A 52,694-nucleotide genomic window follows, 5' to 3' on the forward strand; every position below is an offset into this window, starting at 1 on the left:
GTGGCGCACACCGGCGCGCAGGCCGTGCTGGAAACGGAGCGGCTCCAACCGGACCTGGTGCTGCTGGACATCCACCTCCCGGACATCAATGGCCTGGACCTCATGCACCAATTGCGTGAGGTGGCCCCGGACCTGGACGTGCTGGTGATCAGTGCCGCGCGGGAGGTGGAGACCGTGCGCAAGGCTCTGCGCGGCGGGATTGTGCACTACCTCATCAAGCCCTTTTCCCAAGCAGATCTCCAGGAACGGCTGGAGCATTACCTGAACGCGTACCACGGCCTGGATGGCTCCAAGGTGGAAGCGGAGCAGTCCGACGTCAACAGGGTCTTCGGCCTCGGTGCCTCGGAGCGGAGCCTGCCCAAGGGGTGCAGCGTTGAGACGTTGGAGCGGGTTGAGGAGACGTTGAAGGCGGCGTCTGGAGACCTTTCGGCAGCCGAGGTGGCCGAGCAGCTGGGCACCTCGCGGGTCAGCGCACGGCGTTACCTGGAGTACCTCCACGATGCCGGCGCTTTGGACGTGAAGCTGAAGTACGGCGTCGGACGTCCCGAAAGGCGCTATGTGCTCAAAGGGCGGTGACTGCTGTTGTTCAGTTGCTTGCCTTGGCGATGCGGATCAATTCCGCGGCGCTGCCGTCGGGCCTGCGTTCGGGCAGCCAGACGGCCCGCAGGGAACGCGTGAGGTCCAGTCCTTGAACGGGGACGGCGACGAGTTGCCCGGTGGCGAGTTCGGCCGTGACGGCGAGCTCGCTCAGCACGGCCACGGCCGCGCCCTCGGCCGCTGCTGCTTTGACAGCCACGGTGCTGGCGAGCTCCAGGCGTGCCTCGGGCAACGGCGTCCCTGATCGTTCCAGGGCCCTGACCAAAGTGTCGCGGGTTCCCGACCCTACCTCCCGGAGCACCAGGTCGGCGGCGGTCAGTTCTTGGGGGTCCACCGGTGTACGCCTGCGCGCCCAGGGGTGGGTAGTCCCCACCACCACAACCAGCTCATCGCGGGCCACGGTGGTTGAAGCAACAGTGCGCGGCAGTGCGGGCGTTTCCACGAAGCCCAGGGGAACTTGCCCGGCGGCTACCTGTTCCAGGACCTCCCCGGAGTTGCCCACGGCCAGGCTGACGTGCAGGTCCGTGTGTGCCCTCCGGAAGCGTGCCAACCAGCGCGGAGCCAGGTACTCGGCAATGGTGAGGCTGGCCGCGACAGTAAGGTGGGCAGCCTGCTCTTCGGCCAGGGACCGTGCGCCCAGGATCATCCGGTCCATGGCCCCGAGTGCCTCGCGCGCCCAAGCCGTCACCACTTCGCCCTCGTTCGTGACCCGGGAACCCGCGGGGGTACGGATCACCAAGGTGAGCCCAAGTTGCCGTTCCAGCCGGGCCAAGGCGCGGCTGGCATTCGGTTGTGCCATGCCCACGCGGCGGGCCGCAGCGCCGAGCGAGCCAGTCTCGGCCACCAGGACGAGTATTTCCAGCGCGGTCAGATCCGGGCGGCTGCTCATGCTTGGAAGATATGCCTCGGGTTCAGCTCATGTCAATTAAGCATGGGTTCAGGCCGAAGTGAGGGCTATCGTGGGCTGCGGTTTCGGGGGATCGTGGAACCATGAGCACCATCAGGCCGCGTACGGCACCCGTTTCGGAGACGCCGAAGGCACACGCCGCGGCAGCTATCCGGGCTCTTGCTCCCGGACTTGCGGCCTGCGTTGTTGCCGTGGGCGTAGCCTTCGGACTCCATGCCCTGCTGCCGTCCCTGCCGGCCATGACCATCGCCGTGGTCCTGGGGATTGTGGCCGCCAATGTGCCCGGCGTTTCCGGCTGGGTAGAAGGCCCCTGGCGAGCGGGGCTGCGCTTCGCCGGCAAGCACTTGATGCGTGCGGGCATCGTCCTGCTGGGGCTGAAACTGAGCCTGGGAGATATCGCTTCGCTGGGTTGGCAGGCTTTTGGGCTCATCGTCGCCGTGGTGTTGCTCGCCTTTGCCGGAACTTATGGGCTGGGCAAGCTGTTCAAGCTCCCCGGCGACGCACCCCTGATGATTGCCACAGGCTTCTCCATTTGCGGCGCCTCGGCCATTGGGGCCATGGCCGCCGTCCGGGGAACCAAGCATGAGGACACCGTGTTGCCGGTTGCGCTCGTGACACTGTGCGGCACGTTGGCCATCGGCACGCTCCCACTGCTGATGCACCCACTGGGTTTGGACGCCGTGAGCTTCGGCCGTTGGGTGGGTGCATCGGTGCACGACGTGGGGCAGGTGGTGGCTGCGGCCCAGACCGCCGGTGCGGTTGCCTTGAGTGCTGCGGTGGTCATCAAGCTCACGCGGGTGGTTTTGCTGGCACCCATCGTCGCGACGGCTGGCGTGTGGGAGCGGCGCCGGCGGGTGCGGGGTGTCGTGGGCGCCCCGGGCAACCCGGGTAAGTTCCCGCCGATCGTGCCGCTCTTCGTGCTGGGTTTCCTGGCCATGATCGCCCTCCGCAGCCTTGGCTGGGCTTCGCCAGTGGTGCTGGATGTCGGGGGCCTGCTGCAGGAGATCGCACTCGGGGCCGCCCTCTTTGGGTTGGGCTCCGCGGTCCGGGTGCGGGAACTCCTGCACGCCGGACCACGGTCCCTGGTCATGGCCTTGTGCGCGTGGGCGTTGATCGCCGCCCTGGGCCTGGGCGCCGTGTGGTTGATGGCCTAGAAATTCACGTCCCTACCGTCTTCAGGTAGTTCCGGATGCCATCCACCACCAGCTGGTGGTCTTCATCGGAGGCCAGTCCGGACACAGTGATCGCGCCGATGACCCCGGCACCCTTTACCCGGATGGGGAAGGAGCCGCCAGCCAGGGTGTAGTCGTCGTGCGAAAGCCAACCCCCGCCGAGCGGGCTGTGGCCAGCGGCGGAAAACTGTTCGGACAAGAGCGCAGTGCTGTGCTCAAACCGCAGCACTGAGGCCGACTTCCGTCGGATCCATTCTTCCTGGTCGGACGTGGCTCCGGGCAGGACGCAGCGGAACAGCACGATATTGTGCCGGCGGATATCAATGGCCACACCGAAACCGGACGAGATGGCGTGGTTGGCGATGAGGGAGCCGAGCCGCCAGGCATCGTGGTGGTCGAAGCTTGCGAAGACCAGTTCCTCTTCCTGGGCCCGGAGTTCCGCGAGCCGGGGTGTTTCGCTCATGACTTGTCCGCCTCGTAGCTCAGCCCGATCTGCCGGCGGATCTCGTCCATCGCGGCCATGATCGCCACCGTTTCCGCGGGTGGGAGGATGGTGCCCGCCGTTTCCCCAGCGGCCACGAGCCGCTCCAGCTCGGCGGCCTGGTACTGCATGCCGCGGCTGGTCACGGGCTCATCGAAGCGCTCCACCACGGAGCCATCCACGGCATGGACCGTGAACGGTACCGGGTTGTACCAGGTGTGCTCGATGTCGATCCACCCCTCTGTCCCGATCACCATGGCGCGGTTGGCGCTCGCAGCGTCCAGTTCGCAATCCACCAAGGCCTGCGCACCGCCGTCGTAATCGAAGATCGCCGCGGTCTGGCGGTCGACGCCGGTGGCCGTCATCGATGCGCTCGCGGTGACACTCGACGGCGCCCCGAGGATGTCGATCGCGAAGGAGACCGGGTAGATGCCCAGGTCCAGCAGCGCGCCGCCGCCGAGCACGGGATCGTTGAGCCGGTGCGCGGGATCGGTGGGGAGGCTCTGGTTGTGGCTGGCCACCACCTTGCGGACCTCGCCGATGGTGCCGGCGGCGATGATCTCGCGGATCCGGATCATGTGGGGCAGGAACCGGGTCCACATGGCCTCGAGGGCTACCAATCCCTTGGACGCAGCCAGGTCGGTGATCTCGCGGGCCTCCCGGGCGTTCATGGTGAACGATTTCTCCACGAGGACATGCTTCCCGGCGTTCAACGCCAGCAGCGCGTTGGCGTGGTGCATGGGGTGCGGGGTGGCGATGTAGATGACGTCCACCTCGGGGTCCGCGGCGAGGTCCTCGTAGCTGCCGTGTGCGGTGGGAATGCCGTGCTGTTCGGCGAACGCCTTGGAGGAGTCCAGGGAGCGGGAGCCCACGGCCTGGACCGTGAAGCCGTTCCCGCGCAGGTCCGCGGTTTGCAGTCCGGCGATGAAGCCGGTGCCGAGGATGCCCCAACGGATGGTGCCGTCGGAAGTGCCATGGGGGTGGGTCACGTGCTTAGTCCTTTGGTGAGTCAGTGAGGGGGTACGCGACGAACGCAAACCGTGAAGAGTCCGGCGACCAGCTGTTGACGTTGAGCGTACCTTGGCCACCAAACAGCGGCCAGATGTGCAGCGGAGTGTGCCAGTCACCTGTTGAGACGAGCACGACGGCGACCGGCAAGTCCGCTGGGTGGCCTTCGGTTCCGCTGGGGAACCGGATGTAGCTGGCGTGCCGGGCATCGGGGGAAAGGTGCGGGAACCAGTCCACGGTGTCGGACTCGAGGAGCTGCTCGAACCCTGTCCCGTCCACGCGGATCCGGGCGAGCTGGGCATGGACTTTCGCCGTGCTGAAGGATTCGGTGTTGAGGTAAAGCCACTTTCTGTCCGGCGAGTATTCCGGGCCGTCGCAGTGGCTGTCTCCAACATCGACGCCGGCGGCAGCACCGCCGTCGGACTTTATGGTCATGAGGCGGCCCGGCTGCGTGAAGTCGCCATCCGCGATCCCCACGTACGCCAACTCCGCCCCGTCCGGGCTCACGCCGTGGAGGAAGTGCCAGGAGCCGTCGTCCCCGGTGATCCGGGTGGCGTGGCCGCCGGTGAGCGGTGCCCGGTAGATGTGGCCGTCGTTGGCGGAGAGGAAGATGTTCTTCCCGTCCGGATCCAGGACGTGATCGTTGTTCAGGTCCGGGATGCCGGTGAGGGGGATCTGGGTCAACTCCGGACTGGAAACGTCCAGCTTCCAGAGCTTCCCGTCGCCGTTGAGGATCAAGGACTGCCCGTCGAGGGTCCAGTTCGGGGCTTCGAGGAGGATGGTGTCGGTGCTGTAGAGGAGTTCGGCTTCGCCGGTGACCGAGGCGATCCAGACTTCGCTCCGCTGGCCGGGTTGGAGGGTGCGGTTCACAGCGCGACTTCCTGGTCGAGGTCTTTGATCCGGATGTTCCGCCAGCGGCATTGCGCGCCCTTGCCCCAGCGGGCTTCGCCGAACATGGAGTCGTTGTCGTGCACTTCCAGCGCGATGTGCCCGCGGTGCCCGAGTGTTTCGAGGACGTCCGCCGGGTTGTAGTTGGGCGAATCGAGGGTGGCCGTGTCCAGTTCGGCGATCTTCACACTGTTGACCCAGGTAGTGATGACGGGCAGGGCACCGACGCAGCGGATGCGCAGCTCGTTCCAGTCATCCCAGCGCCAGGCGTTGAGGAAATCTTCGACGTCGGCCGCGAACGCCAGGCGGGCACGCTTCTCTTCGGTGACGGGTTCCACCGACGTGGCCGGGTCATCGGCGATGAGGCCAGCGGGGCGGCCGTCCGCGTCGAGGGCGACGTCCACGGCGAACGGAACCGCCGAGAAACTTGCCAGCCCATTGCCGAAGAACCCGCCGATGCCGCCCGAAGGCCGGTGGTCCACCAACACCTGGAACCCTTCCCAGGAATCCGGGCGGCGGCGCAGCATCACCCCCGTATCCGCCGGCCAGTCCGGGCGCATCTCCAGCACCAGTTCGAAATCACCGAAGGCCTGCTCGCTGACGAGGTAGCCGCCGTAACCGCTGCCGGGGGAGTCCTGTTCGCCGATCAGCACGCCGTCCTCCACGAACCAGTGCGCGGGGTGCTTCTCCGGCTCTACCGGCGGGGTCAGGCCCAGGGCTTCGAAACGCTCCAGGAGGAGGGGCCCGCCGGGGTACTCCGTACCGTACACGCGAGGTACGGAGTACCAACCGGCCAAGGAGGAGCCGTCGAACAGCGGGACGAAACCGTCGCCGTCGTCGTTCTTTACCGTTTCCGCCACGCGCCTAGTCCTGGCTGAAGGCGGCGTCGAAGCTGGTTTGGGAGGCGGGGAAGTCGAATTTCTTCAGGGCGGCGAGGGCTTCGGGGGCGCCGTGGAGGCGGTCCATGCCGGCGTCTTCCCATTCGATGCTGATGGGGCCGTTGTAGCCGATCGCGGTGAGGGCGCGGAAGGAGGCTTCCCAGGGGACGTCGCCGCGGCCGGCGGAGACGAAGTCCCAGCCGCGGCGGGGGTCGCCCCAGGGCAGGTGGGAGCCGAGGACGGTGTTCCGGCCGGTTTGGCGGACCTTGGTGTCTTTGCAGTCCACGTGGTAGATCCGGTCTTTGAAGTCCCAGATGAAGGAGACGGGGTCGATGCCTTGCCACATCATGTGGGAGGGGTCCCAGTTCAGGCCGAACGCTTCGCGGTGGCCGATCGCCTCCAGGGTGCGGACGGTGGTCCAGTAGTCGTAGGCGATTTCGGAGGGGTGGACTTCGTGGGCGAAGCGGACACCGTTTTCGTCGAAGACGTCCAGGATGGGGTTCCAGCGGTCGGCGAAGTCCTGGTAGCCGGCGTCGATGACCTTCTCGGGGACGGGCGGGAACATGGCCACGTACTGCCAGATCGAGGAGCCGGTGAACCCGACCACGGTGTCCACGCCCAAGGCTTTGGCGAGGCGGGCGGTGTGTTTCATTTCTTCGGCGGCGCGCTGGCGGACGCCTTCGGGGTTCCCGTCGCCCCACACCTTGGAGCCGACGATGGCTTCGTGGCGGAAGTCGATGGGGTCATCGCAGACGGCTTGGCCTTTGAGGTGGTTGGAGATGGCCCAGACTTTGAGGTTGTACTTGTCCAGGAGTTCGAGTTTGGATTCGACGTAGCCGGGTTCGTCCCAGCGCCAGGCGTCGAGGTGGTCTCCGGAGACGGCGATTTCCAGGCCGTCGTAGCCCCAGCCCGAGGCGAGCTTGGCGACTTCCTCGAGGGGGAGGTCGGCCCACTGGCCGGTGAACAGGGTGTACGGGCGGGGCATGTCAGGCTCCTTCGGTGGTGTTGGACAGCTGGATCAGTGAGCTTTTGGCGGCGGCGGATTCTTCGACGGCGGCCAGGACGCGCTGGATTTGGAGGCCGTCCTCGAACGACGGCGACGGCGCGTCACCGGAAGCGATGGCGGTGAGGAAGTCGCGGACTTGGTGGGTGAAGGTGTGTTCCCAGCCGATGATGTGCCCTTGCGGCCACCAGGCTTCGAGGTAGGGGTGTTCGGGTTCGTTGACGAGGATCCGGCGGAAGCCCTGCTCCCGGACGGGCAGGGTGGCGTCCAGGAAGCCGAGTTCATTCAACGATTCGAGGTCGAAGAGGATGGTGCCTTTGTCGCCGTAGATTTCCAGTTTCAGGGAGTTCTTTTGTCCGGTGGCGACGCGGGAGACTTCCACGGAGGCGATGGCTCCGGAGGTGAGGGTGAGCGTGGCCCAGGCGGCGTCGTCGACCGTGACGTCTTCGGGGCCGTCAGGGCCGGGGCGCTGGTCCACGAAGGTGTGCAGGCGGCCGGTGACTTCGGTGACGGCGTCGCCGAGGAGGTAGAGGATCTGGTCGATGGCGTGGGAGGCGATGTCCCCCAACGCTCCGGAGCCGGCGGTTTCCTTCCGGAGGCGCCAGGTCATGGGTGACCCGGCGTCGGAGAGCCAGTCCTGGAGGTAAGCGGCGCGGATGTGGCGGATGGTCCCGAGCCGGCCTTCGGCAATCAACTCACGGGCGAGGGCGAGGGCGGGGACGCGGCGGTAGTTGAACCCGATCATGGACTGCACGCCCCGGGCGCGGGCCTTGGCTGCGGCGGCGGTCATGAGTTCGGCCTCGGCCAGGGTGTTGGCGAGGGGTTTTTCGACCAGGACGTGTTTGCCTGCTTCGAGGGCGGCGATGGCGATTTCGGCGTGCATCCAACCCGGGGCGCAGATGTCGATGATGTCGATGTCATCCCGGTGGATCACGTCCCGCCAATCGGTGGCGGATTCGGCCCAACCGTACTTTGCTGCGGCTTCCGCGACCTGGGTGGCGTCCCGGCCCACGAGCACTTTCTGCTCGAAGGCCGGGACGTCGAAGAAACTGGCCACATTCCGCCACGCGTTCGAGTGGGCCTTCCCCATGAAGGCATAGCCGATGGCGGCCACACCGAGTGGACGGTCGGAAGGCAGGGACGAGTGGGCGGGGGTGGTCATGTTCTTGTTCCTCGCTGGTTGCTGCGGATTTAGAGGGTGGCGGTTTCCGGTGCCCAGTCCTCAGGGACGGCTGCCGAAGCGGGTGCGTTGCTGGTGACGTCCACGAACGAGCCGGATTCGACGGACTCGGAGATCGAGACCATGGTGTCCAGCACGTGGTAGGCCAGGTCGCCGGTGGCGCGGTGCGCTGAACCGGAACGCAGGGCCCGGGCCATGTCCAGCACACCGAGGCCGCGGCCCTGGGCCGGACCGGTGGCGGGGATGATCTCCGGTTCCTCCGCGCCGGGACGCCAGAGCTTGAGGTCGCCGTCGAAGTAGTTCGGGTCCGGCAGGGACAGGGTCGCTTCGGAGCCGGTGATTTCCACGAAGCCCATCCGCAGGCGCGGGGACTCGAAGGAGAACACGCTGTGGCTGGACTGGCCGCCTTCGAACTGCGCCATCGCGGAGACATGGGTTGGGACCTCGACGGCGAACTCCTCGCCTGCCTTGGGACCGGAACCAACGATCCGGGTCTTCTTCGCGGCGGAGCCGACGGCGGCCACCTTGCGGACCGAACCGAAGGTCTGGATCAGGGCCGTGAGGTAGTACGGGCCCATGTCGAACAGCGGGCCCGCGCCCTGGGCGAACAGGAACGACGGGTTCGGGTGCCAGGATTCCGGGCCGGGGGTCTGGAAGGTGGTCATGCCCGTCAGCGGGGTGCCGATGTCCCCGCGTTCGATGATCCGGCGGGCGGTCTGCAGGCCGGCGCCCAGGAACGTGTCCGGGGCGGTGCCCAGGCGGATGCCCGCGGCGTCGGCGGCCTTGAGCAGGCCGAGCCCGGATTCGCGGTCCAGGGAGAACGGCTTCTCGGTCCAGACGTGCTTGCCCGCGTTCACTGCGGCCGTGGCCACCTCAACATGCGCGGCCGGGATGGTCAGGTTCACGATGATTTCGACGCCGGGATGGTTCAGTGCCAGCTCGGGGGCACCGAACTCGGCAATCCCGTATTCCTTGGCACGGGCCTCGGCGGCCTCGACGAAGAGGTCCGCGATCACGTGGACTTTCAGGTCCGGGAACGTGGTGAGGTTGTCCAGGTACTGCTTGGAGATGTTGCCCGCGCCGATGACGGCGACGCCAACAGGGCCCTTGCGGGTGGACGGTGCGAAGCTCATGCCTGGGCACCTTCCTTTGCCGTGTTGAGGTAGTTCAGGGAATCGGTGATGCCCTGGAAAATGTCGCCTGAGTAGTCATCGAATTCCACGACGCCCACTTCCAAGGACTTGGCTGCGGCGATCACGTCCAGGACCGGGATGGTGCCTTGGCCGGCGGGCTGCTGGGCCTTGATGTCCGTAGTGGCCGGGCCGTCCTTGATGTGGATGAACTTCACACGGTCACCCAGGCGGGCCAGCAACTCCACCGGATCCTGGCCGCCCACGGCAGCCCAGTAGGTGTCCACTTCCAGGACCAGTTCCGGGTCCAAGAGGGATTCAAAGTATTCCAGCGCCGTGGTGCCCTCGATGGTGGACTCGAGCTCCCAGGCGTGGTTGTGGTAGCCCACCCGGATGCCGTATTCGGCGCCCTTCTTCGCGGCTGCATTGAGCTTGGCCGCGGTGGCCTGGATGTCCTCGGCGTTCTGCCAGTGCTCGGCCGGAAGGTACGGATCGATCACCGTGGCGACGCCCAACTCCTTCGCCGCAGCGAAGATCTCATCCTGGTCCTGGGACAACAGGGGAGCGTGGCCGGAAGGGGCCGTGAGCCCGTTTTCCTTCAACGCTGCGCCAAGCTCGGAAGCAGTAGCCACGAAGTTGTACGGCTCAACCTGCGTGAAACCGATCTCGGCGACCTTCTTGATGGTTCCAGGCAGATCCTCGGCGATCGCGTTGCGGAGGGTGTACAGCTGGAGTGAGTAAGACATGGGATTCCTTTACAGGGAGTGGGTTTTTTCTGACGTTACGCTTCGGTGCAGTGAGCGGGAGGGACCTAGCGGCCGGCGAGGGATCCGCCGATTCCGCCGACGCTGAAGTACTTGTTCAGGGCGGCGAAGACGATGATCGGCGGGAGCATCATGATCACGGCGAGGGCCATGACTCCGGACCAGTCGGTGAGGTTTTGCTGGAAGAAGGACTGGACACCCATGGGGAGGGTGAAGATTTCGTTGGAGCGCAGGAACACGATCGCTACCAGGTAGTCGTTCCAGGCCAGCAGGAAGGCGAAGATCGCGGTGGACAGGATGCCCGGGAGTGAGTTGCGCAGCACCACTTTGGTGAAGGAACCGAACACGGAGCACCCGTCGATCCAGGAGGCTTCCTCGAGGCTGATCGGGATGGAGTCGAAGTAGGCGGCCATCATCCAGGTGGCCACGGTCATGGTGGAACCGACGTAGATGATGGTCAGGCCCATGAGGTTGTCCACCAGGCCCATCGCGGCGAAGAGGATGAACAGCGGCAACACCGAGGTGATGATGGGCAGGGACTGCATGACGAACAGCAGGAGCGAATAGCCGGAGACGGCCTTGGACCGCCCCCGGGAGAGCACGTACCCGGCCGGTGCAGCGACGGCGACGGAGACCACCACTGTGGCCAGGGTGGTGATGAGGCTGTTTTGGAGCCAGATCCCGGCGAGGGTCTTGGAGAAGACCCCGGTGATGTTCTCGAGGGTGAGGCCGGTGGCGGTGCTGTTCGGGGCCGGGGTGAGGGCCAGGATGATGGTGACCATGATCGGGACCAGGACGATCGCGGTGATGACCAGGATCAGGGCGAACCGCCACCAGCGTCCGCGCATGCCGGCTTCGGACAGGACGCGGCGGGCTTTGCCTGGTTCCGCGATGCCCAGGGCGGGGCCGGACTCGGGGTGGGCGTGGAGTACTGCGCTCATTATTCGACGCTCGACTTTCGGATCTGGCGGTACAGGATGACCGAGACGACTACCAGGGTGATGGTCATGAGGAAGGCGATAGCGACGCCGGGGCCGGTGGCGAAGTCCTGGAAGACGGTGCGGTAGGCCAGGACCACCAGGGAGGTGGTGGCGTCAACAGGGCCGCCGCCGGTGAGCAGGTAGATGGTGGGGAAATCGTTGACGCAGAAGATCGTCATCAAGATCCAGGAAATGTAGGTGGAGCGGGCGATCAGCGGGAGGGTGATCTGGGTGAACTGCTGGAAGCGGGAGGCGCCGTCCATGCTCGCTGCTTCATAGACGGTGTCATCCACCGAGGCAAGGGCCGCGGAAGTCATCATCATCATGAAGGGGAAGGAGACCCAGACCTTGAAGATCATCACCGTGACGGCTGCGAGGGTGGGGTCGGCCAGGAACAGCGGGGTGCCCAGGCCGAGGCCACGGAAAATCGAGGGGATCAGGCTGTCCGGGGTGGCAACCAGCCAGTTCCAGGCGGTGGAGGACACCACGATCGGGACCACCCAGGGCAGGAGCAGCAGCACTTTGAAGGTGCCGCCCGCGGGGATCTTGGTGCGGAGCAGCAATGCCAGGCCAAGGCCCACGGCCCAGGACCCGAACACTCCAACAATGGTGAACAGGAGCGTGAACTGGGCGGCCTTCCAGAATGCCGGAGAGGACAGGACCTGCTGGAAGTTCTGGATTCCGACGAAGTCGCCGGTCTGGATCAGGTTGCCGTCGTGGGTGGCCTGGACGCCAGCCTGGAACAGCGGGTAGCCGTGGATCAGGACCAGCAGGATCACCGAGGGGAGCAGGAGCCAGAAGAACGTCCTGGAGGCCTGTGCGGAGAGCTTGCTCTTCCGGTTCAGGTTCAGGGACCCACCCCCGGGCCCGCCGGGGGCAAGCCCCTTGCGGGCCCGGGCCAGGCCGGACTGCGCTGTAGTGGAGGACATGGTGCGGGCGCCTACTTCTTCAGGACGGACTTGAGGCCCGTTTCAAAGGCCGTCAGCGCGGACTTGGCGTCGGTCTTGCCGGTGAGGACGGTCTGGGTGAACTGGTTCAGTGCCTGGCCGCCGTCCAGGGCTGCGAGGTCGGCGCTGAGCGTGGTGCCCTGCGAAGCGAAAGTCTTGGCGATCGGGACGTATTCCTTGACGATCTTGACGTTGTTGGCGTCGGCCGTGAATTCGGGGAGTTCGGTGATGGACTTGAACACGGGCAGGGCGTTCATGAGCTTCTGCTGCCACAGTTCCTTGAGCTTGCCCAGGTAGTAGACCACGAACTCTTCCGAGGCCTCCTGGGACGGGGTGTTGGTGTACATCATGATGTTGTTCGGGAAGATCAGCGCGGCCTTGTCCCCGTGCGGGCCGGCGATGGGGCTTGCTACGACGAGGTCGCCGGAGGTATCGCCCACGCGCTCGGGAACACCGAGGGTCAGCATGCCGTAGGCCGCCTTGCCGTCTTTCCACTGGGCATTCAGGTTGTCCGAGGTGTAGCTGACGGCTGCTGGGTCGATGACGCCGTTGGAAACGAGTTCGAGCATGAACTCGATGGCTTCAACGTTGCGGTCATTCATGACGTCCAGCTGGCCGTCCTTGGTGAACACGCCGCCGCCGTTGTTGATCATCATCATGATCATCAAGTGGTTGCCGATGTTGTTGCCCGCACCGGAACCGGTGGCGAAGCCGACGGCGCCGAGGGACTTCATCTTCTTGCCCGCCTCGAGCAGGGAAGCCCAGTCAGTCGGGACCGCGACGCCGGCCTTGTCGAAGAGTGACTTGCGGTACCAGAGCGGACGGATATCCAGCTGCCACGGGACGGCGACGTAGCCCTTGGACGTCTTGAAGGGTTCCACCACACCGGGCAGGAAGTCGTCGAACATGCCGTTGGACTTGAGCTTGTCGATAACCTTGTCCGCGTAGGCGATCTGTCCCTGCTCCTCGAACTGGAACGCCTGGAAGCCACCACCGGTGGAAACGGCCGGGCCGGTCTTGGAAGCGATGGCCGAGGAGAACGTCTGGTAGAAGTTGTTCCACTGGATGATCTGGTACGTGGCCTTGCTGTTGGCCCCGGAGAAACCTTCGGCAATCTTCTTGGCGGCGTCGTTGTAAGCGGGCGTGGCCCACGGCATGTCCCAGAACTTGATGCTGCCGCCGGCACCGCCTCCGCCCTGCGAGGCCGAGCCGCCACCACAGGCGGCCAGGAGCGGAACCGACGCGGCTGCCGCCGTCAGGCCGAGGAAACCGCGGCGGGAAAAGGCTTTGTTGGCTGCGGGCTGAACATTCATGATGATTCCTTTCGGGACCGGTCCACTTTCCTGGTGGCCGGGCCAGCTCAACGTTGAGAAGGGCAAATGCTGTGAATGACTGGTACTGCTTCTTGTGAAAAGGGTTGCGAACTAGGAGAGGGTGGACAGGGATTCCGTCAGCGCCGCGAAGCGATGCAGATCGGTGGGAGCAGTGCCGGTGTCGAGGTGGTCCTTGAGCCGGCGCCACGTGGCGCGGTGGGCGGATTCGTAAAGCGTCGGCAGGAGCAGTTCGCCCTGCGGCCCGGTGACTTTGACCGTTGCCGGCCACGCTGCCAACGGTTCCGGAAGCGCAACGCTGGCGCCGCCGTCGTCGGTCAACAGGCTGAGGTGGACGCCTGCGGGACGTGCGCTGGAGACGATGCCTTGCAGCGCCGCGGGCGCGCCGTTGGCGAGCTGCGCGGACACTGTGTAACCGTGCGTCCCCCGGTTGACGAGCCGGAGGTTCTCCAGCGGCCCGGTCAAACGCACGACGGCGGCAAGATGGTCCGCGAGCAGCCCACCTGCGTCACTGCCCGCCGGGGCGGTGGCGACGCTGTCAAGGACGGCGGCGCGGCCGGCCATGGTGCGGACGGCATCCTCGGCTCCGGCCGCGGCGGGGCTGGAGGCCCAGCGCTGGTCGAGGACGATCGCGGTGCCGTGTGCGTCCGCCGCCTGCTGGAGGTCTTCGACGCTTTCGGCTGCCGGGTTCACCACGATGATGCCGCGGGCGCCGGCGTCGATTGCTTCGATAGCCTGGTCCGTCCAGCCGGGGCGGCCGTTGATGACGCGGACATCGGCCGTGGTGGAGGCGTGGGCAAACGTTTCCGGCAGGGAGGCTACGGCCAAGGCCACTGCGCCGGCTTCCTGTGCCTCCGGAGTGGTATGGACCGAGTAGTGCTTGCTCATGCGTGGGCTCCTTCGCGGACCGCCTGCTGGGCACGGTGGTCCGCGTCCACGGCGGCAACCGTGGCTTCGGCGATGTCCAAGGCGAACGTGAGGTCATCGATCAAGGTTTGGGCCGACGGCGGTTGCTTGGTTCCGGTAGCGATGGCTGCCAGTTCGCGCCATTCGCCTTCGTAGCCGTTGTGGTCGAACGGGCCGTGGACTGTTGTCTCGTCGCGGCGACTGAACGTGGTCACTGCGGACCCTGCCTGCACGTAGGACGGGGTGAAATCGATGCGGGCAGCCTCGTCGTCGGAGAAGGCCTCAAAGCTCCATTCGGGCTTCCACGTGCTGTTCATGGCTGCGCGCAACTCGATGGTCCGGGTTGGCGTGCGCAGGGAGATGACGTAACCGAACGGGCGGACATGCCTCGCTTCGAGGACCTCGACCTCGGCGAAGTCGGGGGTGAAGCGGCGGACCAGGGGGAGGTCGTGGATGGCCAGGCCCATGATGCCGCCCCGGAGCATGCCCTTGATGACCTCGACGTCCTTGTAGTCCGGGGTTCCACCGGCAGGACGGGTGATGATCTCCGTGGCGAAGTCCTCGAAGCGGGCATTCGGCGGGAGAACGATCGAGGAGCGGATGGTATGCGCAGTTTCGGGAAGGTCACCCCAGTTGGCTTCCGCGGCCAACCAGCCGGGATCGAAGGTATGCATGGCGCCGACGATGATCGGCACGCCGGTTTCTTCGCTGACGGCCGAGATCTGCGCTGCTTCCTCGGCGTTCCAGGCGAACGGCTTCTCGCACAGCACGGCCTTCTTTCCGGCACGGCATGCCGCGATGACCTGCTCCGCGTGGAACTGGTGCGGGCTGCAGATGGCAACGATGTCTACTGCGGGGTCGCCCAGGAGGGCGTCGATGCTGGTGCTATGGGTAGCGCCCACCCGGGCGGCAACGGATTCCGCAACTGCGGGGTCCACGTCCATGATGTGGCGGACGGTCAGGAGATCGCCGAGGCGGGCGAGGGAGGGCAGGTGGATTGCCTGGGTGACGGGGCCGGCGCCGAGGATGCCGACTCCGAGTGTTCGGGCAGCGTCTGTGTGGCTGGACAAGTTCAGTTACCTCTTCGTAAGCAGAATCAGAACGGTAGATCGACGCCGGCGATACCGGACATCGTTAGTTGTGATGTGGTGCTGCTCACAACCTATGGGGACTTTTGCCGAGCGTCAAGCAAAAGTTGAAATATTCCCGACAATCTTTTGGTGCGTGACACGCATAACCATCCGTGCTTCACTGTTTCCATGACCTCAGCACCCGGAAATGACGCTGGTAAAGACGCCTCGGCGCAGGACGCCGGCAGTCTTTCGCGTGCTGGAGATCTCTTCCAACTACTCCGCGACGGACAGGCCAGGACCCGCGCCGAACTCGCCTTGACTACTGGCCTCGCACGTTCCACCGTCGCCTCGCGCATCGATGCACTCATCAGTTCCGGACTCGTTGGCCCCGCCGGTGAGGCAAGCTCCAGCGGCGGCAGGCCGCCGTCGCGCTTTGCCTTCAACCCGGCCGCGCGCGTAGTGCTCGCCGTCGACGTCGGAGCCACCCACGTGATCGTCGCCGTCACGGACCTCGGCGGAAAAGTCCTCGCCGAACGGCGCCTCAAGCAGGAAGTCGCCGACGGGCCGGAAGTTGTCCTCGGCAGGGTCATCGCGGCGGGCAAGGAACTGCTGACCGAAGCCGGACGCGACGTCGGCGACCTCGCAGGCATGGGCATCGGCCTGCCGGGTCCCGTGGAACACGACACCGGACGCCCGGTCAAGCCGCCGATCATGCCTGGTTGGGACGGCTTCGACGTCGTTCCTTACGTTCAGCGCTCACTGCCCGTGCCGGTGTTGGTGGACAACGACGTGAACATCATGGCCCTTGGCGAACGCACCGCCTATTGGCCCGAGCACGAGAACTTCCTGTTCATCAAAGTGGCCACCGGCATCGGCGCGGGCATCATCAGCAGCGGTGACCTGCAGCGCGGCGCCAACGGTACGGCCGGCGACCTGGGGCACGTCCGCGTGCCGCGGGGCGACGATGTCCTCTGCCGGTGTGGCAACCACGGGTGCCTCGAAGCGCTTGCCTCAGGTCCCGCCGTCGCACGACAATTGGCGGCCCAAGGACTGGAAGCCGTCTCCGGCGCGGACGTCCTGCGCCTGGTGGCCGAGGGAAACCTGCAAGCGATCCAGGCCTTGCGGCAGGCAGGCAGGGATGTCGGCGACGTCCTGGCCACCGTGGTCAACCTGCTCAATCCGTCCATGATCGTGATTGGCGGCAGCGTGGGGGAGGCCGGCGAGCACCTGGTGGCCGGTATCCGCGAGGTGGTTTACCGCCGCTCGCTGCCGTTGGCCACCACGCACTTGCGGATCGGCATCTCCATGGCAGGCGACCGGGCGGCCATCCTCGGCGCAAGCCAGATGGTCACCCAGCACGTGCTGTCGCCCGCCGTGATCGAAGCCACGCTCCAAGCCACCGGTTAGGAACGACTTCCGGCGCTGCGCGGGGTGCCGGCGTGATAGCAATGAAGGTGATGAAAACGCTTCCCGCCACTGTCCGGCCCGTCCCGTGAGCCAGTTCCTCGCCAAAATCCCGCGCGGCTGGCTGATCCTCGCGTGCATAGGCCTCATTGCCCTCAATATGCGCGGGCCGTTCGTCGCCGTTGCTCCCGTGGTGGATTCGCTGCGGCAGGACCTGGGGTTCTCTCCCGTTGAGCTCGGCCTGCTGACTGGCATTCCGGTGCTCTGTTTCTCCCTGGCCTCGCCGCTCGCGTCCATGGCCGGGCGGCGCTTCGGGGCGGAGTTCGCCATCATGCTCACCCTGCTGGGCGTCCTGGCAGGCGTGGTGATCCGTTCCAGCGGTGGCGGCGTTCCTGTCATGGTGGGCACGGTGCTCATCGGCGTGGCCATCACCATCGGCAACATTGCGGTGCCGTTGATCATCCGCAGAGACTTCGCTCCGCGCCGGCAAGCCACCGCGATGGGCGTGTATACGGCTGCGTTGAATATCGGCTCGTTCCTGACCTCCGTGGTGACTGCGCCGCTCGCCGACCTCGTAGGCTGGCGGCTCTCCCTCGCTGCGAGTGCGTTGCTGGCCTTGGCGGCGATCGTCTTCTGGCTGCCTACCGTTGGCGTGCGACGGGCCCTGGTTCCTTCGCCGGTACCGCCCGTGGCTGCTTCGGCTTCCGGTCCGACGCGCGGAGTTGGCTGGCTCGTTGCCGGGCTCACGCTGGGCTTTGCGGGCCAGGCGTTCTCCTACTACGGCGTCACAGCCTGGCTGCCGAGCTTCCTTTCCGACGAGCTCGCCATGGGCACCGCCGAAGCAGGTGCGGGATCGTCACTGTTCCAGATCTTCGCGATTGTCGGCGGCTTGGGCGTGCCACTGCTGGCCCGCTTCTCGAGTACGACGACGGTGGCGGTCACCTTGAGCGTGCTGTGGTTGACCGTTCCCGTTGGCCTGTTGTTCGCGCCCGGCCTGTGGTGGCTGTGGTCCTCGCTGGGTGGGATTGCCCAGGGCGGCGGCATCACGGTCATCTTCATCGCCGTCATCAAGTTCGCCCATTCCCAGGCAGCGGCGGGAAAGATGTCCGCCGTCGTGCAGGGGGTGGGTTACTGCTTCGCCGCCTTGGCTCCGACGATCGTTGGCTACGTCCACAGCGTGTCCGGCGGCTGGACCGTTCCCTTGCTGGTGATCCTGGGCTCGGTGCTCACGTTCTGCATCTGCACCACGTTGTCCGTGCGCTGGGTGGCCCGCCAATCCTGAGCCGCCCGCAAGGTGAGCCCCGCCGTCGTGCGTACCCAACTGGGTCGCAGTTAAGCGCGTTTAGACGGCTCTAAACGCGCTTAACTGCGACTTACTTGGGTGCGGAAAAGCCCCGGTGCTGGGCTGCCTCCCCGACCATCGGGGTCACTTGTTGCGAAGAGTGCAGGCAGCCCAGCGTCGGGGCTTCGGTATGGCCGTTCGCTAGGCGGCGACCAATTCTTCTTGCGTGGCTTCTTCCTTGGCTTCGGTGAGGAAGCGGGCGTAGGCCGGGATGGTCAGGAAGGTGGGGAATTCTTCGGTGAGGGTGACTTCTTCGAAGATGCTGCGGGCGTCTGCGAAGCGGTCTCCGTCGAAGCGTTCCAGCCGGGCGAATTCCTCGTCCAGCATGTCCTGGACCCATTCACGGGAGATGATGTCGCCGTGCTCGGTGATGGCGTGGGCGTGGATCCACTGCCAGAGCTGGGAGCGGGAGATCTCCGCGGTGGCGGCGTCTTCCATGAGATTGTGGATGGCCACGGCCCCGTTGCCCCGGAGCCAGGACTCGATGTAGCGGATGCCTACCTCGATGTTCAGGCGGATGCCGGACTCTGTGATGTTTCCCTCGGTGGTGGAAAGGTCGATCAGGGCGCGGTCATCCGGAGTGACGTCCTCGCGACTGCGGTCCAGCTGGTTGGGCTTGTCGCCCAGTACTGCGTCGAAGACTTCGCGGGCCACTGGCACCAGGTCCGGGTGGGCCACCCAGGAACCGTCGAAACCGTCGTTGGCTTCGCGGGTCTTGTCGGCGCGGACCTTCTCGAAGGATGCCGTGTTGGCTGCCTCGTCCTTGCGGTTGGGCACTGCTGCTGCCATGCCTCCGATGGCCATGGCCCCGCGGCGGTGGCAGGCCCGGACCAGCTGTTCGGTGTAAGCCCGCATGAACGGCTGGGTCATGGTCACCTGGCCGCGGTCCGGGAGGACGAAGCGTGGGCCACGGATGCGGAAGTTCTTGATCAGGGAGAAGATGTAGTCCCAGCGGCCGGCGTTCAATCCGGACGCGTGGTCGCGCAGTTCGTAGAGGATCTCTTCCATTTCGAAGGCGGCCGTGATGGTTTCGATCAGCACCGTGGCGCGGATGGTGCCCTGCGGGATGCCGAGCAGGTCCTGGGCCAGGATGAAGATGTCGTTCCAGAGGCGTGCTTCGAGGTGGTTCTCGATCTTGGGCAGGTAGAAGTAGGGACCCTTGCCCTGGGCCAGCAGGCGCCGGGCGTTGTGGAAGAAGTAGAGCCCGAAGTCCACGATGCCGCCGGCGATCGGCTTGCCGTCGATCAGCAGGTGCTTCTCCGGCAGGTGCCAGCCGCGGGGACGGACCACGATGGTGGGCAGTTCCTCGGCGGGCCTGAGCTTGTACTCCTTGCCCTCGGGGGAGGTGAAGTCGATCCGGCGCTCCAGGGCATCGGTCAGGTTCAGCTGGCCCTGGATGACATTGCGCCACGTGGGTGTGGACGAATCCTCCATGTCCGCGAGCCACACCTTCGCACCCGAGTTCAAGGCGTTGATGGTCATCTTCTTGTCCACCGGTCCGGTGATCTCCACGCGGCGGTCCTCCAGGCCCGGAGCCGGGGGAGCCACGCGCCAGGACGGATCGTTGCGGATGCCCTCGGTCTGCGGCAGGAACCGCGGATCCTGCCCGGAGGAAATCGCGTTGCGCCGAGCATGCCTGGCCTGCATCAGCTCCTGCCGCCGCTCAGCAACAGCACGGTGCAGCTTGCCGACGAACTCAAGGGCGTCGTGAGTGAGGACCTCGTTCTGCCGCGAAATGGGCTGCGCGGTCAAAGTGATGCCGTTAATAGTGAAGTTGTCGGTGAAGCTGTTCATTTCGAGACTCCTAAGAAAATGTTCGACGGCGGCACTTCCGCGGGATGCGCACGAGGCCGGAGGTGCGGTGATGCGGCAGCCTGCGTAAAGGGGCCCTGTGCCCGCCCCCGACCGAGTTCTACGAGGTCTTGGGGCGGGCATGGGGATAGCAGGCAGAGCATTACCGCAGCGGAGGCCGGAGGCGACAACCGCCGTCGGGCGTGTGGTTAGTGGAACTGGCCCTCTTCGGTCGATCCGACCAGTGCGAGGGTGGAAGCGTTCGGGTTGAGCGCTGTGGCGATGTCGTCGAAGTAGCCGGTGCCGACTTCGCGTTGGTGCTTGGTGGCGGTGTAGCCGCGGGACTCGGAGGCGAATTCCTTTTCCTGGAGCTCGACGTAGGCGCTCATGCCTTCGCGGGCGTAGCCGTGGGCGAGGTCGAACATCGAGTAGTTCAGGGCGTGGAATCCGGCCAGGGTGATGAACTGGAACGTGAAGCCCATGGCGCCTAGTTCGCGCTGGAACTTGGCGATGGTGGCGTCGTCCAGGTGCTTGCGCCAGTTGAACGACGGCGAGCAGTTGTACGAAAGCATCTGGTCCGGGAACTCGGCCTTGACGGCTTCGGCGAACTTGCGGGCCAACTCGAGGTCCGGGGTGCCCGTTTCCATCCAGATCAGGTCCGAGTACGGGGCGTAGGCCTTGGCGCGGGCGATGCAGGGTTCGATCCCGTTGCGGACCTTGTAGAAGCCCTCGGCGGTGCGTTCTCCGGTGATGAATTCGCGGTCGCGCTCGTCAACGTCCGAGGTGATCAGCGTTGCTGCTTCGGCGTCGGTGCGGGCAATGACGACGGTGGGCGTGCCTGCGACGTCTGCTGCCAGACGGGCTGCGTTGAGGGTCCGGATGTGCTGCTGGGTGGGGATCAGGACCTTGCCGCCGAGGTGGCCGCACTTCTTCTCCGAGGCGAGCTGGTCTTCCCAGTGCACGCCCGAGGCGCCGGCGGTGATCATGGATTTCATGAGTTCGTAGGCGTTCAGCGGGCCACCGAAACCGGCTTCGGCGTCGGCAACAATCGGAACCAGCCAGTCCTCAACGGACTTGATGCCCTCGGCGTACTCGATCTGGTCGGCGCGGAGCAACGCGTTGTTGATGCGGCGGACAACCTGCGGGACCGAGTTGGCCGGGTACAGCGACTGGTCCGGGTAGGTGTGGCCGGAAAGGTTGGCGTCGGCGGCAACCTGCCAACCGGAGAGGTAGATGGCACGGAGGCCGGCCTTGACCTGCTGCACGGCCTGGTTGCCGGTCAGTGCACCAAGGGCGTTGGTGTAGCCGCCGGTGGGTGCTTCCTCGGTGAGCTGCTTCCAGAGCTTCTCCGAACCACGGCGGGCCAGGGTGTGCTCTTCGGAGACGCGACCACGGAGACGGACGACGTCGGCAGCCGAGTAATCACGGGTGACGCCCTCCCAGCGCGGGTTGGCGGACCATTCAAGTTCCAGCGCTGCGGCCTGCTCTTCTGCGGTCAACTCTGGTTCAAACGATGCGGTCATTGCATGTCTCCTTGGTGGTTCCCGGGCCGGCCTCGGCTGCGTCGTTGCAACGTCGGCCGGCTACCGGGGTCTGTATTTCTTTTTCGTGAGAACTACTTTTCTGCAGTTTCAAGAGGCTTTCTAGAGGAAAACCATGGAAAGAAATGCAGTTCTTCGCGTATTCTCAAGAAATGTCGCCTGTGAGTTGGAGTCGCGACGTCGCGTCGCCGTCGTCGTCCCCTGTAACCCCCGAACTGGACGTGATCAGCCTTGGCCGCCGCGTGCGCCATTTGCGCAAGCAAGCCGGCCTGACGCTCGATGACTTGAGTGCCGCCGTTGGGACCGCCCCAAGTCAGTTGAGCCTGATCGAAAACGGCAAGCGGGAGCCCAAACTGGGTCTGCTTCAGCAGCTCGCCGCGTCGCTGAATGTGAGCATCGACCAGCTGCTCGGAGCAGAGCCGCCGAGTCGTCGCGCGGCGCTCGAAATCGAGCTGGAACGGTACCAGCGCGGGCCGCTCTACGAGTCCCTGAACCTGCCCAAAATCCGCATCAGTTCGCGGCTTCCGCTGGATGTGCTGGAGTCCCAGGTGGGGCTGCTGCAGGAGCTCGAACGCAAACTCAACGAGCAGGTCGCGACGCCGGAAGAAGCCCGCCGCGCGAACGGCGAATTGCGTGCCATGATGCGTGAGCGCGGTAATTATTTCCCCGAGTATGAGGCGGAGGCGCAGAAGGTCCTCAAAGGGGTGGGCTACACCTCGGGCCCGCTGAGCCAACACGTCATTGCGGACATCGCCGAGAACCTCGGTTTCTCGCTGCACCACGTGGGCGATTTGCCGCATTCAACGCGCTCCGTGACGGACTTGAAGAACCGCAGAATTTACCTCACGCAGAACCAGCGGCAGGACCACGACCCCCGTTCGGTGCTGCTGCAGGCTCTGGGGCACTACGTCCTGGGTCACGGAACGCCACGCAACTACGGTGACTTCCTGGCACAGCGGGTAGCCACCAACTACTTCGCGGCCGCGCTCTTGTTGCCCGAGCAGGCCACCGTGGACTTCCTTCAGAAATCCAAGGCGGCCAAGGAAATCGCCGTGGAAGACATCCGGGATGCGTTTGCCGTGTCCTACGAGACCGCAGCGCACCGCTTCACCAACCTCGCGACGCAGCATCTGGGCATCACCACGCATTTCCAGAAGACCCACCAGTCCGGCATCATCTACAAGGCCTACGAGAACGACGGCGTCGCCTTCCCCCAGGACCACACCGGCGCCATCGAGGGGCAACCGTCGTGCAAAGCGTGGACCTCCCGGGCCGTGTTCGACGTCCCGGACAAGTTCAGCGCCTACAGCCAGTACACGGATACTCCGTCCGGTACATACTGGTGCACGGCCCGCACGGAGCGATCCGCAGCGGGGGAATTCTCGCTCAGCATTGGGGTGCCATACCAGCATGTGAAGTGGTTCCGGGGGCGGGAAACCACTGCCCGCGCAACCTCCACCTGCCCGGATCCGAACTGCTGCAAGCGCCCGCCCGCCGCCCTGGCGAACGAGTGGGCCGGAAATGCCTGGCCCTCCGCCCGCGCCCACTCGCACCTGCTGGCGGCCATGCCTCCGGGTGCGTTCCCAGGTGTGGACGAGACCGAGGTGTACTCCTTCCTTGAGGCCCACTCGGTGCGCTGAGCCCACCCCAGGAATCCAACCCTCTATCACCTTCCGGCCTCTTTTCGCGATCCCTCTATCACCTTCTTGCAACATTCGGGCATCCCTCTCTCACTTCACGTGAGTTTGGACTGCTTCCGGGGCACCATGAAGCCATCACCGTTTCACAGGGGGGAAGTGTCATGGCCCGGACCTTGCTGAGGTTTGCTTCAGTATCTGTGGTGGGCGCGCTGGTAGCCCTGGCTGCCTGCGCGCCCCAGCCACCCGCCGTCGTGCTGTTGAAGGCCGACGGCGTCACCCGGCTTTCGGTGCAAACGGGGGACTACGACGCGCAACTGGAGGCCCTGAACGTTTCCGCGCGGAAGCTCGGGGACGCGCTCCTGACCGACGGAGGCGACGCAACGAACGGCAACGTGGTGGTCTCGCCGGCCAGCTTGCTCATCGCGCTGGGCATGCTGCGTGCGGGGACCTCGGGGGCGACGGCGGCGGAGATGGATGCGGTTCTCGGCCTGCCTGCCGAGGGCCGCGACGAGGCCATGAACGCGCTGCTCACCTCGCTGGAAAAGTACGACGGCGACCCCGGCTCGGTTGACGAGGACAACCCGCCGCGGAAGCCTGTAATGCACGCTGCGAACGGGCTGTTCGTGGAGCGCTCGATTCCCACCGGGCAGGATTTCCTGGCGACCCTCGGACGGCACTACGGAACGGGCGTGTACCCGGTGTCGTTTCAGGACGAGGCTGCGACGAAGCCTGCGATTGACCGCTGGGTCAGCGATAACACCGGCGGGCGGATCAAGGAGGCTCCCGCCGGATATGACCCCAAGAACACGTTCAGCCTGGTCAATGCGCTGTACTTCGCGGCCGCGTGGCAGGCCCCCTTCAGCGCGAACGACACCTATGACCGGCCCTTCACCAAGGCCGGCGGCGAGGTGGTGAACGTGCCCACCATGGGTGAAACGGTCAGTATGAAGTACGCAGTGGCTGCTGGCTGGAAGGCCGTGGACCTGCCGTACGCTGAAGGTTTCGTGATGCGCCTGGTACTGCCCGACGCCGGTACGCCGGGTTCGGATTCTCCGGCTGCGGTTTCGGCTGAGGTGCTTGCTGGTGTTGAGAAATCGTTGGCTGAGGCTCCATCGGACGTGGTCACCATCGCGCTCCCGAAGTGGGACCACAAGACCACCTTCGACCTGCGGAAGGTGTTCGCATCCCTGGGGCTCAAGGAGATGCTGGCGACGGAGAGCGATTTCGACGCCATCCAGGGCGGGATGAGGCTCACCCAAGCGGCCCAGGCTGCAAACATCAAGGTCGCCGAAAAGGGGACGGTGGCGGCTGCGGTCACCCAGATCAACGCAACGGATTCTGCTGGCACGGCTTCCGAGCGCGAAATCATCCTGGATCACCCGTTCCACTATCAGATCGTTCACTCGGAGACGGGGTTGCCGTTGTTCACGGGGTGGGTTGCGGATCCACGGTGAGGGCTGCTCGGAGACTGGGGCACGGGCGAGTTCGCGGCAACCGCGCGGTGACGCTGAAAGTTTCCGGGGGCCTTCGGCGGTTTCCCGCGACCTTGGTGCAGGCCTACTAACCAGCCAGCCGCGCTACCAGGATCGCCGCAGCGTTGACGACGTCGTCCGCTTCCCGTTTGGTGGCACTCAAGGCGACCTCCTGGCCCGCAACGGTGATGATGTCCGTGATCACGGCGACGGTAAGCCGTCCCAAGGTGTCCTCGCTGGTGCCGAGAAGAACCGAGTTTTGCCGCACCCATTCGCGGCCGCGTTCGCGCCGGAGGACCTCGAAGCCCGGGGGAGTGTCGCCCTCGATGAAGACGCGTTCCAAAGCCCGGTGTTCCCAGGTGTAGTCGAAATAGCTGCGGCTGCCGACGTTGAACAGCGCGAGGGGGTCGCTTTCGCCGGACCGGCGGGCCTTGGCCACTGCAGCAGCGACGAGCCGCTCGTGTTCATTCTGGTAGTCGTCCCACAAAGCCAGGAAGAGCTCAGTCTTGCCGCCGAAGTGGTGATACAGGCTGCCAACGCTGGAGCCGGAGCGCGCAACAATGTCCGAGATTCCGGCGTCAGTGAAGCCCTGTTCGGAGAAGACCGCAGCAGCTGCATCAAGGAGGTTCCGCCGCGTTCCGGCAGTGCGCGACCATTGCCAGGAACCGGAATGGACGGCGGCGTCGGACGTTTTACGAACCATCGGTCCTCCTTGGTGCAGCGTCGGTGTGTCGTTGGGCTGAATTCTGGAACGTGGCCCACTGGAATCTCCCGGCGATGCCACAGAATCCTTGACCCAGCCCCAAGCTACAGGAAATAATTCTGGAAGTCTGTTCTAGAAATATGTATTGCAGTATGTCACCAAATGCTGCGATTTTTGACGCCGAACGCCCCAAAACCCGGGTGCCGTTTTCACCGTTGGGCAGCAACTGGTTGAATCGCTATGAGAGAGCGCCAACTGGTCGCACGCCAACAAGCCAGAGAGGAACGCGGCCTGATGTCCGTTTCAAGCAAGTCGTCCGGGATCACGTCGAACTGGTGGTTCAAACCCGTCGTCGTTACCGCAGGGGCTCTGGTCGTCGCACTGATCCTGGTGCTCATTGCCATCTGGCTGCGAACCCTGGATCCCGTCAAGCAGTTCCTGGTTGACTACCCCGGACACTCAGCCATCCCCGAAGGAACTCCCACCGGATTCCCGGCCTGGCTTGGCTGGCAGCACTTCCTCAACATGTTCTTCCTGGTCCTGATCATCCGATCGGGCTGGCAGGTACGGACCACCACCCGTCCACCGGCGTACTGGACCCGGAACAACAAGGGCTTCATCAAGACCAAGAACCCTCCCACCAAGATCAGCCTGGATCTCTGGTTCCACCTGACGCTGGATGCGTTGTGGGTGCTCAACGGCATTATCTTCATCGTGCTGCTCTTCGCGACCGGCCAATGGCTGCGCATCGTGCCCACCAACTGGGACGTCTTCCCGAACGCCGTCTCGGCAGGACTGCAGTACGCGTCGCTGAACTGGCCCGTGGAAAACGGCTGGAACAACTACAACTCGCTGCAGCTGCTGACCTACTTCATCACGGTCTTCATCGCCTCCCCGCTGGCCATCATCACCGGTCTGCGCATGTCAGGTGCGTGGCCCAAGAAGGCTGCGGTCAACAAGTTCTACCCGATCGAACTGGCCCGCAAGATCCACTTCCCCGTGATGATCTACTTCGTGGCGTTCGTGATCGTCCACGTGACGCTGGTCCTGGCAACGGGCGCGCTGAACAACCTGAACCACATGTACGCCTCGAACAACGACGTCAGCTGGTGGGGCTTCGGTATCTTCGCAGCGTCCATCGTGTTCACGGCGGCCGCGTGGTTCCTGGCCAGTCCGCTGTTCCTGCGCCCGATCGCCTCGCTCATGGGCAAGGTTTCGCGCTAGCTCAGCGCACCACCCTGCCACAGCGCATCAAACGGTGCGCCCGAGGCGACGCGGTTCTTGATGCCCGTGGTTACGAAAGCCTTGGCCGTGCGGGCAGCTTCCAGCGGGGTGGCACCCTTGGCCAGTTCGGCAGTCACGGCTGCAGCAAGCGAGCAACCGGCACCGGACACGGCAACCTCGCCCACCTTCGGCGCGCGGAGGACTTCCAGCGTCTCGCCGTCGTAGAAAACGTCGACGGCGTCAGCACCTTCCAGCCGCACCCCGCCCTTGGCCAGGACTGCTGCGCCGCTGAGTTCGTGGATGCGAATGGCGGCGGCCTTGAGCGATTCCTCGTCCGTAATGGTGAGCCCGGACAGGGACTCGGCCTCGAAGTGGTTCGGCGTGACGACCGTGGCGAGCGGAAGAATCTGGGCTTTCAACGCCTGGTCGGTGTCCAGTGCGTGGCCCGGCTCTTGGCCCTTGCAGATCAGGACCGGGTCCAGCACGACGTTGGCAAAGGATCCGTCGGACAACGCCTTCTCAACCGTGCTGATCGTCGCCGGGCTCCCGAGCATCCCGATCTTCACGGTGTCCAGAACCGAAGGTGCGCCGGAAGCGGCACCGTAGGCCGCCGTCGTGGCTTCCAGTTGGTCCGCGATGACCTGCTGGTCCACCGGCACAAAGCGGTGGTTCCACTGGTCCTTGGGATCGAACGAAACGATGCACGTGAGGTTGACGATGCCGAAGACTCCCAGTTCCTGGAAGGTCTTGAGGTCGGCTTGCGCACCGGCGCCGCCGGTCGCTTCCGAGCCGGCGATGGTCAGTGCAATGGCAGGGGAAACGGCTGAAGTCATGGTTTCCATTTTGCCAGTTTCCTGGCGGTGCCTCGATTTCCAGCCCGAAGGACTGGTTGCCTAGCCGTGCAGGGCCCGGTAGGCAGCCGCCGCAGCAGGGTGCAGGGGAACGCCGGCCGTGTTGATGAGCGTCTCCGGGCTGAGGAACTGCACACCGGCACTGGAAGCGGGTACCAGGTCCCGGGCATGCTCCACGAGCAGTTCCACCGTGCCCGTCGCCAGTGCATCAGGTAGGTCGCGCCGGCAAAGCAGGAGGTTGGCCACGCCTACGGTCCAGACCGCGGGGGCCTGGCCGTAGCTGTTGGCGGGGATCAGTACGCGGTCGTAGAAGAAGCCGGACTGCGCCCTGGTGGCCGGGATGATGCTGGAGAGGTCCAGCAGCCGAAGTCCGGTGTCCTTGGCGGCAGCCACGACCGGTGCCGTGGGTACACCTCCGGATTGGATCATCACGTCGATTGAACCGTCCTGCAACGCCGCGAGGGCTTGGTTCAGGCCAAGGTTTACTTGCTTCAGGGCGCTGTCCGGAGCCTGTTCCGACCCCAGCCCGGCAGCGGCAATGATCCTTGCGGCGGTGAGGGTGGTCCCCGAGCCAACCTCACCTACGGCTGCGGTCCTGCCGCCCAGCTCGGAAAATGATCGGATTCCGCTGTCTTCCCGGACGATGCAGTGGACGTAGTTTTCGTACACCTTTCCGAGAGCCACCAAGCCGTCGCCCCGCTCGTGGGCAGCAGCTTCGACCACCGCGGTATCAGCCAAGGCGACGGCGAGTGTCGCCTCTCCGGACAGCACCCGCCTGACGTTGTCCAGGCTTCCTCCGGTGACCACGGGTGTCGCGGTCCCGGCGATGCCCTCGCGTTGCAACAGCCCGGCCAACAGGGTGGCGAACTCGAGGTAGAAGCCCCCCGACTCGCCGCCGGCAACGGTCAGCTGCTGCGGCTTCGGCTCCGGAGTGCAGGCGGCCGCGGGCAACAGGAGTCCGCCTGCGCCGATTGTCAGCCCGGCCCGCAGCACGGCCCGCCGCGGCATCAGTTCACGCATCGGGTCCGCCTGTGAATTCCAGCCGCGCGGCCAGTCCTCGCGGCTCCCGGGAATCCAGGAACAGCATGCCGTCGTTGGCCTCGGCCAGGCGTTCCACAATGGTCATGCCCAGGCCGTTCCCGGGAATGTTGCTGTGCTGCGGCGCCCGCCAGAACCGCTCTGTGGAAGCGTCGCGCTCCTCGGCGCTGAGGCCTGGACCGTCGTCGGAAATGACGACGGCGGCGCCTCCTTGGGTGGGCCGGGCCGAGACGGCGATGCGGCCGCCGGGAGCGTACTTGATGGCGTTGGCCAGGAGTTCGCCCACCATTTGGCCCAGCTCTTCCGGGTCGCAACGGATGGCAAGTGGCTCACCCGGCTGTGCCAGGGTGACGGTGCAGCCTGCCCGTTTCGCCGCGGGTTCGGCACGCTCCACTTCGCCTTGGAGTACGGGTATGGGGTCAATCACGCTTTGCCGTCGGTGCTCCGGCTCCTGCGCTGTTCCAGCAGCCCCAGCGGCGGCGCGGTGTTCCGCCGCAGCCAGCTTCAGCACGCCGTCGAGCATGAGTTCCACGCGGTCCAGTTCCGCAACGACTCCCGCCGCGGCGGCCTCCCCGGGAGTGTTACGCAGTTCGAGTTGCAGCAGGTCGATCCGCAACCGCAGGGCACCCACCGGGTTGCGCAGTTGGTGGGAAGTATCGGCGATCAGTTGGCGCTGCGAGGCCATGCTCGCGCTGACCGTGTTGGCCATTGCAGTGAACGAGCGGCTGAGCTCGCGCAGTTCCGGCGGACCGGCCTCGGGGAGTTGGCTGGTTTTCCCCGTTTCTTCGAGTTCGTGGACCGCCTTGCTGAGCCTGTGCACCGGCCGCAGCACCCAGCCGGTGACCCGCGCCGCCGCCATCAGCAGCACTGCGAACATCGCCAGCGCCGCAAGCCCGACGACGAACCACCGCTCCCGTAGTTTCGCCCTGGCAGCGCTGGGGTCGACTTCCAGGACGGTTTCGCCGAGAACCTGGCTGGCCGTGCCGAAGGACCGCGAAATGGTTTCCGTTCCGGTCTCGAAGGGACGGACCGTGCTGACTGTGGTGTCGCTGAGGTTGAGGCTGGCCCGGCTGATGGCCTCTTTCACGTCCGGCCGGTCCTCATCGAGGTTCCCGGACCGCAGCGTTCGTTCCTGCAGCCGGATCAGGATTCCTTCACCGTAGAGCTCGGAGTACCGGTCCATTTCGCGCTGGAGTTGGGTGGTGTCATTGTCAGCGGAGGCGTCGTTGGCCAGCTGGGCAAAGCGGTTCAGGGCGGCCACGCGGTTGATCTGGACCTCTTGTGTGAGTTCGCGGCCGGCCGAGCTCAGGATCACGCTGGACACTGTCACCACAATGAGCACGGCGATCACACTCAGGATGCCCAGCACACGGACTTTCATTCTTGCTCCACGCGATAGCCCACGCCTCGGACGTTGATGATGAAGCCCGGGATTTTGAGCTTGGCCCTGAGCCCGGTCAGATGGACGTCGAGCGAGCGGGAGTGCGCCAGGAATGCGTCACCCCAGAGGGCGTCGAGGATCTGCTCGCGCGTGACCACGGATCCTGCGTTTTTTGCGAGCAGGGCGAGGAGATCGAATTCCGTGGCGGTCAGGGACAATTCGCGGTTCTCGACGGCGGCTACCCGGCGGTCGACGTCTATGGTGAGGGGACCGAGCAGGATCTGTTGGGGAGCGCTGGGGCCGGAACGGTTGGTGCGACGGGTGACCGCTTCGATCCTGGCGAGCAGCTCCACGAGCTTCACGGGTTTGACCAGGTAATCGTCGGCTCCGGACCGCAGGCCCAGGACCACGCTCCGCTCATCGTCCCTCGCCGTGAGGATGAGGATGGGGGCGTGGGTGACCTGGCGGAGCTTGCGCAGGACGTCCAAGCCGTCCATGTCCGGGAGGCCCAGGTCCAGGAGGATCACCTCGTGGTTGCGGTGGTCCAAGAGCGCGTCCTCCCCACGGGAAACCCGGGTGGGCTTGTGTCCTGCCGAAGCAACCGCGGCACCGAGGGCCGAGGCCATGGCGTCGTCGTCCTCGACAATGAGCACGTGCACGGTGGGTGTTCTCCTTGCTGCGGCGATTGGTCCGTCTTGGAGGTTACTCCTTTCCCGGAGCGTCCGCCCCTCCGACGGGCCCGCAAGGCACCCAACCCCGGCAGCCGCCGTCGTACATCCCCAACGCTCTCTCACCTTTTGGCGTCTTTTGGGCAACGCTCTCTCACCTTTTGGCGTCTTTATCGAAACCCTCTATCACCCACCCACGGCACTTAACCCTGAGAGGCCCGCTCTGCGCCCTTCCCAACAAACAAAGGGCGCAGAGCGGGCCTCACAACGGGGGGCTTTAGGCGTCCACGAGGTCCTTCTTGTCCCCGCGACCATCCCACGCGTGGCCCTGTTCCGTGTCCAGGTGCGTCGCCTTCTTGTTCTTCAGCGCGAAGACATACACCAGCAGCGAGATGAAGATTGCGGCAGTGACGTAGGTGAAGAAGAGATTCTCCTGACCGGCCTTCTGCAGCGCAGCGCCGATCAGCGGAACCGTGCCGCCGAACAGCGAGTTGGCGATCGCGTAACCCAGCCCAACGCCAAGTGCGCGGATGGACGCCGGGAAGAGCTCGGCCTTCACCAGGGCGTTGATCGAGGTGTAACCGCCGACCATCAACAGTCCGCCCATCATGAGCAGGAAGGCCATCAACGGATCCTTGGTGCCGGCAAGCATGGAGAGCAGTGGCCACGTGAAGAGCACGCCCGTCACGCCGAACCACACGAGCAGCGGCTTGCGGCCGATCTTGTCCGAAATCATGCCGTAGACCGGCTGCAGGAGCATGAAGATGAACAGCGCCCAGAAGTTGATGACGGAGGTGTCGGTCTTGGGGATGCCGGACGTATCGTTCATGAACTTCAGGATGAAGTTGGTGTACGTGTAGAACGCCACCGTGCCGCCGAGCGTGATGCCAATGCAGATCAGCAGCGGCTTCCAGTGCTTGGTGAACAGGAGCTTCATGGTTCCCGGCTGTGCCTCGCCCGCAACCTTGACATGGGCTGCGCGGAGCTGATCTGCGGAAATCGTTTCTTCCATGGACCGGCGAAGCCAGAGCACCACGAGCGCAGCGACACCACCTACGGCGAATGGAATTCGCCAACCCCACTCAGTCAGGGCTTCCTTGGTCATGGTGTTCTGCAGGATCACGAGCACCAGGAGGGCCAGCATCTGTCCGCCCACCAGCGTCACGTACTGGAAGCTCGAGAAGAAGCCACGCCGTTTCGCCGTTGCAGCCTCCGACATGTACGTGGCGCTTGTCCCGTACTCACCGCCCACGGAGAAGCCTTGGACCACGCGGACAAAGACCAGCAGAATCATTGCCCACAGGCCGATCACGTCCTGTGTCGGCAGGATGGCGATGGCAAAAGAGCCCGCGGACATCATGGTCACGCTCAGCGTCAGCGCGGCCTTGCGGCCCTTACGATCTGCGTAGCGGCCGAAGAACCAGCTGCCGATGGGTCGCATAAGGAACGACGTCGAGAAGACCGCCATCGCTTCGAGGCCCGCCTGGAGATCGTCCGAGGAATTGAAAAAGTGCGACTGGAAATACGCCGCAAACGCCGTGTAGACGTACACGTCGAACCACTCCACGAGATTGCCCGCGGAGCCCTTGAGGATGTTGCCCACGGCCTTGCGGGTTTGGGCCGCCTCGCTGAGGGGCGCAGCTTGTTGGGTGCTCATCAATGAACCTTCCTGGCCGGCTGCGCACGCGGCAGCCGTGTCTTTCATGAGTTCGTTCTGTCCATGAAGCTCGTGCTCATGGCGTCCTTGCGCATGGCTCTTCGTCGACTAAGAAAGGCCCTCTTGGGGGTGAAGAGGACGTATTCCAAACTATGGGTGATGCACGGCACAGCCAACGCAGGAGGTGATTTCCTAACACTTCCTTAGGTTTCAGGGTCGCGTTTGGCGACGCACGACGGCGGCACGCAGCTTGGGCGCCCGACGCCCTTAAGGCTGTGGTCCCCCCGACGCTCTCTCACGGAATCGCCCTTTGGGGCGGACGCTCTCTCACCGATTGGCTGGTGTGGGCGGTCGCTCTCTCGCTTCGGGCACTCGCCATGGCATTCCTGGAAAGCCAGGAATATGGTTCATGCCATGACCATCGCTCGGAGGGCAGCACTCGTCCTGCAACGGGAGGCAGCCAGCGTCCCTTTGCCACCTGGACAGGTGGTCGGGTTGGTGTTGGATGTCGTGCTCGGTCGGCTTTATCCGACACGCGTCGCACCCATGCGGGGCATGCGCAGGATTGCCGGGGTGATCGTGGTTGCCGCAGGAGTGGGAGTTACCGCGTGGGCCGTTGCAGAACGCCGTCGCCACACAAAGGGCAACTTCGTTTTAGGACGTCCCGAGGAGTTGGTGACCAGTGGTCCTTACGCGGCGAGCCGGCATCCCATGTACCTGGGATGGTGGCTGATCCATGCGGGCGTGGCGATTTTCCGAGGTTCCTCCTGGGCCCTTGCGACGTTACCTGCTGGGATCCTCGTGGAACACCTCGGGGCTTTGTGGGAGGAAAAGGTGCTCCTCGAGGAGTTCGGTCCTACTTACGCCGAGTACATGCAGGCAGTGCCGCGTTACGTTGGCAATCCCGTGAGCAGGCGGATGCGCGTCGATGAAGCACGGTGAGAGAGGGCTTAGGAGAAGGGGTCATTCGGTGAGAGAGGGTTGGGTGGAAAGGGTGGTTAGGTGAGAGAGGGTTGGGGGTTGAGCTTGACGAGCTTCCACACTGATAACCGGCCCATACCCGCGGCCAAAGCAATGGGCAGGCTGAAAAGAGTTGCGCCCAGGCTTGAGAAGCCGCCGAAGGGTACACAGATCAAGGCGCCGGCCGCGAAGAATGCGGCAACGTGAAACCACTGATTGCCAACGCGACGAAGAGCCAATCCCAGGACGGCCCCTACCGCGGTGCCGATGAATGCTGCGGGGATGGCCGCGTAGATGAAGAAGATCAATGCCCAACCCGGAGCCTGCATGGTCAGCAGTAAGCTGAAGACCACATAGGCAACCAGGACACCGACCGCGAGACCCTTGCCGGTCAAAATTACGCGCTCCCGAGAGTCGTACTGTGTTGGCCGCGGCTCGGCCAAAGCTATCTCGTCGTCGTCCCAGTCGTTCATGACTTTGCCGCCGCGATCTCGTTGAGGGCGCCCGCCAAGGACGGGTGTCCAAAGGCAAACCCTGCGTCAAGCAACCTGCGTGGCTCCACCCAGCGGCTCTTCAAGACGAGCTCCGTCTCCGTGCGGATCATCACCGCGCCCAGCTCCAACAACCACTTCGGCGTCGGAAGCCCGAACGGCACACCGAGGCTTCGTCGAACCAACGACATCAGTTCGCGGTTCTCCACAGGGTAAGGCGACGCGGCGTTGACGGGACCCGTAAGCTCGGGCTGGTCGTGGATGAACAACACGGCCCGGAACAAGTCCTCCACATGGATCCAACTGAACTTTTGTGTGCCCGGACCCATATGTCCGCCCAAGCCCACGCGAGCCAGATTCCGGAAGGGTCCCATCACGCCACCGGTCCCACCCAAGACAATGGCGATCCGAAGCGGCACCTTCCGGGTGGCCGGCACGACAGCCGCGGCCAGTTCGTCCTCCCACGCACGGGCCACGGAAACCGAGAATCCGCTGCCGAGTTCCCCCGCCTCTTCCGTTTGCGGCCGGTCCTCCGCATGCCGGTAGATGGTTCCAGTGCTTGCGTTGATCCACGTCCGCGGAGGTTCGTCGCAGCGGGACAACGCGACCCCCAATGACCGCGTCGTCAGCACCCTGGATTCCAGGATTTCCCGACGGTTCCGTTCGTTGTAACGGCAGTTCACGGTCCGTCCGGCGAGGTTCACCAGCACTTCGGCGCCGTTCAGCACCCTGGCCATGCCGCCGTCGTCGTTCCATTGCGCGTCAGCCGAAACATCGCGACCAATGGTCCGCACCTGCCATCCTTCCTGAACGAACCGCCGCCGAAAGTAGCTGCCGATGAACCCCGAAGCCCCAGCGAGCACCACCGTCCGTGTCATGAGTCTTCCCTGACGTTGCGGACCAAGCCGAGGACGTCGTCGAACACCTTGCTGACACCCGGAATTTTCGCCAGCGACAGCCCGCGGGCCACCAGCGGCGCCGCGCCGTCAATCAGTTTGCGCGTGCGGCGTTGGTTCTCGGACCGGTCGTACACCCAGAACAGCGCGATCCCCATGTGGGCGAGCCACAGCAGTTCCGGGAGGTCGGCGCGCAGCTTCTTCGCGACGGCGGGTGAAGAACCGTCGACGGCGGAGCGGAAGATCGCGAGCGAAGCGTCCCGGGCGGCGGTGGACGCCTCGCCGAACGGATTGACGGGCGACGTCGGCCGGATCGCCGTCGCGATGAAGTCGGAACCGAACTGGTGGTACGGCGTCATGACGTCGATGCCGCTGTGGAGGACTGCTTTGAGGCGCCCGGCCAAATCATGGACGCCTTCGAGGGCTTTCGCCGCTGCGACAGCGTGCTCGTCCTGCACTTGGAGGTAGAGCTCCTGGACCAGATCGTCCTTGGAGGAGAAGTAGTAGTAGGCGTTGCCGACGGACACGCCTGCCTCTTGGGCGATGGCTCGCATGGTGGTCTTCTCGAAGCCGATTTCGCGGAACATCTTCAGTGCGACGTCGGCTACGAGTTGCCTGGTCTGTTCGCTTTTGGCGGCCATGGCTCCTCCGAGCAGGTTTTGAACGTGTTCAAGAATGAGTATGCCACGACTTCTGAACGTGTTCAAAAAGGAGGTGAGAGAGGGTTGGGCGGTTGGGGTGGTTTGGTGAGAGAGGGTTGGGCGGTTGGGGTGGTTTGGTGGGAGAGGGCCGGCGGGGATGGGTGGTTTGGTGAGAGAGGGTTGGGGAGGTGGGAGAATGTAGCTGGTGACGGGCCGGATGCCCCACCAACCACAGTGCTAATACAGCGGGGCGGCCCAGAAACGAGCGCCTGCGCGAACCACTACGAACGGATGACCCATGCCCTCGCCCTCAGGCTCCAGCACGTTGAGCAAACCAGCTCCCCGCTTTGCCTCTATCGGATCTCCCTACTTCGGCATCATGCTGGCGGTCATGGCCGTGGTGCTGATCCTGTCCAACATCGGCGCCTCCAAGGGTGTGGTGCTCGGCCCGATCATCACCGACGGCGGGTTCTTCCTGTTCCCGCTGGCCTACATCCTGGGCGACGTGATGAGTGAGGTCTACGGGTTCAAGGTTGCCCGCAAGGCCATCATCACGTCCTTTGCGCTGAGTGTGTTCGCGTCCCTCTGCTACTGGGTGATCATCATCCTTCCCGGCTTCGACGACGAGTACGGAACCGCCAAGCAAGCAGCCATCGAGGGCGCACTTGGCCCGGTTCCGCAGATCGTCCTGGCTTCGCTGCTCGCCTTCCTCGCCGGCCAGACCATCAACTCCTGGATCCTCGTGAAGATGAAGGAACGCACCGGAGAAAAGACCCTCTGGGCCCGGCTCATGGGTTCCTCTGTGGTGGGCGAATTCGTGGACACGCTGATCTTCTGCAGCATCGCGGCCTCGGTGATCGGCATCTCGGATGCAGGCTCGTTCGTCAACTACGTCCTGGTGGGCTTCGTCTACAAGACGGCCGTCGAGTTCATCTTCGTGCCCATCACCGTGCTCGTAGTGGGTTGGATCAAGAAGCGCGAGCCGAGCTACGGAGTAGTCGCAGCGTAAGCCCACGCCGGGTTCGCTGAAACGGTGCCCAGCCGCTGGAAGTTTCCCAGCCTCCAAGCACGTTTCCGGCGAACCCGGCGCCCACCAAAGGCTACGAGTAGTACCGCCCCAACGTCTCGGCCTTGAACTCGAAGAAGTCTCCGGACTCGATGGCCAAACGGGCGTCGTCCACCATCTTCACCACGAACCGCTCGTTGTGGATGGAGATGAGCGTCGCCGAAACCATTTCCTTGGCCTTGAACAGGTGGTGGATGTAGGCGCGGGAGTAGTTCAGGCACGCGTAGCAGTCGCAGCCTTCCTGCAGCGGCCCGAAGTCCTTCTTGTACTTCGCCCCGGACAGGTTGAACCGGCCGTACGGGGTGTAGAACGCGGAGTTCCGGGCCACGCGGGTGGGGGAGACACAGTCGAAGGTGTCGGCACCGTTCTCAATGGCCGTGAAGATGTCGTCCGGCTCGGAGATCCCCAGCAGGTGCCGGGGCTTGTCCTCGGGAAGTTCCTCGTTGCACCAGCGCACGATGGTCCCCAAGTTCTCCTTCTCCAGCGCCCCGCCAATTCCGTAGCCGTCGAAAGGCATGGCGCCGAGGTCGCGGCAGGCCTTGCGCCGCAGGTCCTCGTACTGGGCTCCTTGGATCACGCCGAACAACGCCTGGTAGGGCTTGCCCACCCGGGAGGCCGTCAAGGAGAAGTGCTCGTCCAGGCAACGCTGGGCCCACAAGCGCGTACGTTCCAGCGATTCTTCCTGGTACGCCCGCGAGTTCTGCAGCGTGGTCAGCTCGTCGAAGGCAAACATGATGTCCGCGCCGATCTGGTGCTGGACCTGCATGGAGATCTCGGGGGAGAACCTGTGCTTGTCGCCGTTGAGGTGGGACTTGAACCAGACGCCGTCGTCATCGATGTGCGCCAGGCGTTCCTTGCCGGGTGCCACGGCGTCATCCGGGCCGGAAGTATCCACATTTTTCATGTCGATGACCTTCTTGAACCCCGAGCCCAGGCTCATCACCTGGAATCCACCGGAGTCGGTGAAAGTAGGCCCGGACCAGTTCATGAACGCGCCGAGGCCTCCCGCGGCGTCGAGGATTTCCGGCCCGGGCTGCAGGTACAGGTGATACGCGTTCGCCAAGACCGCTTGCGCACCGAGGTCCGCGATCGACTCGGGCAGCACGGCTTTGACAGTGGCTTTGGTTCCGACGGCGATGAACGCGGGCGTCTGGATGGTTCCGTGCGGCGTGCTGATGGTTCCGGTCCGGCCCAGGAACCCGCCGCCGTTGGCGTCCACCAAAGCGCCCGACGGCGACGACGTTTCAGTCAGTCGCTGGCCCACCGAGAAGGAGAAACCGGACGCAGGATCGGAAACGGCAGAGGGAACGGATGAGGGCGAAGACGCGGAAGCTGGCACGCTACCAAGTGTGCCAGCTTTACCGCGGGTAACTTACCCGGCAGACCCGGGAGTGCCCGGCAGCAACCATCAGGACCCGGAGCCTGAGTCCTTCCACTTGTCCCACGAGGACCGGATGTCCGCCAAAGTGTGCGCCCCCAAATCGTAAGTGGAGGCAATCACCATGGCGCCGCCGTCGGGCCTTTTCTCCGGAATCGCCAGCTGTTCGGCGACGATCAGCAGCCCATCGCCGTGTTCGGCGTAGCCGTGCACGGTGACGCCAACCTGGTGCCGGCTCTTGAACCAGACCTTCCCGGAAATCGACTCGCCGGTGGTCAGTGTGAGTGAGTATTCGTCGCCGACCGGCGGAAGATCGCCCAACCCCAATTTCTCAATGGCCGACCCGCCACCGGAGACCGAGACGAAGTGCGTCCGGCGCTTGCCGTGCGGGTGGCGTTCCAGGGTGAAACGGAGCTGGTTCAGGAAAGTGAGCCAGCCTTGGGTGATGTCCTCGTCCCATTCGGCCCACTCAGAGTCGTGGTCCAGCGCGGCGCGCGTGACCTTGACTTCGGTGCCGCCGGAGACAGGATGGAGCTCGAATTCATCGCCGCCGCGAACGGTCAGGCTGGTGTGGTCCGGTCCTTCCACGACGCTCGGATCAAAGTAGATTTGTTTGATTTCGTCGGTCAGCTCGTCGGTTTCCCAGCCGTGCCATTGGGCCACCAGCGACGGTTCGCGCAGCATCGTCCAAACTTGCTGCGCGTCAGCATTAATCACAACGCTCAGATTGTTCGTCATGGCCCTGAATTTACCGCCGTTTGGGTGCCCATAACAGGCCTTGCACTTCCGCAGGTAGAGGACTAGGCGCGCACCGCTTCGAGTTCGTTCGCGATCCGTCGCCCGAGTTCGTCTTCGGCGATGGTCTTCGAACCGCCATGAGCCCGGAGAAACATCAACGCTTCGAGCCGCAGGAACCGCCACTCACGCTCGGCGTCGCGGTTCCCGTTGTCCATGGCACGGAAAATTTCCTTGTCGTAGAGGTTGGGCTCGTTCAGGGAACGCTGGCGGACCCGCGCGTTGACGAGTGCCTTGAACGGGTCCGCTTCCTGGGACTCGGGGGCGCGAAGCAGTTTCTCGTAGACGGCGGCCCGCTCCGACTGGCCGGCTTCACGGCAAATGAAGCTGGACAACGCGAGGGCCCGTTCGATCGATGCCCAGCGGTCCAGGTTCCCGTCGAACGGAAGCACGTTCAGCAGGTCCGCGACTTCAAGGGAATGGTCGGGGTCGCGCAGCACGATGCAAAGGTCGAAGGCGAGGTCGCTGAGGTCGCGGAGGCAGCTGCCGGACTTGGTGTTGATGCCCTTGGCCAGCCGCTCGGCCAGCACCTGCACGCCGTTTTTGCCCTTATGGTCGGCCACCGCGGCGCGCACCACGGCCTCCGGCGTTCCATTCGGTTCGGGAATCAGGGCGAGGTCTTCGGCGGTGGGGCCGGTAAAGGCGGGTGGGTCCGCCGGGCGGGGAGGTACGACGACGGCGGGTTCCGGCTCTGCGCCCGGTCCGAGGTCCGTCGGGGTACTGGAGCCGAGGTCGCCGCCGGCCGCCTCGCCGCCGGCCGCTTCGCCGCCGGCCGCTTCGCCGCTGGCCGCCTCGCCGCTGGCCGGCTCGCCGCCGGCCGCCTCGCCGCGTGGCCCGGAAGGAACTCCGTCTCCCACAGGAACACTGGACCCGACAGCGATCCGCACCGTACCGGCGTCGTACGTGGTGACCAGCAGCAGCGCGGCAACGCCGTAATCGTCGTTCTGGACCTCAACGGAGGCGATTTCCTCGGCCGGACCGTCCCCGGGAAGGTACACGAAATCCCCGGTTTGCAGGTCCCCAGCCTGCTTTTCGCGGTATTGCTGTGAGGCTGGGCTGTGAGTCATCGGAAGTCCTTTGGTTCTCGTGCGGTCCGCCGTCCAGTCTACAAAAGCGGACCGCCAATAACCTGAGGACCCGCTAGGCGACGATGCCGGAGAACGCCAAAGCCTGGCGGACCAGGTTCCCGCGGCCGCCTTCGAATTCCTGCTGGACGCCGTCGCTGAGGACTTCCTGCGGGGTCATCCAGGTGAGTTCCAGCGCGTCCTGGCGTGGTTCGCATTCGCCGGTGACCGGGATGATGAACACGAGCGACACCGCGTGCTGGCGGTCGTCGGTGAATCCGGTCTGGGAGGGCGCGGGGAAGTACTCGGCAACCGTGAACGGCACCGGGCTGATGGGCAGCTGTGGGAAAGCCAGGGGGCCGAGGTCCTTTTCCATGTGCCGCAGGAGGGCTGCACGGATGGTTTCGCGGTAGAGGACCCGGCCGGAGACGAGGTAGCGCACCATGTTGCCGTCGGCGTCGCCCTGCAGGAGGGTGCCCACTTCGTTGACGTACCCGAGCGGATCCAAGCGGACGGGGACAGCCTCCACGTAGACCATGGGGAGGCGGCCGCGGGCTTCGAAGAGGTCCTCATCGGAAAGCCAGCCTGGATACGGGTCGGGTGTACGTACGCTCATGGTTAAGTTCTACCCCATCACCAGCCGAAGTTCCGTTGAGGCCTTGCCCGGCGCTGTGGCGTTACGCTCTCGGCGGTATTACAACGCAAGGATTGACTCGAGGGGGTGGCCGGAGGCAAGGCGCGCAAGGATGTCCGGCTCGGCCTCGTCCGATGCCAGCGCCTTGTCCAGGACTCCCCGGGCCGCTTCGGGTGAAAGTACGATCACCCCGTTGTCGTCGCCAAGCACCACATCACCGGGGTTGACCTCCACTCCACCGCAGCGCACCGGGACGTTCACCGCCGAACCCGTACCGCGAAGCCGTTTGGTGGTGAGGCACGTGGTGCCGCGGGCAAAGACGGGCAGCCCGGCCTCCCGCAGTTCCAGGACGTCCGTCGCCATGCCATCAACCACGACGGCGGCGGCACCTTGGGCGATCGCCGCGGCTGCCGTGACGGCACCGACGGGCGCATGGCGATGGTCGCCCAGCATGTCCACTACGAGCACATCTCCGGGCCGCAGGGCCAGAAGGGCGCGGTTCATGGCGATGGCATCGTGGTCCGCGATCCGCACCGTAACGGCGGCTCCGGCGACCTTCACGTTCTCCAGCAGGGACTGGATGGCCGGATCCACGAAGCCGTCCTCGAGGAAGTGGCCGATGGTGGGATAGCTGACTCTCTGCAGGTCCTGGAGCAGTGTGGTGATCATGCTGCCACCACAGCAACACACTCGATCTCGAGGGACACGCCCCAGAGGCTCACGCACACGGTGGTCCGTGCAGGCTTGGCGTCGCCAAAGTACTCCACATAAACGCGGTTGTACTCCTCAAGCTGCTCTTCGCTGGTCAGGTAGGTGTTCACCTTGACCACGTGCTGCAGGCTGGAGCCGGCTGCTTCCAGGACGCCGGCGAGGTTTTCGATGGTCTGGCGGACCTGCCCCTCGAACGTGCCGGGTTGATCGTCCAGGCCTGTGATCGCCGGGATCTGGCCGGAGGTGAACACGAAACCGTTGGCAATGACCGCTGGGGAGAAAGGCCCGACGGCGGGCGCCTGGCCGGGGATGCCGGCCAGGCGCTCGATGGTGGTTGCGGTCATTTGGCTGCCACGGCTTCCGCTGCAGCCTCGGCCGGCGCTTCCTCGACGGAGTCGATGTTGCCGTGCCGGGTCTCGGTGAGGACGAAGAGCGCTGCCAGGGAAAGGATGGCCGCCGCCATGATGTACCAGGCGATCGAGGAGCTCTGGCCGGTCATGCCCAGGAGCCAGGTGGTGATGAATGGCGTGGCGGCGCTGCCCAGGAGCCCGGAGAGCATGTACGCCACGGACAAGCCGGAGTAGCGGACCTTGGAGCCGAACAGCTCTGCCAGGAAGGTGGCGATGGGGCCATAGTTGGCCGCGAATGCCGTCATCATCGCAAGGTAGGCCACGAACAGCAGCGCCACCGATTTGGTGTCCATGAGCCAGAACATCGGGAAGGCGAGGGCGGCTTCGGCAGCGACTCCGGCGTAGATGATGGGCTTGCGGCCGTACTTGTCCGAGAGCTTGCCGAAGAAGGGAATCAGGACGAAGCACAGGGCACAGGCGGCCAGGACAACCCAGAGCATGAGGCTCTCGGAGTGGCCCAGTTCCTTCTTTCCGTACGAGACTCCCGATGCCACCAGGAGCGTGAAGGTACTGCCGGTCGAAAGCGTGGCCACGCCGCCCAGGACAACCTGCTTCCAGTACTTGGCCATGAGGGAGGCAAACGGCATCTTGGCCTTGGCCCCGGCGGTCTTGACGGCCTGGAAGGACGGGGTCTCTTCGATGTTCAGACGGATGTAGATCCCGACGGCCACCAAAAGGACGGAGGCCAGGAAGGGGATGCGCCAACCCCAGGAGTGCAGGGCATCGGTGCTGATGCTGGAGGCCACGATCAGGAAGGCAACGTTGGCGATCAACGTGCCAGCGGGAACGCCAACCTGGACCAGGGACCCATAGAAACCACGGCGGGCCGGGGGAGCGTGCTCAACGGTCATGAGCACCGCGCCACCCCATTCGCCGCCGAGGGCCAGGCCCTGGATGACGCGAAGGAGGAGGAGCAACAGCGGGGCCATGATGCCGATGCTCTGGTAGTCAGGCAACAGGCCAATGGCGAACGTCGCAGCGCCCATGGTCAGGAGCGAGACAAGCAGCATCGACTTGCGGCCAAGCCGGTCACCGAAGTGGCCGAAGATGATGGCACCCACCATGCGGGCGATGTAGGCCGAAGCGAAGGTGCCGAAGGCGAGCATGGTGCCCACGATGGGGTCGAAGCTGGGAAAGAAGATCTTGTTGAAGACCAGCGCTGACGCTGTTCCGAAAACGAAAAGGTCGTACCACTCGACGGTGGTGCCAATAACGCTGGCGAGGGCAATCTTGCGCATCTTGGCCAAGTCCAGCCTGGCTGTGGATGCGGAGTCGGTATCTACCGTTTGGGCCATCAGAATCTCCGGATGGGGTGCGGGGACGAGTGTCCGGTGCAAGGTAGCTACAACTATTCTGTGTTGCCGATCACAGCTTCAATGGCATAAATCCCAGCAAAAACGGGCCGGGAATGTGAGAACACACATCGGGCTTTTCCGGAATCAGAACACGGCACTACGCCCAGGCCACCACCAGCCGGGCTGCGCTCGCCGGCACTGCGAGGTCAATTCCGGTCAATTCCTGGAAGCGGTTGAGTCGGTTCAGGATGGTGTTCCGGTGGCAGAACAACTGCTCCGAGGTCAGGGTGACATTGCCCGTGGTCAGGTAGTTTCGAACGGTCTCCAACAGGCGCTCGCGCTCGCCGCCCTTGCATTCAGCCAGGGCGTCCTCGAGTTCGGCGGCAAGGTCCAGTCCGGCGTCCTGCAGGTTCTGTTGCGCCAGCCGAGCCCATGCTGAGCCAGCGGACAGCGGACCTGCATCGCGTGGCCGGAGCAGCGCGGCGAGGCTTTCCGCTGTCCGGGCCGCTGCCGGAAGGGCCCGCAGTCCCAGGACTTCGGGAACGTAGCCACAGGGGACGTCCACGACGCCGGGCGGCAGCTGGTGTCTTTCGGCGTCGGGTCCGTGAAGCTCGCCGCGGTTTTCCGGAGCCCTTGACCGGAGCGGCGGCAGGGTCCAGAACACGTAGGTATTTCCGCCCGACTCGTGCAGGAACAATCGCTGCCGGGAGTGCTGGTTCGATCCGAACTGCGACGCGGCAGCCCGGAGCCGTGCCCCGGGATCGCCGCTCGCAGCCACCAGGGCAAACCGGGATTCCGGGTTGATGCCCAGGGCCGAAGCTACTTGCGCGGAGGTCTCCAGGGACGGCGTGCTCTGGTTGAACAGGCGGGCGATGAACTCTCGCTGGATGCTCGACTCTTCCTGGGCCATGCGCACGCGTTCGGTGAGGTAGCTCGTGTGGGTCCGGGTGGCGAACTCGTCCACCACCCGCCACACCTGGTCCACCCTGGAGGCCAAGAGGATGGCGTCCTCCGGCTTGGCAATCTCCAACAACTCGGCCCACAGGATGCTGAAGTCCAGGCGTACCGCGGACGTCAGGGACTCTGGAGGAATGCCTGCGCGGGCGCGCTTGGAGCCGAGGTCGGAGGCGAAGTCCAGCAGTCCGTCGCTGCTGTCAGTTGTGCCGTTCTTGAGCCCACGGATGAGGCGCCGGAACGTTCCGCGGGCAGTCTCGGTGATCTCCTGGATAGTCACTTGGCTCTCGCCGTATTCGGGGATTTCCCGGACCCTGGCGGTAAACGCGCGGGCCAGTTCATCCAGCCGTCCATCCAGCTGATCCACCAGTTCCGTCCAGCGCTGGGGGTGCCCCGACGTTTCAAGATTGTGCATTCACACATCCTAGCGGCCCTTTTGCGTGATGTATCGCTAGTTATTTTGGGAAAAACTACTGGCACTATGGAATGAGTCACTGTGGAGTGAACCCCCTCACAAGCATCCACACCACCTTCCGGGCACCCAACGCCCGGTCCCGTTTTCGCACTTTTGGAGCAACAATGGCAAGCACCGTCAGCGGAGCCGCGGGCGTCAGCCCCACGGCAGCACGCGTCGTCGATGAAAGCGTCACCAAGAAGGTGGCCCTCGCTGCCCTGGTGGGCACGGCGCTGGAATGGTACGACTTCTTCCTCTTCACCACAGCCGCTGCGCTGGTGTTCAACGCACAGTTCTTCGTCTCGCAGGACCCGTTCGTCGCAGCAATGGGCTCCTTCGCAACGTTGGCTGTTGGCTTCGTGGCCCGCCCCATCGGTGGCTTCATCTTCGGCGCCCTCGGCGACAAGGTGGGCCGCAAGAAGATCCTCATGGTCACCATCGTCGGGATCGGCATTGTCACCGGCCTCATCGGCCTGCTTCCGAACTACATGACCATCGGCCTGGCCGCCCCCATCCTCCTCGTGGCGCTGCGCATCGTCCAGGGCCTCGCCGTCGGCGGTGAGTGGAGCGGCGCGGTGATCATCGCCGTCGAGAACGCTCCAGTGGAGAAGCGTGCCCGCTACGCGGCGCTTCCGCAGGTGGGTTCGCCCATCGGCACCATCCTGTCCTCGGGCGGTTTCTTCGGCATGCTCTTCCTGGTGGGCCAAACCAACTTCGACGCCTGGGGCTGGCGCATTCCCTTCATCGCAGCTATCCCGCTGCTGGCCGTCTCCCTGTGGATCCGCAGCAAGCTCAGCGAGTCGCCCGAATTCGAAGCCCTCATGGAATCCGGCGAAACAGAGCACGCACCCATCCGCGGCGTCCTGAAGAACAGTTGGCGGCAAATCCTGGTGGGCATGTGCTCGGCTCTCCTGGGCATCGGCGGCTTCTACCTCATCACCAGCTTTGTGGTCTTCTACGGCACCAAGGTCCTCAAGCTGCCCTCCGAGTTGTTGCTCCTGGGCACCCTGCTTGCCGCTGCCCTCGAAATCGGCGCGCTCATCTGGGCCGGCCGCCTGGGCGAGAAATTCGGCGCCAGCAAGGTCATCCTCTGGGGTGGCGTTGCCTCAGCCCTCATCGCAGTCCCGGTGTTCCTGGCCATTGACAGCCGCAATCCCGTGCTGGTGGTCCTGGGCATGATGATCGGCGTCGCTGTCCTGTCCATCCCGTACGCCGTCTCAGGCACCGCGTTGACCGCCCTCTTCGCCACGAAGGTGCGGTACACCGGCGTCGCCATTACCTCCAACACGGCAGGCGTCATCTCCGGCTTCGTGCCGCTGATCGCCACGGCCCTGGTGGCCACCAACAACTCCTTCTGGCCGGGCGCCATCATCCTGCTGGTCGTTTCCGCACTGACCGCCCTCTCCGGATTGTTCCTCCCACGCCTTTCCATCGAAGAAGAAGGAATGAAGCATTGAGCACCACCACTGCGGGCCACCTGATTGTTGGCCAACTCGAACGGGCAGGCATCAAGCGTGTGTACACCGTGCCGGGCGAAAGCTTCCTGGATGTCCTTGACGGATTGCACGGCTCACCCATCCAGAACGTCGTGGCCCGCCAGGAAGGCGGCGCCGGGTTCATGGCCCTCGCCGAAGGCCGCCTGACGGAACTTCCAGGCGTGGCCATGGTGACCCGCGGTCCGGGCGCAGCAAACGCGTTCATCGCCATCCACACGGCCCACCAGGATGCCACGCCGCTGATCCTGTTCGTCGGCCTGATCCCGGTCGCAGACCGTGGGCGGGAGTCGTTCCAGGAGTTCGACATCAACGCCTGGTTCGGCAGCACCGCCAAGAAGGTGGTCACGCTCGACGACGCCGCTTCCGCAGCACGCGTGGTGGACGACGCCATCTTCACCGCCCTCAGCGGGCGTCCCGGACCCGTGGTCATCGGCCTTCCGGAGGACGTCCTGGTGCACGTCGTCGAGGACGCCACGGTGGAACCCCGCACGGTCGCCCGCCCGGAGCCGACCGTCGCGGACCTTGCCGCGTTGAAGCAGACGCTGGAGCAGGCGCGCAAGCCGCTCATCGTCGTCGGCGGCGAAGGCTGGACCCAGGAGTCAGGCGGGCAACTGGCCGCCTGGGCGAGCCGTCACAACATCCCGGTGGTGGCGGACTTCCGTGCCTACGACGCCGTTCCCCACCGGAGCGACGCTTACGCAGGCTTCCTCGGATACGGCCGCAGCGACGCGAACGCCCAGCGCCTGGACGACGCCGATCTGCTGGTCTTTGTAGGCTGCGTCCGCGGCGACGTCCTCTCCGACGGCTACCAGCGGGGGCTCAGCGCCGAGACCATTGTGGTCAACGCAGACGCGAACCTGTTGGGCCACTTCGGCCGGGTGGACCAGCACATAGTTGCCGATGTTTCGGCGTTTGCGGGTGCCCTCGCCGCCGTTGACGCTGCCGTGGAACCGCAGGAAGGCTGGTTCGCGACCGCCCGCGCCGAGCAACTGAAGTTCTCCACGCCAACCCCCGACGGCGGCATCGGCGTCGATCTCGGCTTCGCCATGGAGCTCCTCAAGAAGGAAATGGCCGACGACGCCGTCCTCACCTTCGGTGCCGGGAACCACGCCCTGTGGCCGGCGCGCTACCTTGAGCACAACACCGCCAACTCCCTGGCCGCTCCCCGTAATGGCGCCATGGGTATGGGTATCCCGGCCGCAGTGGCAGCGTCGCTCGCGTACCCGGGCCGGCAGGTCATCTCGGTAGCAGGTGATGGTTGCTTCATGATGAACGGCCAGGAAATCGCCACGGCCATGGGCTACGGCGCGCAGTTCATCGTGCTGGTGGTGGACAACGGCATCTTCGCCACCATCCGTGAGCACCAGGAAGCGCACTACCCGGACCGTCCGTCCGGAACGCACATGACCAACCCGGACTTCGCCGCGCTGGCCCGCTCCTACGGCGGTTACGGCGAGCGGGTGGACCGCACGGAAGACTTCGCAGCCGCGTTCCGCCGCGCCGTCGACTCCGGCCTTCCCGCGTTGCTGCACTTGCCGCAGGACCCCACGACGCGTTCGCCCAAGACGTCCAACTAAGAGTCAGGACCTTTTTCGTGATTCAGCTCCAGAACATCATCAACGGCGAGTCCGTCTCCGCGCCGGAAACTCTCCCGTTCTTCGACCCCACCACGGGCGAGCAGATCGGTACCGCTCCGGACAGCGACGCCGCCACGGTCGACGCCGCGTTCCAGGCCGCTGCCGCGGCTTTCAAGAGCTACAAGCGCACGACGCCGGGCACGCGCCAGTCGCTGCTGTTGCAGCTGGCGGACCTGATCGAGGCCAACGTTGACCGGTTGCTCGAAGCCGAAGTTGCCTGCACGGGCAAGCCGGCGACCCTCACCCGCGAGCTCGAAATTCTCCGCGGTGCCGACCAACTCCGCTTCTTTGCTGGAGCCTGCCGGGTGGTTTCGGGCACGGCACAGACCGAGTACGTCGAAGGATTCTCTTCGACCATCCGGCGGGAGCCGATCGGCGTGGTCGCCCAGATTACTCCGTGGAACTACCCGTTCATGATGGCCATCTGGAAGATCGGCCCGGCCTTGGCAGCGGGCAACGCCCTGGTCCTCAAGCCTGCCGACACCACCCCGTGGTCCACTGTGGTGCTGGCTGAACTGGCCCAACAGGTGTACCCGGCCGGTGTGGTCAACGTGGTGTGCGGCGGCCGCGAAGCCGGGGCTGCCATGGTGGACCACGAGATTCCGGAAATGGTGTCCATCACCGGATCCACGCGGGCCGGTGCCCAGGTGATGTCCGCAGCGTCCAAGACCCTCAAGGACGTCCATTTGGAGCTCGGCGGCAAGGCACCCGCGGTGGTGTTTGCCGACGTCGATATCCAGCGGACCGCACGCGAGATCGCCCTGGCCGCCTTCTTCAACGCGGGCCAGGACTGCACGGCCGTGACCCGCGTGCTGGTCCACCAGGACATCCATGCGGAGTTCGCCGCGGCTTTGGCCGATGCTGCCTCGGCTCTTCGTGTTGGCGAGGACCTTGGCCCGCTCAACAGCGCCGCCCAGTTGGAACGCGTGGAGGGCTTCATGTCCCGCCTTCCCGCGAACGCGCAGGTCCTGGCCGGTGGCAAACGCACCGGAACCGGGTACTTCTTCGAACCCACGGTGATCGACGGCGTGTTCCAGACCGATGAGGTGGTGTGCGACGAGATCTTCGGTCCCGTCCTGACCGTCCAGCCCTTCGCCACGGAAGAGGAAGCCCTGGAGCTCGCCAACGGCACCAAGTACGCCCTGGCCTCCAGTGTCTGGTCCGAGAACCACGGTGTGGTGACGCGCGTTTCCAATGAGCTCGACTTCGGTGCTGTCTGGATCAACTGCCACCAGGTCATCCCGGCCGAAGCGCCGCACGGTGGCTTCAAGCACTCCGGTACCGGCAAGGACCTGTCCGTGTTCGGGCTCGAGGACTACACGCGCATCAAGTCCGTCACCACGTCCCACCGCTAGAAAACGCCATGAAACTCGATCTCCTCCTGCGCAACGCAGACATCATCACCATGGACCCGGACCGGCCCACCGCCAGTTCGCTGGGCATCTGGCAGGGCCGCATCGTGGGCCTCGAAGAGGACCTGTCCGGTGTGGAAGCCACCCAGGTTTTGGACCTCGGCGGCGCGACGCTAACTCCGGGCTTCATCGACGCCCACTGCCACACCACGTGGTTCGGACTGGGACTCGCGGAACTGGACGTGTCCGGTGCCCGGGGCCTGGAGGAACTGTATTCGCTGCTGCGGGACGCAGTCACGGACGGCGGTGGAACCAAAGGCGAGGGCTGGCTTTTCGCCACCGGCTTCAGCCAGACCCAGCACGGCGGGCTCTTCCCGGACATCACCGAGCTCGACCGCATCACCGGGGAGCGGCCGCTGTTCATGCGCCACAACTCCGGGCACATGGCCGTGGTCAACACGGCCGCGCTGCGGCTGGCAGGAGCCCACTCGCCGTCGTTCCCCGATCCCGACGGCGGTGCCATTGTCCGCGACGCAGCGGGACGTCCCACGGGACTCGTCCAGGAGACGGCGCAGGAACTCATCCAGCAACTGATCCTGCCGTACGCGCTGGAGGACATCGAGGCGGCCCTTGAACGGGCCACGGCGTACTACGCCTCGGAGGGAATCACGAGTTTCACCGAAGCCGGGGTGGGCGGAGGCTGGATCGGGCACAGCCCGGCCGAACTTGCCGCCTACCAACGGGCTGCCGGGAACGGGCGCCTGCACGCCCGGGCACAGGTGATGCCGGTACTGGATGTGCTGCACCCCCTCGATGGACATACCTCGGACAGTCCCGATGCGGCTCCCGCCGGACTGGACCTGGGGATTTCCACCGGATTCGGCGGCGACTTCCTGTCACTCGGGCCGGCGAAGGTGTTCCTGGACGGCTCGCTTCTGGGTGAGACGGCTGCCGTGAGCCACGAGTTTTGCAGCCACGGGCACAAGGACAACCGCGGCAATGTGGGCTACTTCCAAGCCGACCCGGCGCAACTCCGGGAACGCATCGAATCCGCCTACGCCGCAGGATGGTCCATCGCGGCCCACGCCATCGGAGACCGGGCCATCGACCTGGCCCTGGATATCCTCTCGGATTGCCAGGCCACCTACGGCCCACGGCGTGTGCCCAACAGGATCGAGCATGCCTCCATGACCCGGCCGGAGCAGCTGGACAGGCTCGCGGGAGCAGGCATCGCCGTCACCCCACAGGCCAGCTTCTTCCGCGACGGCGGAGATGGCATGACTGCTTCGCTCGGGCTGGAGCGCCTTCCGTGGGCGTACCGGGCAGCGAGCTTCCTCGAAGCCGGAGTCACGCTCGCAGGCAGCTCCGACAGGCCGGTCGCCGATGGGAACGTCCTGCGCGGGATGCAGGCGTTCGTGGACCGTCGCACGGAATCCGGCGCGGTCTTCGGCAATCCGGCCGAGCGGCTCACGCCGTTGCAGGCCCTGGCGGCCTACACGAGCGGAGCCGCCGAGGCCACGGGATCGCTGGACGTGAAAGGGACCCTCACACCCGGCAAGCTCGCGGACTTCACAGTCCTCTCGGCCTCTCCTTTGGACGCACCCGACATCAGCCAACTGCGCGTCCTGGCCACCGCCGTCGGAGGCCGTTTCACCTACCAATCAACCGACTTCCACACTGCGCCGGCGTCGCTCGTTCCAGCCGGCCAGTCGCACCACAGCCTTTAGGGGAGACCATGACAACCACAGCCAGCTTCACCGCCCAGGACACCGCTTTCGTGCAGGACTTCCGGACCATGAGCGTCTTCGGAGCCACTGAGAACGGCGGCGTGGACCGCCAGGCCGCCACCGTCCCCGACGGCGAACAGCGCCGCTGGCTCACCGGCCTCCTCGAGGAGCACGGCTTCACCGTGAAGTTCGACCACGCAGGCAACCAGTGGGGCCTCTACGAAGCCGTGCCCGGTGCGCCGTTCGTGGTGGTCGGCTCGCACATGGATTCACAGCCGACGGCGGGACGTTACGACGGTGCGTACGGCGTCCTCGCTGCCGCCCACGCTGCGTTCCGATTGGTGAGCCGCTGGGAAGCCGGCGCCGAGGCACCCACTTTCAACCTCGCCGTCGTCAATTGGTTCAACGAGGAAGGCAGCCGCTTCAAGCCGTCCATGATGGGCTCCTCCGTCTACACCGGAAAACTGGAACTCGAGGACGCCCTTAACACCAAGGATGCCGCAGGGGTCACCGTGCGGGACGCGCTGGATGCGATCGGCTGCCGCGGCTCGTATGAAGGGCCGGAGGCTGCCTACTGCGCCGAGATCCACATCGAGCAGGGCCGCAGCATGGAACGCGAGGGCATCACCATCGGCTTGGTGAGCTCCAACTGGGCCGCCAACAAGTACGAATTCGTGGTCCACGGCGAGCAGGCGCACACCGGATCCACCGTGATCGCGGACCGTAAAGACGCCCTGCTCGGGGCTTCGATGCTGGTGGTTGCTGCCCGTGAACTCGCCGACCGTTTCCCTGGCGTCCTGCACACCTCCGTCGGCCAGCTCAACGTCTACCCGAACTCGCCCGTGGTGGTTCCGTCCCGCGTGAACCTGCTCCTTGACCTGCGCAGCGCCGACGAAGCCGTGCTGGCCGAGGCCGATGCCCTGCTGCACACCCGCATTGCCGAGATCGAGCAGGCGGCCAACGTCTCCGTGGAGCAGCACCACTCGCACTCCTGGGCCGTGACGCCGTACCAGCCCGAAGGGGTGGAGTTGGCAGCCAAGGTCGCTGCCGATCTGGGCCTGTCGAACAAGGAGGTCATGACCCTCGCCGGTCACGACTCCACCAACATGAAGGACCTGGTTCCCACCGTGATGCTGTTCGTGCCCAGCGTGGACGGGATCTCGCACAACGAGCACGAGTACACCACGGACCAGGACATCGTTGCGGGGCTGACCATGCTCACCGAGGTGGTCCGGCGGCTTTGCGACGGGGCGTTGGAGGACTAGGTACCCGTCACCACGATCGACGCCGGCGCGGAGCCGGCAGCCGCGTCCGGGTTGGCGACGTACAGCACATCGTCCTCGATCCTTGAGTCGATGCCCGCCCCGTGGAGCCTGTCCAGTAGTGGTTCCAGGCCGCCGTCGTACTCGAAAGCCAGGTCGCCGGACGCGGGCTCCGCGCCGTGCACCACCCGCAGGATGCCGCCGTTCTTGGTAGTGAAAGTAGCCGACTCGTCGGTCGAGGAGCGCTGCCGCGCGCCAATGTTGCGGAGCTCCTGGGCGGAACCCACGACGTCGGGACTCACCCACGTGGCCACCACGGCGAGTGCCGGGTCGGCTTCGTCAGAGGTCGCCCAGGTTCCGTCGGCGGCGCGTTGGGCCGGGTCGGCCAGGAAGGTGAAGCCATCCCGTGCCGTTACTTGGACGGTTTCCCCGTGGGCTGCCTCGGTGACGTCCGCGATGGTTCCGTCGTCCCTGGTCCGCCGGGCGAACTCGTCCAGCACGCCCACCTCAACGCCGAACATGGTGGTGCCATCGTCCGGCTGGGTGGATTCGTGCGCCACCCTGTGCAACGCGAGGCGGCCCGATCCGGCGTCGAACTCCCACCAGTCCTTGTCCGCCTTGGTGACCACCAGGCCAAGAGCCTCAAGCAGTTCGGCCCACGGTTCCGGCCGGGAGGTGAAGTGGATGGGGCGTGCTCGCAGCATGGATCCTCCTGGGCTGGTTCCCGGCAATTCGCGGCTTCCGCTCCCAAGCATATGCCGAAAGCACGGATTCACAGCAGAATGGGGCCATGCCCATCGAACTTGCAGAACTGATCGTCAAAGACGCGGACCAATGGCGCGAATGGTTGTCCGATCACGCGGCAGAGAGCCGCGGCGTGTGGCTGGTCCTCCACAAGAAGGGCGGCAACGTCACCGAGCTCGATTACGACGCCGCCCTTGACGAGGCTCTCTGCTTCGGGTGGATTGACGGGCAGGTGAAGAAACGCGACGCCGAGAGCTACTTCCAGCGTATGACCCCGCGCGGCGCCAAGAGCATCTGGTCCGCCCGGAACGTGGGGCACATTGCCCGTTTGGACGAGGCCGGGAGGATGACCGCCTCCGGATGGGCCGCCGTCGACGCCGCCAAAGCCGATGGGCGCTGGGAGGCAGCCTATGCCGGGCCGGCCACCATTGAAGTGCCGGAGGATCTGGCCGCGGCCATTGCCGCCGTTCCGGAGGCCCAGGCGATGTTCGAGGTCCTGACATCGCAGAACCGCTTCGCGCTGATCCACCGGACCAACTCGGTGAAGCGTGCCGAGACGCGAGCCAGGAAGATCGCGGCCTTCGTTGAAATGCTGGCCCGGCACGAAGCCCCGTACCCGCAGAAGAAAAGTCCCGCCTCCCCGCCCAACTAGGTCGCATTTGTGCGCGTTTTGACGGGGCGGAGTCATAGGGTCGTTGCAACGCTCTGATTGATGGAGCGTGTTGTGGTCAGGAATTTTTCGTTGGACGCCCGGCGGGAGTTTGTTGATT

Annotated in this window: 49 protein-coding genes (1 of these 49 cut by a window edge); 15 read left to right on the plus strand and 34 right to left on the minus strand. The window is 65.1% G+C overall.

What is annotated here, in order from left to right; translation table 11 throughout:
* Positions 1-576, plus strand: partial view of a response regulator gene (locus tag ACIQT2_RS11450; protein WP_402946396.1) — the 3' portion only. Its footprint begins 93 nt before the window's first position; the window shows 576 of its 669 coding nt (coding positions 94-669); its start codon lies beyond the left edge, outside the window; its stop codon occupies positions 574-576.
* 10 nt (positions 577-586) lie between these two features.
* Here ACIQT2_RS11450 and ACIQT2_RS11455 read toward each other — a convergent pair whose 3' ends face one another.
* A complete protein-coding gene (locus ACIQT2_RS11455) occupies positions 587-1,486 on the minus strand; it encodes a LysR substrate-binding domain-containing protein (protein WP_402946398.1) in 900 nt (299 codons plus the stop codon).
* A 101-nt stretch (positions 1,487-1,587) separates the two neighbouring features.
* Between ACIQT2_RS11455 and ACIQT2_RS11460 the strand changes: the two genes are divergently transcribed.
* Complete coding sequence (locus tag ACIQT2_RS11460) at positions 1,588-2,658, plus strand: YeiH family protein (RefSeq protein ID WP_402946400.1); 1,071 nt, start codon at positions 1,588-1,590, stop codon at positions 2,656-2,658.
* 4 nt (positions 2,659-2,662) lie between these two features.
* Here ACIQT2_RS11460 and ACIQT2_RS11465 read toward each other — a convergent pair whose 3' ends face one another.
* The 13 genes from ACIQT2_RS11465 to ACIQT2_RS11525 all read right to left on the minus strand — a co-directional run bounded on the left by ACIQT2_RS11465 (position 2,663) and on the right by ACIQT2_RS11525 (position 15,242).
* Entirely contained in the window at positions 2,663-3,139 is a 477-nt protein-coding gene (locus ACIQT2_RS11465) for a heme-degrading domain-containing protein (protein ID WP_400336180.1), read from the minus strand.
* The gene (locus ACIQT2_RS11470; RefSeq protein ID WP_402946402.1) at positions 3,136-4,146 is read right to left on the minus strand and encodes a Gfo/Idh/MocA family protein; all 1,011 of its coding nucleotides are present in this window, start codon (positions 4,144-4,146) and stop codon (positions 3,136-3,138) included. Before ACIQT2_RS11470 ends, ACIQT2_RS11465 begins: the two co-directional genes overlap by 4 nt.
* 4 nt (positions 4,147-4,150) lie before the next feature.
* On the minus strand, positions 4,151-5,035 hold the full coding sequence (locus ACIQT2_RS11475) for a TolB family protein (RefSeq protein ID WP_402946404.1): 885 nt from the start codon (positions 5,033-5,035) through the stop codon (positions 4,151-4,153).
* Complete coding sequence (locus ACIQT2_RS11480) at positions 5,032-5,913, minus strand: DUF1080 domain-containing protein (RefSeq protein ID WP_402946406.1); 882 nt, start codon at positions 5,911-5,913, stop codon at positions 5,032-5,034. The genes ACIQT2_RS11475 and ACIQT2_RS11480 overlap by 4 nt, the downstream gene beginning before the upstream one ends.
* 4 nt (positions 5,914-5,917) lie before the next feature.
* Positions 5,918-6,916 (minus strand): sugar phosphate isomerase/epimerase family protein, encoded by a 999-nt coding sequence (locus ACIQT2_RS11485; protein WP_402946408.1) that lies wholly within the window; start codon positions 6,914-6,916, stop codon positions 5,918-5,920.
* 1 nt (position 6,917) lies between these two features.
* Entirely contained in the window at positions 6,918-8,096 is a 1,179-nt protein-coding gene (locus ACIQT2_RS11490) for a Gfo/Idh/MocA family protein (RefSeq protein WP_402946410.1), read from the minus strand.
* Between the two features lie 29 nt (positions 8,097-8,125).
* The gene (locus ACIQT2_RS11495; protein WP_402946411.1) at positions 8,126-9,247 is read right to left on the minus strand and encodes a Gfo/Idh/MocA family protein; all 1,122 of its coding nucleotides are present in this window, start codon (positions 9,245-9,247) and stop codon (positions 8,126-8,128) included.
* Positions 9,244-9,990: a sugar phosphate isomerase/epimerase family protein gene (locus ACIQT2_RS11500; protein ID WP_402946412.1), complete on the minus strand. Its 747-nt coding sequence runs from the start codon at positions 9,988-9,990 to the stop codon at positions 9,244-9,246. The genes ACIQT2_RS11495 and ACIQT2_RS11500 overlap by 4 nt, the downstream gene beginning before the upstream one ends.
* Positions 9,991-10,055: 65 nt before the next feature.
* Complete coding sequence (locus tag ACIQT2_RS11505; protein ID WP_402946414.1) at positions 10,056-10,949, minus strand: carbohydrate ABC transporter permease; 894 nt, start codon at positions 10,947-10,949, stop codon at positions 10,056-10,058.
* Positions 10,949-11,917 (minus strand): carbohydrate ABC transporter permease, encoded by a 969-nt coding sequence (locus ACIQT2_RS11510; RefSeq protein WP_400336165.1) that lies wholly within the window; start codon positions 11,915-11,917, stop codon positions 10,949-10,951. Before ACIQT2_RS11510 ends, ACIQT2_RS11505 begins: the two co-directional genes overlap by 1 nt.
* A gap of 11 nt (positions 11,918-11,928) precedes the next feature.
* A complete protein-coding gene (locus ACIQT2_RS11515; RefSeq protein WP_397323715.1) occupies positions 11,929-13,248 on the minus strand; it encodes an ABC transporter substrate-binding protein in 1,320 nt (439 codons plus the stop codon).
* Positions 13,249-13,359: 111 nt separating this feature from the next.
* The gene (locus ACIQT2_RS11520; RefSeq protein ID WP_402946416.1) at positions 13,360-14,154 is read right to left on the minus strand and encodes a hypothetical protein; all 795 of its coding nucleotides are present in this window, start codon (positions 14,152-14,154) and stop codon (positions 13,360-13,362) included.
* Positions 14,151-15,242 carry a Gfo/Idh/MocA family protein gene (locus tag ACIQT2_RS11525; protein WP_402946418.1) on the minus strand — a complete coding sequence of 364 codons (1,092 nt, stop codon included), beginning with the start codon at positions 15,240-15,242 and terminating at the stop codon, positions 14,151-14,153. The genes ACIQT2_RS11520 and ACIQT2_RS11525 overlap by 4 nt, the downstream gene beginning before the upstream one ends.
* Positions 15,243-15,431: 189 nt before the next feature.
* Here ACIQT2_RS11525 and ACIQT2_RS11530 point away from each other — a divergent pair, with 189 nt between their 5' ends.
* Both ACIQT2_RS11530 and ACIQT2_RS11535 read left to right on the plus strand, forming a co-directional pair.
* Positions 15,432-16,652, plus strand: a complete 1,221-nt coding sequence (locus tag ACIQT2_RS11530) for an ROK family transcriptional regulator (RefSeq protein WP_402946420.1) — start codon at positions 15,432-15,434, stop codon at positions 16,650-16,652.
* 85 nt (positions 16,653-16,737) lie between these two features.
* The gene (locus tag ACIQT2_RS11535; RefSeq protein WP_402946422.1) at positions 16,738-17,931 is read left to right on the plus strand and encodes a CynX/NimT family MFS transporter; all 1,194 of its coding nucleotides are present in this window, start codon (positions 16,738-16,740) and stop codon (positions 17,929-17,931) included.
* A 201-nt stretch (positions 17,932-18,132) separates the two neighbouring features.
* On the opposite strand, the gene aceB is transcribed toward ACIQT2_RS11535, so the two are convergent.
* Positions 18,133-19,785 carry a malate synthase A gene (gene aceB, locus ACIQT2_RS11540; protein ID WP_402946424.1) on the minus strand — a complete coding sequence of 551 codons (1,653 nt, stop codon included), beginning with the start codon at positions 19,783-19,785 and terminating at the stop codon, positions 18,133-18,135.
* A 206-nt stretch (positions 19,786-19,991) separates the two neighbouring features.
* Entirely contained in the window at positions 19,992-21,305 is a 1,314-nt protein-coding gene (gene aceA / locus ACIQT2_RS11545; RefSeq protein ID WP_402946426.1) for an isocitrate lyase, read from the minus strand.
* 143 nt (positions 21,306-21,448) lie between these two features.
* Between aceA and ACIQT2_RS11550 the strand changes: the two genes are divergently transcribed.
* Both ACIQT2_RS11550 and ACIQT2_RS11555 read left to right on the plus strand, forming a co-directional pair.
* Complete coding sequence (locus ACIQT2_RS11550; protein WP_402946428.1) at positions 21,449-22,963, plus strand: helix-turn-helix domain-containing protein; 1,515 nt, start codon at positions 21,449-21,451, stop codon at positions 22,961-22,963.
* 161 nt (positions 22,964-23,124) lie between these two features.
* Positions 23,125-24,417, plus strand: coding sequence for a serpin family protein (locus ACIQT2_RS11555; RefSeq protein ID WP_402946430.1), 1,293 nt, complete (start codon positions 23,125-23,127; stop codon positions 24,415-24,417).
* Positions 24,418-24,523: 106 nt separating this feature from the next.
* On the opposite strand, the gene ACIQT2_RS11560 is transcribed toward ACIQT2_RS11555, so the two are convergent.
* The gene (locus ACIQT2_RS11560; protein WP_402946432.1) at positions 24,524-25,138 is read right to left on the minus strand and encodes a TetR/AcrR family transcriptional regulator; all 615 of its coding nucleotides are present in this window, start codon (positions 25,136-25,138) and stop codon (positions 24,524-24,526) included.
* Positions 25,139-25,432: 294 nt separating this feature from the next.
* Between ACIQT2_RS11560 and ACIQT2_RS11565 the strand changes: the two genes are divergently transcribed.
* Positions 25,433-26,362 carry a cytochrome b/b6 domain-containing protein gene (locus ACIQT2_RS11565; protein WP_402946434.1) on the plus strand — a complete coding sequence of 310 codons (930 nt, stop codon included), beginning with the start codon at positions 25,433-25,435 and terminating at the stop codon, positions 26,360-26,362.
* On the opposite strand, the gene ACIQT2_RS11570 is transcribed toward ACIQT2_RS11565, so the two are convergent.
* The 5 genes from ACIQT2_RS11570 to ACIQT2_RS11590 form a co-directional block, all read right to left on the minus strand.
* Entirely contained in the window at positions 26,359-27,204 is an 846-nt protein-coding gene (locus ACIQT2_RS11570) for a hydroxymethylpyrimidine/phosphomethylpyrimidine kinase (RefSeq protein ID WP_402946436.1), read from the minus strand. The genes ACIQT2_RS11565 and ACIQT2_RS11570 overlap by 4 nt on opposite strands.
* Before the next feature lie 51 nt (positions 27,205-27,255).
* Positions 27,256-28,233 (minus strand): TAXI family TRAP transporter solute-binding subunit, encoded by a 978-nt coding sequence (locus ACIQT2_RS11575; RefSeq protein ID WP_402946438.1) that lies wholly within the window; start codon positions 28,231-28,233, stop codon positions 27,256-27,258.
* Positions 28,226-29,632 (minus strand): ATP-binding protein, encoded by a 1,407-nt coding sequence (locus ACIQT2_RS11580; RefSeq protein WP_402946440.1) that lies wholly within the window; start codon positions 29,630-29,632, stop codon positions 28,226-28,228. Before ACIQT2_RS11580 ends, ACIQT2_RS11575 begins: the two co-directional genes overlap by 8 nt.
* Positions 29,629-30,291: a response regulator transcription factor gene (locus ACIQT2_RS11585; protein WP_402946442.1), complete on the minus strand. Its 663-nt coding sequence runs from the start codon at positions 30,289-30,291 to the stop codon at positions 29,629-29,631. The genes ACIQT2_RS11580 and ACIQT2_RS11585 overlap by 4 nt, the downstream gene beginning before the upstream one ends.
* Before the next feature lie 286 nt (positions 30,292-30,577).
* Positions 30,578-31,957 carry an MFS transporter gene (locus tag ACIQT2_RS11590; protein WP_402946444.1) on the minus strand — a complete coding sequence of 460 codons (1,380 nt, stop codon included), beginning with the start codon at positions 31,955-31,957 and terminating at the stop codon, positions 30,578-30,580.
* A 414-nt stretch (positions 31,958-32,371) separates the two neighbouring features.
* Between ACIQT2_RS11590 and ACIQT2_RS11595 the strand changes: the two genes are divergently transcribed.
* Positions 32,372-32,899: a methyltransferase family protein gene (locus tag ACIQT2_RS11595; RefSeq protein ID WP_402946446.1), complete on the plus strand. Its 528-nt coding sequence runs from the start codon at positions 32,372-32,374 to the stop codon at positions 32,897-32,899.
* Positions 32,900-32,955: 56 nt separating this feature from the next.
* Here ACIQT2_RS11595 and ACIQT2_RS11600 read toward each other — a convergent pair whose 3' ends face one another.
* Genes ACIQT2_RS11600 through ACIQT2_RS11610 form a run of 3 tightly spaced genes read right to left on the minus strand, consistent with a single transcriptional unit; the run spans position 32,956 to position 34,945 of the window.
* A complete protein-coding gene (locus ACIQT2_RS11600; RefSeq protein ID WP_402946447.1) occupies positions 32,956-33,390 on the minus strand; it encodes a hypothetical protein in 435 nt (144 codons plus the stop codon).
* Positions 33,387-34,286, minus strand: coding sequence for a TIGR01777 family oxidoreductase (locus ACIQT2_RS11605; protein ID WP_402946449.1), 900 nt, complete (start codon positions 34,284-34,286; stop codon positions 33,387-33,389). Before ACIQT2_RS11605 ends, ACIQT2_RS11600 begins: the two co-directional genes overlap by 4 nt.
* Positions 34,283-34,945 (minus strand): TetR/AcrR family transcriptional regulator, encoded by a 663-nt coding sequence (locus ACIQT2_RS11610; protein ID WP_402946450.1) that lies wholly within the window; start codon positions 34,943-34,945, stop codon positions 34,283-34,285. Before ACIQT2_RS11610 ends, ACIQT2_RS11605 begins: the two co-directional genes overlap by 4 nt.
* A 298-nt stretch (positions 34,946-35,243) precedes the next feature.
* Between ACIQT2_RS11610 and ACIQT2_RS11615 the strand changes: the two genes are divergently transcribed.
* Entirely contained in the window at positions 35,244-35,954 is a 711-nt protein-coding gene (locus ACIQT2_RS11615) for a queuosine precursor transporter (RefSeq protein ID WP_400336120.1), read from the plus strand.
* Positions 35,955-36,045: 91 nt separating this feature from the next.
* Here ACIQT2_RS11615 and tgt read toward each other — a convergent pair whose 3' ends face one another.
* The 8 genes from tgt to ACIQT2_RS11655 form a co-directional block, all read right to left on the minus strand.
* The gene (gene tgt, locus ACIQT2_RS11620; RefSeq protein WP_402946452.1) at positions 36,046-37,350 is read right to left on the minus strand and encodes a tRNA guanosine(34) transglycosylase Tgt; all 1,305 of its coding nucleotides are present in this window, start codon (positions 37,348-37,350) and stop codon (positions 36,046-36,048) included.
* Between the two features lie 69 nt (positions 37,351-37,419).
* Positions 37,420-38,127 carry an SRPBCC domain-containing protein gene (locus tag ACIQT2_RS11625; RefSeq protein WP_402946454.1) on the minus strand — a complete coding sequence of 236 codons (708 nt, stop codon included), beginning with the start codon at positions 38,125-38,127 and terminating at the stop codon, positions 37,420-37,422.
* 62 nt (positions 38,128-38,189) lie between these two features.
* On the minus strand, positions 38,190-39,251 hold the full coding sequence (locus ACIQT2_RS11630; RefSeq protein ID WP_402946456.1) for a DUF6707 family protein: 1,062 nt from the start codon (positions 39,249-39,251) through the stop codon (positions 38,190-38,192).
* A 73-nt stretch (positions 39,252-39,324) separates the two neighbouring features.
* On the minus strand, positions 39,325-39,864 hold the full coding sequence (locus tag ACIQT2_RS11635) for an NUDIX hydrolase family protein (RefSeq protein WP_400270579.1): 540 nt from the start codon (positions 39,862-39,864) through the stop codon (positions 39,325-39,327).
* Positions 39,865-39,942: 78 nt separating this feature from the next.
* Positions 39,943-40,551 (minus strand): RraA family protein, encoded by a 609-nt coding sequence (locus ACIQT2_RS11640; protein ID WP_402946458.1) that lies wholly within the window; start codon positions 40,549-40,551, stop codon positions 39,943-39,945.
* Positions 40,548-40,937 carry a RidA family protein gene (locus tag ACIQT2_RS11645; protein WP_400336110.1) on the minus strand — a complete coding sequence of 130 codons (390 nt, stop codon included), beginning with the start codon at positions 40,935-40,937 and terminating at the stop codon, positions 40,548-40,550. The genes ACIQT2_RS11640 and ACIQT2_RS11645 overlap by 4 nt, the downstream gene beginning before the upstream one ends.
* Positions 40,934-42,298, minus strand: coding sequence for an MFS transporter (locus ACIQT2_RS11650; RefSeq protein ID WP_402946461.1), 1,365 nt, complete (start codon positions 42,296-42,298; stop codon positions 40,934-40,936). The genes ACIQT2_RS11645 and ACIQT2_RS11650 overlap by 4 nt, the downstream gene beginning before the upstream one ends.
* A gap of 157 nt (positions 42,299-42,455) precedes the next feature.
* Positions 42,456-43,667, minus strand: coding sequence for a PucR family transcriptional regulator (locus ACIQT2_RS11655; protein ID WP_402946463.1), 1,212 nt, complete (start codon positions 43,665-43,667; stop codon positions 42,456-42,458).
* A 164-nt stretch (positions 43,668-43,831) separates the two neighbouring features.
* On the opposite strand from ACIQT2_RS11655, the gene ACIQT2_RS11660 reads away from it, so the two are divergent.
* The 5 genes from ACIQT2_RS11660 to ACIQT2_RS11680 are packed head-to-tail and all read left to right on the plus strand — an operon-like array spanning position 43,832 to position 51,183.
* A complete protein-coding gene (locus ACIQT2_RS11660; RefSeq protein ID WP_402946465.1) occupies positions 43,832-45,163 on the plus strand; it encodes an MFS transporter in 1,332 nt (443 codons plus the stop codon).
* Complete coding sequence (locus ACIQT2_RS11665; protein WP_402946467.1) at positions 45,160-46,779, plus strand: thiamine pyrophosphate-dependent enzyme; 1,620 nt, start codon at positions 45,160-45,162, stop codon at positions 46,777-46,779. The genes ACIQT2_RS11660 and ACIQT2_RS11665 overlap by 4 nt, the downstream gene beginning before the upstream one ends.
* Before the next feature lie 17 nt (positions 46,780-46,796).
* Positions 46,797-48,194 carry a gamma-aminobutyraldehyde dehydrogenase gene (locus ACIQT2_RS11670; RefSeq protein ID WP_402946469.1) on the plus strand — a complete coding sequence of 466 codons (1,398 nt, stop codon included), beginning with the start codon at positions 46,797-46,799 and terminating at the stop codon, positions 48,192-48,194.
* A gap of 8 nt (positions 48,195-48,202) precedes the next feature.
* Positions 48,203-49,918 (plus strand): amidohydrolase, encoded by a 1,716-nt coding sequence (locus tag ACIQT2_RS11675; RefSeq protein WP_402946471.1) that lies wholly within the window; start codon positions 48,203-48,205, stop codon positions 49,916-49,918.
* A gap of 8 nt (positions 49,919-49,926) precedes the next feature.
* Positions 49,927-51,183 carry a M20 family metallo-hydrolase gene (locus tag ACIQT2_RS11680; RefSeq protein WP_402946473.1) on the plus strand — a complete coding sequence of 419 codons (1,257 nt, stop codon included), beginning with the start codon at positions 49,927-49,929 and terminating at the stop codon, positions 51,181-51,183.
* Here the strand turns inward: ACIQT2_RS11680 and ACIQT2_RS11685 are convergent.
* Positions 51,180-51,884 (minus strand): hypothetical protein, encoded by a 705-nt coding sequence (locus tag ACIQT2_RS11685; protein WP_402946475.1) that lies wholly within the window; start codon positions 51,882-51,884, stop codon positions 51,180-51,182. The genes ACIQT2_RS11680 and ACIQT2_RS11685 overlap by 4 nt on opposite strands.
* 86 nt (positions 51,885-51,970) lie before the next feature.
* Between ACIQT2_RS11685 and ACIQT2_RS11690 the strand changes: the two genes are divergently transcribed.
* Positions 51,971-52,576: a YdeI family protein gene (locus tag ACIQT2_RS11690; protein ID WP_402946477.1), complete on the plus strand. Its 606-nt coding sequence runs from the start codon at positions 51,971-51,973 to the stop codon at positions 52,574-52,576.
* The last annotated feature ends 118 nt before the right edge of the window (positions 52,577-52,694 follow it).

The organism is Paenarthrobacter sp. NPDC090522, from assembly GCF_044769225.1.
Classification (GTDB): domain Bacteria; phylum Actinomycetota; class Actinomycetes; order Actinomycetales; family Micrococcaceae; genus Arthrobacter.

Excerpts from the sequence above, each read along its gene's own strand:
- ACIQT2_RS11625 (WP_402946454.1), bottom strand. The coding sequence starts at position 38,127 with ATGACGAACAATCTGAGCGTTGTGATTAATGCTGACGCGCAGCAAGTT.
- ACIQT2_RS11605 (WP_402946449.1), bottom strand. The coding sequence starts at position 34,286 with ATGACACGGACGGTGGTGCTCGCTGGGGCTTCGGGGTTCATCGGCAGC.
- ACIQT2_RS11570 (WP_402946436.1), bottom strand. The coding sequence starts at position 27,204 with ATGGAAACCATGACTTCAGCCGTTTCCCCTGCCATTGCACTGACCATC.
- ACIQT2_RS11680 (WP_402946473.1), top strand. The coding sequence starts at position 49,927 with ATGACAACCACAGCCAGCTTCACCGCCCAGGACACCGCTTTCGTGCAG.
- ACIQT2_RS11685 (WP_402946475.1), bottom strand. The coding sequence starts at position 51,884 with ATGCTGCGAGCACGCCCCATCCACTTCACCTCCCGGCCGGAACCGTGG.
- ACIQT2_RS11580 (WP_402946440.1), bottom strand. The coding sequence starts at position 29,632 with ATGAAAGTCCGTGTGCTGGGCATCCTGAGTGTGATCGCCGTGCTCATT.
- ACIQT2_RS11485 (WP_402946408.1), bottom strand. The coding sequence starts at position 6,916 with ATGCCCCGCCCGTACACCCTGTTCACCGGCCAGTGGGCCGACCTCCCC.
- ACIQT2_RS11520 (WP_402946416.1), bottom strand. The coding sequence starts at position 14,154 with ATGAGCAAGCACTACTCGGTCCATACCACTCCGGAGGCACAGGAAGCC.
- ACIQT2_RS11635 (WP_400270579.1), bottom strand. The coding sequence starts at position 39,864 with ATGAGCGTACGTACACCCGACCCGTATCCAGGCTGGCTTTCCGATGAG.
- ACIQT2_RS11600 (WP_402946447.1), bottom strand. The coding sequence starts at position 33,390 with ATGAACGACTGGGACGACGACGAGATAGCTTTGGCCGAGCCGCGGCCA.
- ACIQT2_RS11515 (WP_397323715.1), bottom strand. The coding sequence starts at position 13,248 with ATGAATGTTCAGCCCGCAGCCAACAAAGCCTTTTCCCGCCGCGGTTTC.
- ACIQT2_RS11660 (WP_402946465.1), top strand. The coding sequence starts at position 43,832 with ATGGCAAGCACCGTCAGCGGAGCCGCGGGCGTCAGCCCCACGGCAGCA.
- ACIQT2_RS11590 (WP_402946444.1), bottom strand. The coding sequence starts at position 31,957 with ATGAGCACCCAACAAGCTGCGCCCCTCAGCGAGGCGGCCCAAACCCGC.
- ACIQT2_RS11650 (WP_402946461.1), bottom strand. The coding sequence starts at position 42,298 with ATGGCCCAAACGGTAGATACCGACTCCGCATCCACAGCCAGGCTGGAC.
- ACIQT2_RS11490 (WP_402946410.1), bottom strand. The coding sequence starts at position 8,096 with ATGACCACCCCCGCCCACTCGTCCCTGCCTTCCGACCGTCCACTCGGT.
- ACIQT2_RS11555 (WP_402946430.1), top strand. The coding sequence starts at position 23,125 with ATGGCCCGGACCTTGCTGAGGTTTGCTTCAGTATCTGTGGTGGGCGCG.
- aceB (WP_402946424.1), bottom strand. The coding sequence starts at position 19,785 with ATGAACAGCTTCACCGACAACTTCACTATTAACGGCATCACTTTGACC.
- ACIQT2_RS11615 (WP_400336120.1), top strand. The coding sequence starts at position 35,244 with ATGCCCTCGCCCTCAGGCTCCAGCACGTTGAGCAAACCAGCTCCCCGC.
- ACIQT2_RS11645 (WP_400336110.1), bottom strand. The coding sequence starts at position 40,937 with ATGACCGCAACCACCATCGAGCGCCTGGCCGGCATCCCCGGCCAGGCG.
- ACIQT2_RS11575 (WP_402946438.1), bottom strand. The coding sequence starts at position 28,233 with ATGCGTGAACTGATGCCGCGGCGGGCCGTGCTGCGGGCCGGGCTGACA.
- ACIQT2_RS11565 (WP_402946434.1), top strand. The coding sequence starts at position 25,433 with ATGTCCGTTTCAAGCAAGTCGTCCGGGATCACGTCGAACTGGTGGTTC.
- ACIQT2_RS11560 (WP_402946432.1), bottom strand. The coding sequence starts at position 25,138 with ATGGTTCGTAAAACGTCCGACGCCGCCGTCCATTCCGGTTCCTGGCAA.
- ACIQT2_RS11510 (WP_400336165.1), bottom strand. The coding sequence starts at position 11,917 with ATGTCCTCCACTACAGCGCAGTCCGGCCTGGCCCGGGCCCGCAAGGGG.
- ACIQT2_RS11595 (WP_402946446.1), top strand. The coding sequence starts at position 32,372 with ATGACCATCGCTCGGAGGGCAGCACTCGTCCTGCAACGGGAGGCAGCC.
- ACIQT2_RS11675 (WP_402946471.1), top strand. The coding sequence starts at position 48,203 with ATGAAACTCGATCTCCTCCTGCGCAACGCAGACATCATCACCATGGAC.
- ACIQT2_RS11655 (WP_402946463.1), bottom strand. The coding sequence starts at position 43,667 with ATGCACAATCTTGAAACGTCGGGGCACCCCCAGCGCTGGACGGAACTG.
- ACIQT2_RS11630 (WP_402946456.1), bottom strand. The coding sequence starts at position 39,251 with ATGACTCACAGCCCAGCCTCACAGCAATACCGCGAAAAGCAGGCTGGG.
- ACIQT2_RS11690 (WP_402946477.1), top strand. The coding sequence starts at position 51,971 with ATGCCCATCGAACTTGCAGAACTGATCGTCAAAGACGCGGACCAATGG.
- ACIQT2_RS11460 (WP_402946400.1), top strand. The coding sequence starts at position 1,588 with ATGAGCACCATCAGGCCGCGTACGGCACCCGTTTCGGAGACGCCGAAG.
- ACIQT2_RS11610 (WP_402946450.1), bottom strand. The coding sequence starts at position 34,945 with ATGGCCGCCAAAAGCGAACAGACCAGGCAACTCGTAGCCGACGTCGCA.
- ACIQT2_RS11505 (WP_402946414.1), bottom strand. The coding sequence starts at position 10,949 with ATGAGCGCAGTACTCCACGCCCACCCCGAGTCCGGCCCCGCCCTGGGC.
- ACIQT2_RS11465 (WP_400336180.1), bottom strand. The coding sequence starts at position 3,139 with ATGAGCGAAACACCCCGGCTCGCGGAACTCCGGGCCCAGGAAGAGGAA.
- ACIQT2_RS11495 (WP_402946411.1), bottom strand. The coding sequence starts at position 9,247 with ATGAGCTTCGCACCGTCCACCCGCAAGGGCCCTGTTGGCGTCGCCGTC.
- ACIQT2_RS11455 (WP_402946398.1), bottom strand. The coding sequence starts at position 1,486 with ATGAGCAGCCGCCCGGATCTGACCGCGCTGGAAATACTCGTCCTGGTG.
- ACIQT2_RS11550 (WP_402946428.1), top strand. The coding sequence starts at position 21,449 with ATGCAGTTCTTCGCGTATTCTCAAGAAATGTCGCCTGTGAGTTGGAGT.
- ACIQT2_RS11530 (WP_402946420.1), top strand. The coding sequence starts at position 15,432 with ATGACCTCAGCACCCGGAAATGACGCTGGTAAAGACGCCTCGGCGCAG.
- aceA (WP_402946426.1), bottom strand. The coding sequence starts at position 21,305 with ATGACCGCATCGTTTGAACCAGAGTTGACCGCAGAAGAGCAGGCCGCA.
- ACIQT2_RS11640 (WP_402946458.1), bottom strand. The coding sequence starts at position 40,551 with ATGATCACCACACTGCTCCAGGACCTGCAGAGAGTCAGCTATCCCACC.
- ACIQT2_RS11500 (WP_402946412.1), bottom strand. The coding sequence starts at position 9,990 with ATGTCTTACTCACTCCAGCTGTACACCCTCCGCAACGCGATCGCCGAG.